We start from the raw sequence: 57671 nt of genomic DNA on the forward strand, positions 1-57671 counted from the left end.
AGCCGCAGTGAGACTGGATGCTTCATAATGGTAACCCTTCAGATTCTGGAAGTGTCCAGGATCTGGGGTTCAGTGCACCTTGGCATACCTTTTGGGCGGTCTGCGCCGCCGCGCAGTAAGCGGAGCGCATGCAGTTGAATTTGAATTTGAATTTGAATTTAAAAGTTTGCTGTTAGATTTTCAAATCTAAACCCGACTGTGCCTCTTTGAGCGGTCTGCGCCGCCGCGCAGTAAGCGAAGCGCATGCAGTTGAACTTGAACTTGAACTTGAACTTGAACTTGAACTTAAAAAAATTTGAAATTAAAAAGATAAACTCGTTATTTCCCAATTTCCCGCAACCTTGATTAGTATCAAATTCCCTAAATCCCTTTTAAAGTAAGATCTCCCCGCCCGAAACCGGACTGAAATCCGAATAAAACAGACCTTTTTGACCATTTATAAAGCAGTCGTTTAAAGGAAGCAGCATTTTTAATTCAATTATTCACTTTGTCAGAATATTGGTTTATGCTCAGCTGAACCGTTTCAGTTATCGTTATTCCAGCGAATGTCGCTAAAACCCCGCTAACGTGTAAGGTTTAAAGTTGGGTATTGCATTCCGAAATGCAATAAAGAGGCTGTGATGAGGATTCACCGCAAAGGCGCACTGCATTACTATAGGGTTACCGCAATTGGGTAACAACCGTGTAACAGGGAGAAGTATGCCAATACGTATCGCAATTAATGGCTTTGGTCGCATCGGCCGTAGCGTATTGCGCGCTTTATACGAATCTGGCCGCCGGGCAGAAATCAGCGTCGTGGCAATCAACGAGCTTGCGAGTCCCGAAGGGATGGCGCACCTGCTGAAATATGACTCCAGCCACGGCCGCTTTGCCTGGGACGTGCGTCAGGAAGGCGACGTGCTCTCCGTTGGCGATGATACCATCCGCTTGCTCCATCAACCCGATGCCAGCCTTTTACCCTGGGGCGAATTAAGCATCGACGTGGTTCTCGACTGTACCGGCGTGTTCGGCAGTCGCGAAGATGGAGAAGCCCAGCTCGCCGCCGGCGCGAAGAAAATCCTCTTTGCGCACCCGGGCGGGAACGATCTGGATGCCACTGTCGTCTACGGCGTGAATCATCACCTCCTGGAACGCCAGCACCGCATCGTCTCCAACGCTTCCTGTACCACCAATTGCATTATTCCGATTATTAAACTGCTGGACGACGAGTTCGACATCGAATTCGGCACCGTCACCACCATCCATTCCGCGATGCACGACCAGCCGGTAATCGATGCTTATCACTCCGATTTGCGTCGAACCCGCGCGGCCAGCCAGTCAATTATTCCCGTAGATACCAAGCTCTCGGCCGGTATTACCCGCATTATGCCCAAGTTCTGCGACCGCTTCGAAGCTATCTCGGTGCGCGTGCCAACCATCAACGTGACCGCCATTGACCTCAGCGTTTTTGTTTCCAAAAAGGTTGATGTAGAGCATGTTAACCAGCTGTTGCAAAAGGCATCGAACGGGGCATTTCGTGGTATTGTTGACTATACCGAACTACCATTAGTTTCTACTGATTTTAACCACGACCCGCACAGCGCCATCGTCGATGGCACGCAGACGCGGGTTAGCGGTCAGCGCCTGATCAAAACTCTGGTCTGGTGCGACAACGAATGGGGCTTCGCGAACAGAATGCTCGACACGACTCTGGCGATGTCCGAAAGCGGTTTCTAGAAAGGTCACGCGGCTTTGGCCGTTGCGCCCTCAAGCAACTTTAAAGAGAATCAACGAGAGGATTCACCATGTCTGTAATTAAGATGAGCGATCTGGATTTAGCAGGTAAACGTGTATTGATCCGCGCGGATCTGAACGTACCGGTTAAAGACGGGAAAGTGACGTCTGATGCACGTATCCGTGCCTCTTTGCCAACCATCGAAACCGCCCTGAAGCAGGGTGCGCGCGTGATGGTGACCTCACATCTGGGTCGTCCAACCGAAGGCGAGTACAACGAAGAGTTTTCTCTGCTGCCTGTGGTTAACTACCTGAAAGACAAGCTCGGTTCTAAAGTGCGTCTGGCGAAAGATTATCTGGACGGCGTTGATATTGCTGAGGGCGAGTTGGTTGTTCTGGAAAACGTTCGCTTTAACAAAGGCGAAAAGAAAGACGACGAAACCCTGTCTAAAAAATATGCAGCACTTTGTGACGTTTATGTCATGGATGCTTTCGGTACTGCACACCGTGCGCAGGCTTCAACGCACGGCGTAGGCAAATTTGCCCCTATCGCCTGTGCCGGTCCGCTGCTGTCGGCCGAGCTCGAAGCACTGGGCAAAGCGCTGGGTAATCCGGCACGTCCGATGGTTGCTATCGTGGGCGGTTCTAAAGTTTCAAGCAAACTGACCGTGCTCGACGCGCTGTCTAAAATTGCCGATCAGCTGATTGTGGGCGGCGGTATCGCTAACACCTTCGTCGCGGCGCAGGGTCACAACGTGGGCAAATCACTGTATGAAGCAGACTTGGTAGACACCGCCAAAAAACTGCTCGAAACCTGTGATATTCCAGTGCCTACCGATGTTCGCGTGGCTACCGAATTCTCCGAAACGGCAACGGCCACGGTGAAATCGACCAGCGATATCAAAGACGAAGAGCAAATTCTGGATATGGGCGACGTGTCTGCACAGCGTCTGGCCGAGATCCTGAAAAACGCCAAAACCATTCTGTGGAATGGCCCGGTTGGCGTGTTCGAGTTCCCTAACTTCCGTAAAGGAACCGAAATTGTGGCGCATGCCATTGCCGATAGCGATGCATTCTCTATCGCGGGCGGCGGCGACACTCTGGCAGCCATCGACTTGTTCGGTATTGCCGACAAAATTTCCTACATCTCCACCGGTGGCGGCGCATTCCTCGAGTTCGTTGAAGGGAAAGAGCTGCCAGCCGTTGCGATGCTGGAAGCGCGTGCTAAAAAGTAATAATCCAGGGCAGATGAGATATCGTCTGCCCACGCTCTATTTTTTTAAATCCGATTCAATCCATCTACGACCGACGAAACAGGACAACGTAATATGTCTAAAATTTTTGATTTCGTAAAACCTGGTGTGATCACTGGTGATGACGTTCAGAAAGTCTTCGCTATCGCCAAAGAGAACGCGTTTGCTCTTCCTGCTGTTAACTGCGTGGGCACTGATTCAATCAATGCCGCGCTGGAAGCCGCTGCGAAAGTAAAAGGCCCAATCATCATTCAGTTCTCCAACGGTGGCGCTGGCTTTATCGCCGGTAAAGGTTTAAAAACTGACGTTCCACAGGGCGGCGCTATTCTGGGCGCAATCTCTGGCGCACAGCACGTTCACCTGTTGGCTGAACACTACGGCGTGCCGGTTATTCTGCATACCGACCACTGCGCGAAGAAACTGCTGCCATGGATCGACGGTCTGTTGGACGCGGGTGAAAAACACTTTGCACAAACCGGTAAACCACTGTTCTCTTCTCACATGATTGACCTGTCTGAAGAGCCACTGGAAGAAAACATCGAGATTTGCAGCAAGTATCTGGCGCGTATGGCCAAGATCGACATGACGCTGGAAATCGAGCTGGGTTGCACCGGCGGTGAAGAAGATGGCGTTGATAACAGCCACATGGACGCTTCTGCGCTTTACACTCAGCCAGAAGACGTTGATTACGCTTATGAAAAACTGAGCGCTATCAGCCCACGCTTCACTATCGCTGCTTCCTTCGGTAACGTTCACGGCGTGTACAAGCCAGGCAACGTGAAACTGACCCCAACTATCCTGCGTGATTCTCAAGATTACGTCAGCAAGAAACACAACCTGCCGCACAACTCCCTGGACTTCGTATTCCACGGTGGTTCAGGTTCTTCTGCTGCCGAAATCAAAGAGTCCATCAGCTACGGTGTTATCAAAATGAACATCGATACTGATACTCAGTGGGCTAACTGGGACGGTATTCTTCAGTTCTACAAAAAGAACGAAGCGTATCTGCAGGCGCAGCTGGGTAACCCGGAAGGCGCAGACAAGCCGAACAAGAAATTCTACGATCCACGTGTTTGGCTGCGTTCTGCACAGTCATCCATGGTGACGCGTCTGGAACAGGCGTTCCAGGAACTGAACGACGTTGATCGTCTGTAATCACTCTGTCTGCGAAAGCAGTCGGCGTTGAGAAATGAAAGAGGGGCCTTGATGGCCCCTTTTTATTGGCAAATTTTAGCTAATCGTAATCGATAAGCGCCGATTCACTTAACGCCAGCCTGCCACCACTTTCTGATACTCGCCCGTTGCGCGCGCCAGATGCAGCCACTGGTCAACATACAGTTTCCAGGTGATATCATCGGTCGGCAGCATGTAAGCCTTTTCGCCGTACTGCATGGGTTTTTCAGGATTTACCGCGCAAAGCGAAGGATGCGATTTCTTCTGATACAGCGCTTCCGAGGCATCGGTAATCATCACGTCCGCCTTTTTATCGGCGAGCTGTTGGAAAATACCGGCATTATCGTGTGACAAAATCAGACTGCTTTCAGGCAGATAGGCGTGAACAAACGCTTCGTTAGTGCCGCCGATGGGCTCGATAACGCGCACTGACGATTGATTGATTTGCTCAATCGTTTGATATTTTTTCACGTCATCGCAGCGCACAAACGGGATCTTCCCGTCGACGTCCAGACTTTCGGCGAAATAGACCTGCTGCTGACGAGGCAAGGTGACGGACACGCCGCCCATCGCAATATCACATTTTCCGGCGACCAGATCCGGCGTCAGCGTTTTCCAGGTCGATTTCACCAGATTAAGCTTAACGTCCAGGCTTTTCGCCAGCGATTCGGCCATTGAAATATCGATGCCTTCATAGCTGCCATCGGGCTTCTGAAAGGTGTAAGGCTTATAATCGCCGGTGGTGCAGACATTCAGCGTGCCTTGCTTAACGACGCCTTGTAAATGAGACTCGGCGCTAGCGCTTCCTGCGGCAAGCAGTAAAACCAAAGGTAATATTTTTTTCATTTTAGCTCTGTTTTATAGGTGGAGAGGTTAGGCAATCTTACCCGTTAGCGCGATATTTTTCTTCTTCCTGAATTGATAGCCCACGGCAAGCATCAGCAGCCAAACGGGAATCAACCACACTGAAATCTGCATGCCCGGCGTCATAAACATAATCACTAAAATGGCGGCCAAAAAAGCCAGACAGAGATAGTTAGTAAACGGATAAGCAAGGCTTGGGAAACGGGTTTTCTGATTAACCGTGTGCAGAGCGCGACGGAATTTCAGGTGCGTAATACTGATCATCGCCCAGTTGATCACCAGAGCCGACACCACCAATGACATCAGCAGTTCAAACGCCTTGCCCGGCATTAAATAGTTGAGCAGCACGCACAGCGCCGTGATCAACGCCGAGACGCTCAGCGCATTAAACGGAATGCCACGACGATTCACTTTCATCAACGCTTTCGGCGCGTGACCCTGCTTTGCCAAACCAAATAGCATGCGGCTGTTGCTGAAAACGCAGCTGTTGTAGACCGACAGCGCGGCCGAAAGCACCACGGCATTGAGCAAGGTGGCGACCAAATTACTGTTAAGTGCATGGAAAATAAGTACAAACGGACTGCCGCCTTCGACCACTTTTTGCCACGGATACAGCGACAACAGCACCGCCAGCGCGCCTACGTAGAACAGCAAAATACGATAAATCACCTGATTAGTGGCTTTCGGAATGCTCTTTTCTGGATTGTCGGCTTCGGCGGCGGTAATACCGATAAGTTCAAGGCCGCCAAACGAGAACATGATCACCGCCATCGCCATGACTAATCCTTTCACGCCATTCGGAAAGAAGCCGCCGTTCTGCCACAGGTTGGCTACGCTGGCTTCCGGACCACCTTTGCCACTGGCAAGTAGCCACGCGCCGAAAGCAATCATGCCCACAATGGCGGCCACTTTAATGATTGAGAACCAGAATTCGACCTCGCCGTAAATCTTCACGCTGGACATATTAATCAGGTTAATGGCGACGAAAAACACGGCGGCAGAAACCCAGGTTGGAATTTCGGGCCACCAATATTGCACATAAATGCCGACGGCGGTCAGTTCCGCCATGCTGACTAACACGTACAGCACCCAATAGTTCCAGCCTGAGGTAAAACCGGCAAAACTGCCCCAATATTTATTGGCAAAATGGCTGAAGGAGCCTGCAACCGGTTCGTGAACCACCATTTCACCCAGCTGTCGCATGATGAAAAAGGCGATGATGCCCGCGACCGCGTAACCTAGCAGCACGGACGGGCCGGCCATTTTGATGGTTTGCGCGATGCCAAGAAACAGGCCCGTGCCGATAGCGCCACCGAGCGCAATCAGCTGAATGTGACGGTTTTTTAACCCTCTTTTTAGCTGACCTTCTGCGTGTTGTGCGTCCATTAATTTTCCCCAAAGAGTGAAACTGTTTTCTACTGCTGAATTAGCAATTCTCGGGCCATTAAATAGCTGTAAAGAAAGGTTTTTAAGTCAACTATTTGATAATTAACAGTAAATATATTTATCGATAATGCGTGAAATACGCACCTCGGCTAACGGACTTACCAATTCTGTGCTTAAAAAAGGGTTATTGTGCGCGAAGTGAGCAGTTAATGACGCGTAAACGACTGATGCTGACCCAAATTGGTGCAAGGTGAGGGTTGAAGCTCTACGGGTTGCTCGACCAGCCAAGAAATCTGTTATTATCAGCCCTTGCTTTCCCTCTACCGATTCAGGATACCGCCGTTGAATAAGCCAAAATCCGTAACGCTCGATGATGTTGCTCGCCACGCTGGTGTCTCTTATCAGACGGTGTCGCGCGTGCTGAATCAGGCCGCGCAGGTTGCTGAAAAAACGCGGGAAAGGGTAGAGGCCGCCATGCGCGAGCTGAACTATGTGCCGAATCGCATGGCGCAGCAGCTGGCCGGAAAACGCAGTTTTACGCTGGGCTTGGCGAGTACCAATCTGGCCCTCAACGCTCCGTCGCAGGGCGCTTCGGCCATTAAAAGTCGCGCCAGCCAACTTGGCTATCACGTGGTGATTTCAATGGTCGAGGATTTGCAGTTGCAATCCTGTCGCGCGGCGGTTAACGAACTGATTGCCCAGCGCGTCGACGGCATTTTGATCAACGTGCCTTTGGATACGGGAAACGCGCACGAAGTAAAACAGTGCTGCGGGAATTTGCCGGTGCTGTTTTTAGACGTCGATCCGCAGGCTAATCTGTTCAGCATTTTGTTTGATCCTCTTGAGGGCGCAAGACAGGGTCTGGAACATTTGCTCGATTTGGGGCATCGCGACATCGCCTTGCTAACCGGTCCGCTGGAGTCGGTTTCGGCGCGTTTGCGTTACGAAGGCTGGCTCGGCGGCCTGTCTGAAAATCAGCTCGACCCTTTTACCGTGCTGCACGGCGACTGGAGTTCCGCCTCGGGTTATCAGTTGGCGCTTGAGTTATTGAACCAACCGCAGCGACCGACGGCGATACTGGTCGCCAACGATCAGATGGCGCTCGGCGTCCTGCGCGCCGCGCATCAGAGTGGTGTCAACGTGCCGCAGCAGCTGTCAGTGGTAGGTTATGACGACACGGAAGATAGCGCCTATTTTCAGCCGCCGCTGACCACCATTGCGCAGGATTTTCGCCTGAGCGGGCGCGAAAGCGTGAACCGGATGGTGCAAGCATTGCAACATCCCCAACAAACCCACGCCGAATCACTTTTACTGCACACCACGCTAAAGCTGCGTCAAACCACCGCCGCACCTAACGCGCTGGCGGATTCTGCGCTCACGCTCGCCGATCAGCTCAAAGTTATCGCGCGCAAACTTGAACAGCTTTAAGCCTTTGCGTGCGTTTCTGCCCTTGAATTTGTGATCCCCGTCGCCTTCTGAAAGCTGCTTTCTTTACTTAACCTCCCTTAAGCCCCATTTTTAAAATATTAATGTGAGCGCATAACATTTTACGGGGAAAGTTTATGAAAGCTGTTTACGACAAGGCGAACAGTTCGCTGAAAAGCGTGCTGGCGCGACGCGATTGGGAGAATCCAGTCTGCACACAGGTCAATCGCCTGCCTGCGCATCCTCCTTTTCAAAGCTGGCGTAACGTCGAGCAAGCTAAAGAAGATCAGCCTTCGGCGAGCTTGAAAAGCCTTAACGGCCAGTGGAAATTTAGCTATTTTTCCCGTCCTGAAGCCGTGCCTGCCGAATGGCTTGAGGCCGATCTCTCTTCTGCCGATGACATCACTGTGCCTTCAAACTGGCAGATGGCAGGCTACGACGCGCCGATTTATACCAACGTACAGTATCCAATCCCCGTCATGCCGCCTTTCGTACCTGAAGAAAACCCAACGGGATGTTACTCGCTCACATTCGATGTTAATCAAGATTTACTGGATAACGGCCAGACGCGGATCGTGTTTGACGGCGTAAATTCGGCTTTCTATTTATGGTGCAACGGCCGCTGGGTCGGCTATTCACAGGATAGCCGCCTGCCTGCCGAATTCGATCTGGGCGATTATTTGCAATCCGGCAGCAATCGGCTGGCGGTGATGGTGCTGCGCTGGAGCGACGGCAGCTACTTGGAAGATCAGGACATGTGGCGCATGAGCGGAATCTTCCGTGATGTCAGCCTGCTGCACAAACCTGAAATACAGCTTGCCGACGTACAGCTGCGAACACATCTGCACGCCAACTTCACCTTGGGCGAGCTTGAAGCCAACATTGCTGTACGCGCGCCTGCAGATTCGCTGGCGGCGTTAAAAGTTCAGGTTCAGCTATGGCAGGGCGACAGCAAAGTTGCCGAAGCTATTCAATCGGTTGGCAGCGACATTATCGACGAACGCGGCGCTTATGCAGAGAAAGTCACGCTGCGCCTGCCGCTGGCAAAACCGCTACTGTGGAGCGCCGAACAGCCGCACCTTTATCGCGCGGTCATTGCGCTGCTGGATGAAAATGAAAACCTGCTCGAGGCCGAAGCATTTGACGTCGGTTTCCGTCAGGTTGAAATCAGTCAGGGACTGTTAAAACTGAACGGCCAACCGCTGTTGATTCGCGGCACTAATCGTCACGAGCATCATCCCGAGAAAGGGCAGGCGATCGACGAAGCGACCATGCTGCAAGATATCTTGTTGATGAAGCAGCATAATTTCAACGCGGTGCGCTGCTCGCATTATCCGAATCATCCGCTGTGGTACAAGCTCTGTGACCGCTACGGGCTCTATGTGGTTGATGAGGCGAACATTGAAACTCACGGCATGCAGCCGATGAATCGCCTGTCGGACGATCCACAGTGGTTCAACGCCTTTAGCGAGCGCGTAACCCGCATGGTTCAGCGCGATCGCAATCATCCGTGCATCATCATCTGGTCGCTGGGCAACGAATCCGGACACGGCTCGAGCCACGACGCGCTGTACAGCTGGATAAAATCTACCGATCCGACGCGTCCGGTGCAGTACGAAGGCGGCGGGGCCAACTCTGCGGCAACCGATATTATTTGCCCGATGTATGCGCGTGTCGATCAGGACCAGCCTTTCCCGGCGGTACCAAAATGGTCGATTAAAAAATGGATCGGCATGCCGGATGAAACGCGTCCGCTGATCCTTTGCGAATACGCCCACGCGATGGGCAACAGCCTCGGCGGATTCGACAAATATTGGCAGGCATTCCGCGACTATCCGCGTTTGCAGGGCGGATTCATCTGGGATTGGGTCGACCAAAGCCTGACCCGCACCACCGATGACGGCGTGAGCTATTCAGCCTACGGCGGCGATTTTGGCGATAAGCCCAACGACCGCCAATTCTGCATGAATGGCTTGGTATATCAGGATCGCACGCCACATCCGGCCCTGTTTGAAGCGCAGCGCGCGCAGCAGTTCTTCCACTTTACGCTGGTCAGCCAGCAGCCGCTGGTGGTTGAGGTTCACAGCGATTACCTGTTCCGCCACACCGACAACGAGGTGCTGAATTGGCGCATCGAGCTTGACGGTCTGGCCATTTATCAGGGCGAAATTACGCTGGATATCGCGCCGAAAGGCAGTCAGCGCATCACGCTAGGCGACTATCCGGCGATTAGCGCACCCGGCGACGTGTGGCTAAATCTTGACGTGACTCAGCCCGAAAAAACGCCGTGGTCCGCAGCTGGGCACCGCACCGCGTGGCAGCAATGGCCGTTGCCGCGTGCCTTATCATTGCCAGCTGAATCAGCGAGTTATCAAAGCACCGCTGCCATGCAGCAGACACGTGACGGATCGGTTGAAGTCACGGCGGGCGATCAGCGCTGGTTGTTCAATCGCCACACCGGTCTGCTCGAGCAGTGGTGGCAAAACGATGAACCGCAGCTGCTTTCGCCGCTAAACGATCAGTTCGTTCGTGCGCCTTTGGACAATGATATCGGCGTCAGCGAAGCGACGCGTATCGACCCGAATGCGTGGGTAGAACGCTGGAAAACGGCCGGCATGTATGAACTCGACACCCAACTGTTGAGTTTCGAGACTCATCAGCAGGCTGACGCGATTGTCGTCAACACGGCTCACGCCTATCTTTCTAAACATTCCTCGCAGAGCGCGGCGCTGATCAGCCGTAAAAGTTATCGCATTAGCCCGCAGGGTGAATTGCAGATTGACGTGCAGGTTCAGGTTGCGGGCGATTTGCCTTCTCCGGCGCGTATCGGGCTGACCTGCTGCCTGCGTCAGGTGGCCGAATCGGCGACGTGGCTGGGCTTGGGGCCGCACGAGAACTATCCCGATCGTCAACTTGCCGCGCAGTTCTCGCGTTGGGATCTGCCGCTCGAACAGCTTTATACGCCTTACGTCTTCCCGTCGGAAAACGGTTCGCGCGGCGGCACGCGTGAACTCGGCTATGGCGATTGGCAATGGCAGGGCGATTTCGCCTTTGGCCTGAGCCGATACAGCCTGCGTCAACTCATGGACACCAGTCATCGCCACCTTCTTAAAGAGGAAGAGGGCACGTGGCTCAACCTCGATGCCTTCCGCATGGGCATCGGCGGTGATGATTCCTGGAGTCCGAGCGTTAGCCCGGAATTTTTACTGACCGCCCATGAATACCGCTATTCACTGAGCTGGTCGCGTCAGTCCGCTACGCTTAACAAGTCGGCGTAAAAGAGAGATACGCTGCCGTACATGAGGTGCGGCAGCCGTTGAGGCTGAGGATTTGCAGATGAATTATATAAAAAATACTAATTTCTGGACGTTTGGGCTGTTCTTCTTTTTCTACTTTTTCATCATGGGTGCCTACTTTCCCTTTTTCCCGATCTGGTTGCACGACATCAACCACATAAACCAGAGCGATACCGGGATCATCTTTGCCTGTATCTCTTTCTTCTCGCTGGTATTTCAGCCCGTATTTGGGCTGCTTTCAGACAAGCTCGGCCTGAAAAAACATCTTTTGTGGATTATCACGGGCATGCTGGTGCTGTTCGCGCCGTTCTTTATTTACGTGTTCGGCCCGCTGCTGCAAACCAATATTCTGCTTGGCTCGATTGTTGGCGGTATTTATCTCGGCTTCATCTATAACGGAGGCGCGCCTTCAATTGAGGCCTATATCGAGAAGGTAAGCCGTCGCAGCAACTTTGAATTTGGTCGTGCGCGAATGTTCGGCTGCGTCGGGTGGGCGATTTGCGCCTCGGTCGTTGGCATCATGTTTACCATTAATAATCAGTTTGTGTTTTGGTTAGGCTCAGGCTGTGCCGTCATTCTGGCGATTCTGCTGCTGATTGCCAAACCGGCGGTCGGCTCCAGCGCGCGAGTTGCCAATGAACTGGGGGCTAATTCCAAACCTTTCAGCCTGCGTCTCGCGGCGGAACTGCTGAAAGACAAAAAACTGTGGTATCTCGGACTCTATGTAGTGGGCGTTTCCTGCACCTATGAAGTTTTCGACCAGCAGTTTGCCAACTTCTTTACCTCGTTTTTCAGCAGCCCAAGTGAAGGAACGAGAGTTTTCGGCTACATCACCACGTTAGGCGAACTACTTAATGCGTTGATTATGTTCTTTGCTCCCGCCATCGTTAACCGGATTGGGGGCAAAAATGCGCTGCTGCTGGCCGGTGCCATTATGTCGATTCGCATTATCGGCTCCTCGTTCGCCAGTACGCCGGTTGAAGTGGTGCTATTGAAAACGCTGCATATGTTTGAAATTCCTTTCCTGATTGTTGGCTGTTTCAAATACATTACCTCCGTGTTTGAAGTACGCTTCTCGGCCACCATTTATCTGGTCTGTTTCTGCTTCTTCAAACAGGTAGCGATGATGTTTATGTCAGTGTTTGCCGGTGACATGTACGGCAAAGTCGGTTTCCACGGCACCTATTTGATCCTCGGACTTATCGCGCTGGCCTTTACCTTGCTGTCTGTTTTTACTCTCTCTGGAAGAGGTCCGCTACAGGCATTTAAAACGCCTTCTGCAATCGTCGATAAGCCTCTCAACAATGTCTGAAAAGCGTGCAACACGACCGGCTAAGTTGGCAGTTAAGGGAAATCTTGGTTACCCTTATGGGCTTGGGCATCATTCTTTGTGCGTTTTTGCACGAATGTCTGGTTTTATTATTGCTTGCTAGGGTGTGTTGAATGGAAGATTTAAACGTGGTGAATGGCCTGGAAAGTGCCGGAACGTGGTTAGCCAGAAATCAGGCATTACTGATTCATTATGCGGTCAATGTCGTGGCCGCCATTTTTATCCTGATCGTCGGTTTGATGGTCGCAAAAGCGGTCTCTAAAGGCGTAAGCCGTGTGATGCACCTGCGTGGCATCGACCTGACCGTCTCTGACTTCCTGTCGGCGCTGGTGCGTTACGCCATTATCGCCTTCACGCTGATTGCCGTGCTGGGCCGTATCGGCGTGCAGACGACCTCGGTAATCGCCGTTATCGGTGCCGCCGGTTTGGCCGTAGGTTTAGCCTTGCAGGGTTCGCTGTCGAACTTCGCGGCGGGCGTGCTGCTGGTTATTTTCCGTCCGTTCCGCGCGGGTGAGTATGTTGATTTGGGCGGTGTAGCCGGTACGGTAACTCACGTGCAAATCTTCTCTACTACGCTGCTAACGCCTGATAACAAAGTCATTGTTGTGCCAAACGGTAAGATTATTGCCGGCAACATTACCAATAATTCACGCGAACCGACCAGCCGTACCGACCTCATCATCAGCGTTTCCTATGATGCCGAAATTGCCAAGGTGAAGCAGGTATTAGGTGATCTCGCCAATGCCGATGAGCGCATTCTCAAAGATAAAGGTGTAGTTGTCCGCATGAACGAAATGGGTGCCTCGACGCTGGATTTCGTGGTGCGTTACTGGACCACCAACGGCGACTCGCAGAACGTAAAATGGGACCTGCTGGAGCAGTTTAAAGAAGCGCTGGATGCCAACGGTATCGGCATTCCTTATCCGCAGATGGACGTGCATTTGTTCCGTAGCGCCGAAGCCAAAGAAGCCGATGCCAAAGAAGCAGAAGCCAAAAATGCAGAAGCTAAAGTTGCTTTGACCAAAGCAGACTAACTTTTGGTAAGTTCATAAATTCTGATAAGTTCGAAAAAACGCCCTGATTTCAGGGCGTTTTACTTTCTACTATTTTTTAGCTCATACTTTATAAGTGATAAGCCGACCAGTCCTTGTACTGTCTTCAAATAGATTCAACGTTTCTTTTTAAGATAGTCAGTTTTTCGATTTTTTTAACCGCTACAAAGTCTTTGCCTACGCCTCTCATAATGTTGCCATACAGTTGGTATTCGCCTGCTGCTATCCTCGCCGTATCGAAGGTGAATTCTGGCGTCGTGCTGACATATTGAACTAATGAGTGATTCGCATCTTTAGCGTAAATCTCCCAAATATATTTCACATTACCTGTGATATTACTTTTGAGTGAAACATTGAGCGGCTTACCCTGCGTAATGACTCGGCTGCCCTCGATATTTGCCGTTGCCGCAGCAAAAATCATTTTTACCTGGCTAGAAGACGTTTTACCTTCTTTATTGGTGACGGAAAGTTTAAAAATAGCTTCATTTTGTTGAGAGACACTTGGCGGGTTAATTCCCTTTTTTACTTGAGCAAAAACCGTTTTTCCGTTCATCGATTTTCCGGTTTTTATTGGACCTTCGCCACCGGATGCCAGTTCCATTGGAACAGTACTGTGAAGCACTTCCCAATGATAAGAAACAGCATTCTTGCTCAGGCTGCCATCAAGAAGATTCTTGTTACCCGGCCAACCGTTTATCTTAAGTTTAGTTTGGTCCTTACCCGCATCGGCAATAGGCAACGCGTTAGCCTCTTTTGCAGCTATTTCAGCTGAATATGTTGGCAAGGCAGTATTGTTATGGGTGGCCAAAGCATTTGCACCGTAAAATGCAGAACAGGTTGTGATGGCAATAACTGAAAGCTTAACGAGTTTTTTCATATTCTTTTTTATTATCTCTTTAATATCCTAAAAATAAATAATGCCGCTGAGCAGCCTATTTGTTATGCGTAGCTTTATCTCGTCAGCTATTTTTTAGACCGCCAAGTTTTACTCGCTGAGGTTATTAAAGGCTTGTGAAGTGGATTATCAAAACATCTTTCAATTAAAAAACTTTTTATGATTAAAGTTAAAAATATGTTTTTAGTATTTATTTTTAATTCTTTATCAGTAAGCATAAATTTTTAAAAACGGTTTTATTTAAATTAAGTCGGTTTTTTTATCAAGAAAAAAGCCTCGTCTTCATTAGTTAGGCTAATGCTCAATAAGTAATATCAATTTCCTCTAATGATTACCTTGCCTTACACTTCGGCTCATTATCTCTAGTGACCCATGTTTTAAGGAAGGATCATGTTTTCTATTTTCTTGCAGGGAATGATGCTGAGTGCCGCGATGATTTTGCCTATCGGGCCGCAGAATGCCTTTGTGATGAATCAGGGCATCCGCCGCCAGTATCATTTAATGATTGCCGCGCTGTGCGCTTTTAGTGATATCGCACTGATCTGCGCCGGAATATTTGGCGGCAGCGCGCTGCTCGACAGTTATCCGACGCTGCTATTTATCGTTAGCTGGGGTGGCGTCGCCTTCCTGCTGTGGTTTGGTTGGGGCGCGTTTCGCACCGCGCTGGCGGCCAATCCACAGTTATCCGAAGCAAAGGTTATGGTGCAGAGTCGCTGGCGAATTGTAGGCAGCATGATGGCCGTGACCTGGCTCAATCCGCACGTTTATCTCGACACTTTTGTCGTGCTTGGCAGTCTGGGCGGACGCCTCGCCAGCGATGAACGCTCGTGGTTCGCACTCGGCGCGGTCGTCTCTTCAACGCTTTGGTTTTTTGGGCTGGCGATTTTGGCGGCGTTACTTTCACCGTGGTTAAACAAAGGCAAAACACAGCGCGCGATTAACCTGGTGGTTGGCATTGTGATGTGGGGAATCGCGCTGCAACTTGCGCTGCAAAACCTGAATTTGTGAGGTGTTTCCAAGAATTTGCTTACGTTTTGTCACTAATCTTATTTCGTTGGCAATTGACTATGCTAGGGTGTTAGCTCACCAGATGACTGAGGGAAACACTGTGAAATTGAAAGCATTGGCTATGGCCGCCATGTTGGGATTAGGGACATTACCTGCTGCGCTTCAGGCTGCCGAAGTGCCAGCGGGTCCGCATGTGGTAACGTCAGGTACAGCTAGCGTCGATGCCGTTCCAGACATCGCCACGCTCGCCATTGAAGTCAATGTTTCCGCGAAGGACGCGGCGTCTGCCAAAAAGCAGGCTGACCAGCGCGTCGCCGAATATTTTGCGTTTTTACAAAAGAATAATATCGACAAGAAAGACATCAACGCCGCCAATCTGCGCACCCAGCCGGAATATGATTATCTGAAAGATGGCAGCAGCGTGCTGAAAGGCTATCGCGCGGTACGACAGGTGCAGGTAACGCTTCGCCAGCTTGATAAACTCAACGAGCTGCTCGACGGCGCATTAAAATCAGGTCTGAACGAAATCCGTGCTGTCGAACTGGGCGTTGCCAACCCAGATACCTATCGCGATCAGGCTCGTCAAAAGGCCATTGATAACGCGACCCAGCAGGCAAAAGCGCTGGCAGAAGGCTTCCACAGCCAGCTCGGACAGGTTTACAGCATCCGCTACCACGTCGCCAACTATCAGCCGATGCCGGTTGCCAGAATGTATAAAACCGCCGACGCCGCGGGCCAAAGTGACGCCGCGCAAACCTACGAGCAGCAAAGCATTCACTTCGACGATCAGGTCGACGTAATCTTTGAACTCAAAAACGGCGACGCGCCTAAATAAAGCAAATACTTATCCAGCATCACCAAAGCAAAACTCTATAGATTTCGAGCTACAGGTAGGCGGCAAGTGAGTGGATCTTGGGAGCTTAGCTAACTAAGTGACCGAGATCCACGAAAGCAGCCAACACCCCTGTAGTTTGAAAGATGAAGAGTTTTAGTCTTGGCGCAGGACTTGGTGCCCATGGGAAAGAAGCGCGTCTGTGACCTTGCGCATCATGCGGCTCTCTGGCGCAAAACGGTGCCAGTACAGCATCCTGCGTTGCAACAGGCCCGGCGTTAAGTCGATCAGCTCGCCGCTTTCCAACTCTTTTTCGATCTGCAAATGCGGGATCATACAGCAGGTAGTGCCTTGACGCGCCAGCTGCACGAAGGCTTCCGAGGAGTTAACGATGTGGCAAGGTACGCTGCCCGGCGACAAATCGAAATACTGCTGCAAGAAGGCCTGATGCATGTCGTCGAGATGGTCGAAGGCGACGGCGGGCGCTTTTAGCAGCGCCGAGCGGGTGACGCCATTCGGGAAATAACGTTCGGCGAAACCTTTCGAGGCGACAAACAGGTAATCTAGTGCGCCCAGTTGATCGACCAGACAGCTCGGCAGCGGCTGCGGCTGAATACTCACCGCACCGACGACTTCGCCACGACGCAGACGTTCTTGCGTACGCGTTTCATCTTCTACCTGCAAATTCAGGCGGATAGGCGAATCGACCAGCACGGATTTCAGCGCGGGTAACAGCCAGGTTGCCAGACTGTCGGCGTTTACCGCCAGCGACAGCAGAAGAGGCGTGTCATTGCTATCATTAATATTGTCGCTTCCCAGCCACTCTTCTTCGAGCAGCTCTACCTGATGCAGCAACGCCAGCAGTTTTTGACCCTGTTCGGTTGGCCGTGGCGGAACGGTCCGCACCAGCAGCGGCTGGCCGAATAAATTTTCCAACTGTTTAATACGTTGCGAAACGGCGGATTGGGTAATGCACAGCTTTTGGGCCGCGCGTTCAAAACCGCGTTCACGGATCACAGCGTCCAGCGCTTGCAGCGTTCTATAGTCTGGGCGTTTCATCGAAAATCTATTCCTTGGCTCGTTCGGGATTCACACATATTCAGACACTATGCCACAGTTCCGCGAAATTTGTGGCGCACAAAATCTTCTGTTTATCGGCTACGGCTCCGCTCGCGTCTTGCTTTATACTAGTCAGAACTTGATGACTCCTTTCTATATCCACCGAGCTATATTCAAAGAGCTATCTTACAAGAGAAAATATTATGACTCAGGATGAACTAAAAAAAGCGGTAGGCTGGGCAGCGCTGGACTACGTTACGCCGGGCACCATCGTTGGCGTCGGCACGGGCAGCACGGCCGCGCATTTTATTGATGCATTAGCCTCGATAAAACATCAGATTGAAGGCGCGGTTTCCAGCTCGGACGCCTCTACCGCCAAGCTGAAGAGTTACGGCATTCACGTTTTTGACAGCAACGAAGTCGACGAGCTGGATATTTACGTCGATGGCGCAGACGAAATTAACGGTCACATGCAGATGATCAAAGGTGGCGGCGCAGCGCTTACCCGCGAAAAAATCATCGCCGCGATTTCACGCAAGTTTATCTGCATCGTCGACGCCACCAAACAGGTCGACGTGCTGGGTAAATTTCCGCTGCCGGTGGAAGTGATCCCGATGGCGCGCTCCTACGTGGCGCGTGAGCTGGTCAAATTAGGCGGCCTGCCCGAGTATCGTCAAAACGTGGTGACTGACAACGGCAACGTGATCCTCGACGTGCATAATCTTGAAATCCTCGACGCCATCGCGCTCGAAAATAAAATCAACAGTATTGCCGGCGTGGTCACCGTGGGCCTGTTTGCCAATCGCGGCGCTGATATCGCGCTTGTCGGCACCTCGGAAGGCGTAAAAGTGGTCAAGCCGTAGCAAAACGGACATGAATTAACGCGTCGACGATAAGCTCACGATCTATTTCACTCCCTGGTCATAATTTGATGTTATGAAGATGATAATTTTCAGCCTGAATCATCTTTTCTTCAAAGCGGCGAATTTGGTGACTTATGTCACACAATGACGCCGTTTTAATGTTTACCTCCATATTATTCTGCATTGTAAGCGTTACGTGCTGAAAATCAGGGGCGCGATCAGGGCTTGTGCTATCGGGTAGGCAATCGTTTGTATTGCCCGACGCTAAAATTTTGTTATGTTGACTGTGAACTGCTTCAAGCAGTGACTTCTGAAGTCTGCATTCAGCATGAATAACTTTCGGTATGCGTTACTGCCGGTATGAATAAATAGTAGGGTCGGGAAATGGCAAAAGTATCACTCGGAAAAGACAAAATTAAGTTTCTGCTGGTGGAAGGTGTCCATCAAAGCGCGATCGACACGCTTCACGCCGCGGGTTATACCAATATTGAGTTTCATAAAGGGGCGCTGGATAGCGAAGCGCTGAAAGAGTCCATCCGTGATGCCCATTTCGTCGGAATTCGATCCCGTACCCAACTGACTGAAGAGATCTTTGCCGCCGCCGAAAAACTGGTTGCCGTCGGTTGTTTCTGTATCGGTACCAATCAGGTGAACCTGAACTCCGCCACCAAGCGCGGTATTCCGGTATTTAACGCGCCGTTCTCCAACACCCGTTCTGTTGCTGAAATGGTGCTGGGCGAAATGCTGCTGATGATGCGCGGCATTCCGGCGGCCAACGCCAAGGCGCACCGCGGTATCTGGAACAAGCTGGCGGTGGGTTCGTATGAAGCCCGTGGCAAGCGTTTGGGTATCGTCGGCTATGGCCACATCGGTACGCAGCTGGGCATTCTGGCCGAAGGTCTGGGCATGAAGGTTTACTTCTACGACATCGAAAGCAAGCTGCCTCTGGGCAACGCGCAGCAGATTGCCAGCCTGAACGAACTGCTGAATACCAGCGACGTGATCACCATGCACGTGCCGGAAACTGCCAACACCAAAGATATGATTGGTGCCGAGCAGCTGGCGCAGATGAAACCAGGCTCGCTGCTCATCAACGCCTCACGCGGCACGGTTATCGACATTCCAGCCCTGTGCGACGCGCTGCGCAACAAGCACTTGTCCGGTGCGGCTATCGACGTATTCCCTGAAGAGCCAGCGACCAACAGTGACCCGTTCACCTCGCCGCTGTGCGAATTCGACAACGTGATCCTGACGCCACACATCGGCGGTTCGACCATGGAAGCGCAGGAAGGCATCGGCTTTGAAGTGGCCGGTAAATTGGCGAAGTACTCAGACAACGGTTCTACTTTGTCTGCGGTCAACTTCCCGGAAGCGTCGCTGCCAATGCACAGCGACAAAGCCAGCCGTCTGCTGCACATCCACGAAAACCGTCCGGGCGTGCTGACCAGCATCAACCAGATCTTCGCCGAGCAGGGCATCAACATTGCCGCGCAGTATCTGCAAACCAGCCCTGAAGTCGGTTACGTGGTTATCGACGTTGAAGCCGATATCGAAACCGTAGACACCGCGCTCCAGCTGATGAAGGCTATCCCGGGCACTATCCGTGCGCGTCTGCTGTACTAATCCTTAGCAATCTTCTTTTGCAGGATCAAAAAAGGGCATCGAAAGATGCCCTTTTTACGTTTTTAACTACAAAATCAGTTGTCCCAGCTCCAGCTTTTGCTCGGCGTTAAAATCTCGGGCAGCGGAATATCCCACTCTTCGACCGGCAAGGCTTCTACCCACTGACAATCGTGCGCAATACCTATTGGATACGGGCCGTGCTCGCGCCAATGTGCCAGCGTGCGGTCATAGAATCCGCCGCCCATTCCCAGTCTTTGCCCCTGCGAATCGAACGCCACCAGCGGCGTAAACATAATATCTAGCTGTTCAAGCGGCAGCATTTCACTCTGCATCTCATCTTGCGCCTCATTTTGCGAGAGGGCTGGCTCAAGAATATTCAGACGATTCCGCACTAATTTGGTCTCTGGCTGATAGCGAACAAACAGCAAATGGCCGGGATTGGTTGGATGCAAAACGGGAAGGTAGAGTTTTTTGCCCTCTTGCCACAGTCGGTCGATAAGCGGCGCGGTATCAAGTTCACCATCAAAAGAGAGAAAAATAGAGAGTGTTTCAGCCTGCTGAACGCGAGGATGAAGTGCAATGCGCTGCGCGGCTTGAAGAGCAAAAACGTGCTGTTGCTGCTGGGTAAGCTGTTTTCGGCGCTGACGTACTTCGGTACGCAAGGCTTGTCTAAGCAGCGCATGTTGACCGGTAAAGGACTGTGCTGAAGAGGACATAGCGAAAACCAGAGAAGATAAAGCGGGAGATAAAAGGGGAATCTCCGAGATGCCGCCGCAGGCTGTAACCCTTGAACCCATGGTTCAAGGTGAACGTTCAGTCACAATCTTTAGGCTTCTCGGCGGACCGAGCATGCGCACCGATTGCGGATCATCACATTCTGTTGGTACTAATTATCGGCTCAGGGGACGGGCCCGCTGGCAAACATCTCAGAGAAATTTTGTGTTCTTACTGTGAAGCTACTATCTCATATAACGAGATAAAATTCAATAGCTTGACTTATTCGAAAGGCGCCCCTTCACGTTCTGTGATGCGTCCTTGTTCGAGCAAAGCCTGCTCGATGGTTTGTTGCAACATCCGAATACGCTGTTCCATATTGGAGGCATAATCGCGAGTTTTCAAGCGTTCTTGAGCAAGTTCGTGACACACGTTCAATGCCGCGATAAATACTAGTTGCTCTGTATTTGTGACTCTAGTGCGAACTTTAAGATCTTGCAACCGCTGATTGAGATCCTCGGCAGCCATGTTCAACGCTTCTTGTTGTTCTGGCGGACAATTTACTCTTAATGAGCGACCAAAAATTTGTATATCTACCGGTTGTGCAGACATGCCACCTTCCTGCCATATTATTCGCCGACCCTCGATTGCAACACTGCGACGAGACGCAGGACATCGAAAGCGGGCGCAACTATATATACCTCAACCCAGATTTGCAACGTCGTTAATCATGCCGCATAGCTAGCGAATCTGGTACTGAGACTTGCCTTGGTGGTAGCATAACACGAACTTAACCAGCCAACGATGGCGAATGCGCATGTCTATTGAGAATACCTACCCAAACTATGATTCGCTGAATCAGAACCTTAAACAGCAGTCAGTGGCGTTAACCGCGGCTGAAATGCACGGCCTTATCAGTGGCTTACTGTGTGGCGGCAACCGCGACGGTAGCTGGATTACGCAGGTCCATGACCTGACCAACGAAGGCATGGCCTTTGGTCACCCGTTGGCGGAAGTGCTTCAACAACTCCGAAAAGTCACCGCCGACACGCTGGAAGATGACAGTTTCGAATTCAAAATGCTGATGCCAAGCGATGATACCAGCGTGTTTGAGCGCGCCGATGCGCTGGCAGGCTGGGTCAATCACTTCCTGTTGGGGCTGGGCATGATGCAGCCAAAACTGGCAAAAGTGAAAGGCGAAGTGGGCGAAGCCATCGACGACCTGCGCAGCATCGGGCAGTTGGGCTACGAAGATGACGAAGACCAGGAAGTGCTGGCCCAGTCACTGGAAGAGGTGGTCGAATACGTTCGCGTGGCGGCTATCCTGTGCTTCGGCGAATTCAGCCGTAGTCACCCAACGGCGCCCGAAAATCACCGCACCTTGCACTAAGCTTGAGTTTCAGCAGTCAAAAGTTTCAGCAGTCGAAAAAACTTTTAGGCGAAAACCTTAGCCGCAAATAACAACGAAAAGCCCGATAAACGTGGATAACAGCCAATTTCAGGAGCAGGTGATGACAACAGTGACCCTTCCTCATCAGGAGTTTCAGGCGCGTCGTCAGGCGCTTATCGCCAAAATGGCACCCGGAAGTGCGGCCATTATTTTTGCTGCACCCGAGGCGACCCGCAACGCTGACAGCGAATATCCGTATCGCCAAAGCAGCGATTTTTGGTATCTGACCGGTTTTAACGAACCTGAAGCCGCGCTGGTGCTGGTGAAAAGCGACGACAATCATAATCACAGCGTGCTGTTTAACCGCGTGCGTGATTTGACCGCCGAGATTTGGTTTGGCCGTCGTGTTGGTCAAGATGCCGCGCCTGCGCGTCTTGGCGTCGATCGGGCATTACCTTTTGACGATATCAACGAGCAGCTGCACCTGCTGCTGAATGGGCTGGACGTGGTTTATCACGCGCAGGGCTATTATGACTACGCCGATGAGATAGTTAATCGGGCGATGGAAAAACTGCGCCACGGTTTTCGCCAGAATCTTTCGGCGCCTGCCACCATGATCGACTGGCGGCCGTGGGTGCATGAAATGCGCCTGATTAAGTCGCCGAATGAAATCGCCGTGATGCGCCGAGCCGGCCAGATTACGGCTAAAGGACACACTCGCGCGATGCAGGCCTGTCGCGCAGGGATGTTCGAATATCATCTGGAGGGCGAAATTCATTACGAATTTAGCCGTCACGGTTCGCGCACGCCGTCTTACAACACCATCGTCGGCAGCGGCGAGAACGCCTGTATTCTGCACTACACCGAGAACGAATCGGAGCTGCGCAACGGCGATTTAGTGCTGATTGACGCGGGGTGCGAATATCAGAGCTATGCCGGTGATATCACCCGCACTTTCCCGGTGAGTGGCAAATTTTCGCCCGCCCAGCGCGAGATTTACGACATCGTGCTGGCCTCCGAATACAAGGCGCTGGAGATTTTAGGCCCGGGCCGCAGCATTCAGGAAGCGACCGAAGCCGCTATCCGCGTGATGGTTGAAGGTTTGGTTAAAATTGGCGTGATGAAAGGTGAAGTCGACGAGCTGATCGCCGCGCAGGCCCATCGCCAGTTCTTTATGCACGGCCTGTCACACTGGCTCGGGCTGGACGTGCATGACGTCGGCAATTACGGCACCGCCGATCGTAGCCGCACGCTCGAACCCGGCATGGTGCTGACCGTCGAACCCGGCCTGTATATCGCGCCCGACGCCGATGTCCCGGAAGCCTATCGCGGCATTGGCATTCGAATTGAAGACAATATTGTCATCACCAAAACCGGGATTGAAATTTTGACCGGCGACGTGGTGAAAGAGGCCGACGATATTGAAGCACTGATGGCGGCGGCAAGATAATCTCATGAGCATGATTATTGTGGGCGGCGGAATGGCCGGTGCAACTTTGGCGCTGGCGGTCTCTTCGCTAACGAAAGGCGCGTTGCCGATTCATTTAATCGAGGCAACCTCCCCGAAAGATTTTACTCATCCGGGCTTTGACGCGCGGGCCATCGCGCTCGCGCAGGGCACCTGTCAGCAGCTGGCGGGTATCGGCGTTTGGTCTGCGCTGTCGAGCTGCGCCACGCCGATCGGCGACATTCATGTCAGCGATCGCGGCCACGCCGGTTTTGTGAATTTGAATGCCGAGCACTACGGCGTTGAAGCCTTAGGACAGGTCGTTGAGCTTCACGACGCCGGAAAACGGCTGTTTACAATGCTGACTCACGCGCCGGGCGTGCATCTGCACTGTCCTGCGCGCGTGGTAGACGTTAAGCGCGACATTAACAGCGCCAGCGTAACGCTCGATAACGGCGAAACCTTGCAGGCCGATTTGCTGGTCGCCGCCGACGGTTCAAACTCGAGGCTGGCGCAGGCCTGCGGCATTCGCTGGCAGCGCGCAAGCTACAATCAGGTCGGCATTATCGCCAATATCACCACGGCGCTGCCGCACAAAGGCCGCGCGTTCGAGCGCTTTACCGAGCACGGTCCTCTGGCGCTGCTGCCGATGTCAAAAGGCCGCAGCTCGCTGGTTTGGTGCCATCCGATTGAAAAACAGCAGGAAATTAATAGCTGGAGTGACGAACGTTTTCTCGACGAGCTGCAACAGGCCTTTGGCTGGCGGCTCGGAAAAATGCAGCAAACCGGCGCGCGCCAAAGTTATCCCTTACACTTATTAACGGCTAGCGGCCATATCAGCCATCGTCTCGCGCTGGTGGGCAACGCGGCGCAAACGCTGCATCCGATCGCCGGTCAGGGCTTTAATCTCGGCCTGCGCGACGTGATGACCTTAAGCGAAACCCTTGCCGAGGCGTGGCGACAGCAGCAGGATATCGGCAGTTATCAAGTGTTGAGCCGTTATCAGCAGCGCCGCCAGCCCGATCAGCGCGCCACCGTCAATATCACCGACGGACTCGTGCGACTGTTTGCCAATCGCTATACGCCGTTGGTGACCGGGCGCAATCTCGGACTGATGGCGATGGAGCGAATCCCGCCTCTGCGCGACGCTTTTACCCGCCGCACGCTGGGCTGGACAGAACGCTGAAGGCGCTTCGACAGGTCCAGCTCGACCGCAGAAAATGACAGGAATGAAATAAATTATGCAATCTTTTGATGTGGTTATCGCCGGTGGCGGCATGACAGGACTGGCGTTGGCCTGTAGCCTTCACGGCAGCGGCCTGCGTATTGCGGTACTCGAAACCCAACAGCCCGATGACGCGCCTTTACCTGAAATTCCGGGCGTTCGCGTTTCGGCCATCAACGCCGCCAGCGAGCGTTTGCTGCAACATGTGGGAGCCTGGGACAAGATTATTGCCCAGCGCGCCAACCCGTATCAGGGCATGGAAGTGTGGGATCGCGACAGCTTTGGCAAAATTGCCTTTCGCAGCGACGACTACGGATTCAGCCATCTCGGGCACATTATCGAAAATCAGGTGATTCATCAGGCTCTCTGGCAGCGCGCCGAGCAGCTGAATGACATCGAGATTTTTGCTCCCGCACAGCTGAAAAACGTGGCGTGGGGCGAAAACGAAGCCTTTATCAATCTTGAAGATGGCCGCATGCTCACCGCGCGGCTGGTAGTCGGGGCCGACGGCGCGCATTCGTGGCTGCGCCAGCACGCGGATATCCCGCTGACCTTCTGGGATTATCGCCATCATGCACTGGTTGCGACAATTCGCACCGACGAGCCGCACCAATCTGTGGCACGACAGGTATTCCACGGCGAAGGCATTCTCGCGTTCCTGCCGCTGAGCGATGCGAATCTCTCTTCTATTGTCTGGTCCGTGTCGCCCGAGGAAGCCGAGCGCCTTTCTGCGCTGTCCGATGCCGAATTCAATAAAATTCTGTCGAGCACTTTTGACCTGCGTTTAGGCGTGTGTGAAGTGGTTAGCGAGCGCCAAACCTTCCCGCTGACCGGCCGTTATGCGCGCAGTTTTGCTGCCCAACGTCTGGCACTGATTGGCGACGCGGCGCACACCGTTCATCCGCTCGCAGGGCAGGGCGTCAACCTTGGCTTTATGGATGTTGCTGAATTAGCTTCTGAAATCAAACGCCTGCAACGCGAAGGTAAAGATTTTGGCCAGCACATGTATCTGCGTCGTTTTGAACGTAAACGTAAACACAGCGCGGCGGTGATGCTGGCGGGAATGCAAGGTTTCCGCGAACTGTTTGCCGGCAATAATCCGGCCAAAAAATTGCTGCGCGACATTGGGTTAACGCTGGCCGATTCCCTGCCCGGCGTGAAGCCGCAGCTGCTGCGTCAGGCAATGGGGCTGAACGATTTACCCGAGTGGTTACAAACCAAAGAGCTTCAGCTGAAATAATCTAATTTCATGCCATAAATTCCATTACTTTTTCTAATCCCAAGCCGGATTTCGTAAACCGCAAATGGTGCGAAATTCGGCCCTCGCGTTATATAACATCGATTCCTTTGCCATTTATTTATACATTTTGCGCGATAAACCCCATTTTTCCAGCTAAAAATTCTGCATCATGCTGCGCGACAATTGCTGACGTTCTGTAGGCGACACCTATTTTAACTTATGGTTAGCAGGGTCATTCGGTGGTAACGTTCAGGAAAAGGTATCGTTTGCGTCGGCACAGTTCTTGCACAGATCTCGTACCGGTTTTGACCCATTAACGATTAAAAGATGTTCACCCTGCGCGTCAACGGGGCCGTCGTTTTGTCAGCTATTTTTAGGGTCAACACTGGGCACACCGCTTTGAAAAAGAATGAGGAATAAGATGACACAGCAGACTCGGTTATATGATCAGCACGTCGCGTGTGGCGCACGGATGGTCGATTTTCACGGCTGGATGATGCCGCTGCATTACGGCTCCCAGCTGGATGAGCACCATATCGTTCGCAACGACGCGGGCATGTTTGACGTCTCCCATATGACCATCGTCGATTTGCACGGCGCGCGTACCCGTGAATTCCTGCGTTATCTGCTGGCCAACGACGTTGCCAAGCTGACTCAGCCGGGCAAGGCGCTGTACACCGGCATGTTAAATGCTTCAGGTGGTGTGATCGATGACCTGATCGTCTACTTCTTTACCGAAGATTTCTTCCGTCTGGTGGTTAACTCCGCCACCCGTGAAAAAGATCTGGCTTGGATAACCGAGCACGCCAAGCCGTTTTCCGTCGAGCTGACCGTGCGTGACGATCTCGCGCTGATCGCCGTTCAAGGGCCTCAGGCCAAAGAGCGCGCGCAGACGCTGTTCACCGACGAGCAAAAACAGGCCGTCGAGGGCATGAAACCTTTCTTTGGCGTAGAGTCGGGTTCGCTGTTTATCGCGACCACGGGTTACACCGGCGAAGCGGGCTACGAGATAGCGCTGCCGCAGGAAGAAGCCGCCGAGTTCTGGCAAAAATTGCTGGCGGCGGGTGTAAAACCAGCCGGTCTGGGCGCGCGCGATACGCTGCGTCTGGAAGCGGGCATGAACCTGTATGGTCAGGAGATGGACGAGGGCGTTTCCCCTTTGGCCGCCAATATGGGCTGGACCATCGCCTGGCTGCCGGAAGATCGCGACTTCATCGGCCGCGATGCCTTGGAAAGAGAGCGTGAAACCGGCACCGAGCAGTTGGTTGGGTTAATCATGACCGAAAAAGGCGTGTTACGTAACGAGCTGCCGGTACGATTCACCGACGCCGCCGGAAACGTGCAGGAAGGCGCGATCACCAGCGGATCCTTCTCGCCGACTTTAGGCTACAGCATTGCGCTGGCTCGTGTGCCGGAAGGCATTGGCGAGCAGGCGATTGTACAAATCCGCAACCGTGAAATGCCGGTTCGCGTGACCAAACCCGGCTTCGTGCGTAACGGAAAAAGCCTGGTTTAAGCCGTAATTTTGAATTGAATATAATTTTAAAAACTATTTCGGAGATCTATTTATGAGCCTTGTCCCAGCAGATTTGAAATACGCCTCTTCCCACGAGTGGGTCCGTTCAGAAGGCAACGGCCTGTACAGCGTCGGCATTACCGAACACGCGCAATCACTGTTAGGCGACATGGTTTTCGTCGACCTGCCAGAAGCGGGTCGCACCGTTGATGCCGGTGAAGACTGCGCCGTAGCCGAATCCGTGAAGGCAGCGTCCGATATTTACGCGCCAATCAGCGGCGAAATCGTCGCGGTAAACAGCGAGCTGGAATCTTCTCCAGAGCTGGTTAACGAAGATCCGTACGGCGAAGGTTTCCTGTTCCAGATCAAGGCGTCCGACGAATCTGAGCTCGATAAGCTTTTAGACTCTACGGCCTACGCCGCCACTTTCGAAGAGTAATGACTCGTCGTTCTTGAGCCTGCAACTGTTGGCTACGTTTGCGCGCCCCGGTTACTTACTTGTGTAAGCTCCCGGGGAGTTGCTCTCTTGCCGCCCAGTTGCAGACCCCAATACGTAGAGTAAAGATTTTGATGCAGATTTTGATTCACAAGATTAAGTGAGTTCTCGATACCTCAATGCCAGATTTAGGAATGCGTAGCACATGACTCAGACTCTTAGCCAACTTGAACACAGCGAAGCTTTTATTGGTCGCCATATCGGTCCTTCATCGACTCAACAGCAGCAGATGCTGGACGCCGTGGGCGCGACCTCGCTGGACGCCCTGATCCAGCAGATTGTGCCGGCAGATATCCAGTTGCCGAGCCCGCCTGCGGTCGGCGACGCGGTGACCGAGCATCAGGCGCTGGCGGAGCTGAAGGCCATTGCCAGCCAGAACCAGTGCTACAAATCCTACATCGGCATGGGTTACAGCGCCGTGCTGACGCCGCCGGTTATCCTGCGCAACATGCTCGAAAATCCGGGCTGGTACACCGCGTATACGCCGTATCAGCCAGAAGTGTCGCAGGGTCGCCTTGAAGCGTTGCTTAACTTCCAGACGCTGACGCTTGACCTGACCGGTCTGGATTTAGCGTCGGCTTCCTTGCTAGACGAAGCGACCGCCGCCGCCGAAGCGATGGCCCTTGCCAAACGTGCCAGCAAGCTGAAAGATGCCAATCGCTTCTTCGTGGCTGACGACGTGCATCCGCAAACGTTAGATGTAGTGCGTACGCGTGCAGAAACGTTTGGCTTCGATATTATCATCGATAAAGCTGAAAAAGTGCTGGAACTTGACGGCATCTTTGGCGTTCTGGTGCAGCAGGTTGGCACCACCGGCGAGATCCACGATTACAGCGCGCTGTTCGGCGAATTGAAATCACGCAAAATCATTACCAGCGTTGCGGCCGACATTATGGCGCTGGTATTACTGAGCGCACCGGGCAAGCAGGGCGCCGACGTGGTCTTCGGTTCCGCGCAGCGTTTTGGCGTGCCGATGGGTTACGGCGGTCCACACGCGGCCTTCTTCGCCTGTCGCGACGAGTTCAAACGCTCGATGCCGGGCCGTATTATTGGCGTTTCCCGCGATGCCGCCGGTAACACCGCGCTGCGCATGGCGATGCAGACCCGCGAGCAGCATATTCGCCGCGAGAAAGCCAACTCCAACATTTGTACCTCTCAGGTGCTGCTGGCTAACATCGCCAGCCTGTACGCCGTGTTCCACGGACCTGAAGGCCTGAAACGTATTGCCAATCGCATTCACCGCCTGACCGATATTCTGGCCGCTGGCCTGAAGCAGGGCGGCCTGACTTTGCGCCATGAAAGCTGGTTCGATACCCTGACCGTAAACGTGCAAGACAAGGCGGCGGTACTTGATCGCGCCTTGAGCTTTGGCCTGAATTTCCGTACCGATATTCACAACGCGGTCGGAATTACGCTGGATGAAGCCACCTCGCGCGAAGACGTGCAGACGCTGTTCGCCGTACTGTTAGGCGACGATCATGGCTTGGATATCAACGCGTTGGACAACGCGGTCAGCACCGACAGCAACGCTATTCCGGCTGCGGTACTGCGTCAGGATCCGATCCTGACTCACCCAGTATTCAACAAGTATCACAGCGAAACCGAGATGATGCGTTACATGCACCGTCTCGAGAAAAAGGATCTGGCGCTGAATCAGGCGATGATCCCGCTGGGTTCCTGCACCATGAAGCTGAACGCGGCCGCAGAAATGATCCCGATCACCTGGCCTGAATTTGCCTCGCTGCACCCGTTCTGCCCAATCGATCAGGCAAGCGGTTATCAGCAGATGATTGGTCAGCTGTCGCAGTGGCTGGTGCAATTAACCGGCTATGACGCCGTGTGCATGCAGCCAAACTCTGGCGCGCAGGGCGAATACGCGGGCCTGCTGGCGATTCGCCATTATCACGAAAGCCGCAACGAAGGCAGCCGTCATATTTGCCTGATCCCAAGCTCCGCGCACGGCACCAACCCGGCTTCTGCCCAGATGGCGAGCATGACGGTCGTGGTTGTCGCCTGTGACAAGCAGGGCAATATCGACCTCAGCGACCTGCGTGAAAAAGCGGCGCAGGCCGGCGACGCGCTCTCGTGCATCATGGTGACCTACCCGTCGACCCACGGCGTGTATGAAGAGACTATTCGCGAAGTCTGCCAGATTGTTCACCAGTACGGCGGTCAGGTTTATCTTGATGGCGCGAACATGAACGCACAGGTTGGCATCACCACACCGGGTTACATCGGCGCAGACGTTTCGCACCTTAACCTGCATAAAACCTTCTGCATTCCGCACGGCGGCGGCGGTCCGGGCATGGGTCCAATCGGCGTGAAAGCGCATTTGGCCCCGTTCGTTCCGGGTCACAGCGTGGTGCAAATCGACGGTGTGCTGACGCAAAACGGCGCGGTCTCGGCAGCACCGTTTGGTAGCGCCTCTATTCTGCCAATCAGCTGGATGTACATCCGCATGATGGGCGCGGAAGGCCTGAAGCAGGCGAGTCAGGTGGCGATTCTTAATGCCAACTACATCGCTACGCGTCTGAAAGATGCCTATCCTGTGCTTTACACCGGACTTGACGGTCGCGTGGCGCACGAATGTATTCTGGATATTCGTCCGTTGAAAGAGAGCACCGGCATCAGCGAAATGGACATTGCCAAGCGCCTGATTGACTACGGATTCCACGCGCCGACTATGTCGTTCCCGGTGGCGGGCACGCTGATGGTTGAGCCAACCGAATCTGAAAGCAAGGTCGAGATCGACCGCTTTGTGGATGCTTTGCTGGCGATTCGCGCTGAAATCGACAACGTAGCGCAGGGCAAATGGACGCTGCAAGATAACCCGCTGGTTAACGCGCCGCACACTCAGGCTGAACTGGTCAGCGAATGGGATCACGCCTACAGCCGCGAGCTGGCGGTCTTCCCGGCGGGTAGTGATGACAAATATTGGCCGACCGTGAAGCGTCTTGATGACGTCTACGGCGACCGTAATCTGTTCTGCTCCTGTGTGCCGATCAGCGATTACGAATAATTTTCTGGCCGCTTTGGCGTGCGATTTTCGCGTGCACTGTTGGCGTGCAATAAGAAATAAGTCGTAAAAAAGTCATCAATAAAAAAGCCCTGGCATCGTTGTCAGGGCTTTACTTTTTATATGTTAAAATTTTTATCGATTAAACTTTCTATCGATTTAACTTTATAACTTTAAATCTTTTATCACTTAAAAAAGAAGCGCTTTAAAAATGGCGTTAAAGCTGGATTTTTACCTGCACGCCCGCTACCCAGGCATCGGAAATTTGCTTGTTGGTAAACGCGCCCGGCTCTTTGATGTACTGCACGCTCGGACGCACCGATAGCCACGGCGTAGCCTGTAAACTGTAGGTAAGCTCGACCAGCTGCTCTGAGCGATCAAGGCCGGCAACCGTATTGGCTCCCATGTAATCACCCGCTGCCCGCAAGCTGTCGATATCATTGTTACGGCTATTACGATTGTAAACCGCCTTGCCGTAGCCAATGGAAATAGCGTCTTTCGGACGTGATTCAAACGGCGCGGTCAGCACCAAGCCTGCGGAATACCAGTGACGGAAAGTGGCCGTTGCTTTATCCGCGGTGGTCCATTCGCCAAACAGGTGAAGGAACTGCGCCTTGTTGGTCGACGATTTCCAGATAGTCTGATCGCCTAAAATGTACCCGCCGCTTCGTCCGGAAGAGAGGCTGTCGCTGTCATCGATACGTGCCACTTTTGACGTGTCGTGGTAGTAACCGAATTTATACTGGCCCGGCAGCTCGCCTTTATAGCTATAAATCGCTTCGACAGGAATGATAGCGCCGGTAGTGCCGTGGACAAACGGATTAAATGCCTTGGACGGCGCGCTGCTGGTGCGCGGATTAACATCGAAAACGGCGGTTTGAATCGCCCAGCTGTCACTGAGCTGATATTTAATTTCGCCGCCAAGATGCGCCGAAGGATAGTTGCCCCAGCCGCTGCCACCCGACATGGTCAGCGGGTGCGCGCAGAACGCGGCGTTCATAAAGGTGGTCAGCAGCGACATGCCGCCGAAATCGTTGCCCATCGCCATTAGGCCAACTTTATAGGTCAATTTCGGCGTGGCAAGCCAGTTGGCGTAGCTGAATTCGGAAAGACGAGTGTAATAACCGCCCGCCACTTCCTGCACCGGCAGGCGATTGCCGACCAAATCGGCGGAGGTGCTGCGTCCGCGTCGGTCATTGATTAATAGCTGCACCGTACCGGCGTGGTCGGTATCAAACATCTTGTCTAAATCAAACGTTGCGCCGACTTTAACCTGCTGCGCATAGCGGGTGCCGTAGCTTTCTCCGCCGCTAATCACGCCAGCGGTTTCCGATACATATTCGCCGGTCAGGTTGACGCCATCATCTTTAAGTTGGGTACGTGAACCGCCCCAATCGCCTGTTAACGTATCTTGATGCCAAAAATCAACGGCTTGCGCCTGAGCAAAGCTTCCCGCTGACCAGAGCAGAATCCCTGCGGCCAGAGGAGAAAGAGTCAAAAATCTTGTGTTCATTGAGTATAAAGCCTGAGATGCAGAAGGAAATCCGGCGCATTATACATTGAACCAAATGATTCGAAATAACCTCACTTACAAAATAGCAACTTTTGCTCATCTTCTATAACTTTTTAACTCAAATTATTTCAAACGTACCTGTTTTAGTGTTTTATAGAGCTGGATTTTATCCGCCTCAGCCAGATTTTTTTGCTGAAGAACAGTAATAAACGCGGCCTGATTGTCGGGTGAAATTTTACCATTGGCTTTTAATTCAACCGCTAAGCGTTGAAGAATACGAGTCGATAAACCGGCGATGTCCGTGCGGATTGATTCCAGCGGGCGCGGCTTCCAGTCTGTTTCAGGCGTAGCAAGCCAGTCTGCGCGATAGCGGTATTGAATCGCCTTGGCCGCGCTCATCTGCGCCACGATAAACGGTTTTACTGACTCGGAATCTAGCCCCAAATTTGCGGCCACTTTTTGAGTGTTTTGCAAAACCTTGGCTTCTTGCGCGATGACTTCGACAGGCTGATGCGCTTCTGCTTTCGCGCTGGCCACGTCTTTCATATAAGAGAGCCGTTCATTGATAAGCCCCGCCAAATCGCCATTTTCCGAAGCCTGCGCGGGCAGAACGAAAGTACTTGCCATCACGATGGCAAACATCAGGCCACCCAGCAGTTTTTTGACTGACGGAAATGAAGAGGTAAAAGGAGGAGTAGCTAACAGCCTTGCGAGTGATTTCATCGTTTTAATTCCCTTAAATACGGTTATCTTGGGTAAGGAAAATGGGTAAGGCGAATGAAGCATCATACGCAATCAGTGAGCGCGGGGCAGCAGAAAACCCGCCGTTTCTATACTAAAACGATCACGTTAACATGAGGTTTAAGATGAACAGTAAAGTCGCATTAGTGACAGGCGGCAGTCGCGGAATTGGTCGTGCAACGGCCCTGCTTCTGGCGGATCAGGGATATCAGGTTGCTGTGAATTACGTCAATAATACGCGGGCAGCGCAGCAGGTTGTTGATGAAATAAAGGCAAAAGGCGGCGAGGCGCTGGCGATTCAGGCCGACATTGGCGACGAAGCTCAGGTGGTGGCGATGTTTAAAATAATCGCTGACCAAATGGGGCCGATAGACGCGCTGGTCAACAACGCCGGCATTCTGTTTCAGCAGTCGACGATAGAAAATATTAGCGCCGAACGTATTAATCGCGTGTTGAATACCAATGTGACCGGCTATTTTCTTTGCTGTCGCGAGGCGGTAAAGGTGATGTCCAAAAAGCACGGCGGGCAGGGCGGCGCCATCGTCAACGTCTCGTCGGCCGCTTCTCGATTGGGTGCGCCAAATGAATATATTGATTACGCGGCGTCAAAGGGCGCGGTCGATTCCTTGACCACCGGGCTTTCGCTTGAAGTTGCCGGATATGGAATTCGTGTCAACGCGGTAAGACCCGGACTCATTTATACCGAAATGCACGCCAGCGGCGGGGAAGCCGGACGGGTCGATAGAGTCGGCGCAAGTTTGCCGATGCAGCGCGGCGGCCAGCCCGAAGAGGTCGCGCAGGCCATTGTCTGGCTGCTTTCCGACGCGGCCTCGTTCGTAACGGGCAGTTTTATCGATCTGGCGGGCGGCAAATAATCTATTTTTTACCTTTCAGCGCCTTTTGTTTTCGCAACAGCGCCTGCTAGCCTCGTAGCAGCGCGTTGCGGAACGATAAAATATGAATTTCGGCGGCCTCGGCGGCGGCTTTAGCATCTTGCACCGCCAGCGCATTGATAATAGCGCGATGCTCTTCAATGACTTCCTGCATGTGGCCTTCTTTTGACAGCGAGCTGGCCCAAAAACGCTGCGCCTGCGCGTGCAGCACAGAAAGAATATCCATCAGCATCTTGTTACCGGCAACCTGTGCCAAACGCTGATGGAACTGATTATCCAGCAGCATCATCTGGTTGCGATCGCGCAGTTCGCTGGCGAGTGCAATCTGCCGATTAATCGCCTCAAGCTCGTCGATATCCTGCGGCGAGACGCGCGGGCTGGCTAATTTCATGCACAACACTTCATTTGCCAACCTGACTTCAATCAGCTCCAGCGCGTCGTCAATCGACAGCGGCGAGACCATCACGCCTTTGCGCGGAATAATCTGCAACAACCCTTCATTCGATAGACGATGGATCGCCTGATTAATCGGCGTGCGGCCCATCGACAGATCATTCATCACCTGAGCGGTATTTAAATAGTCACCGGGCTTATAGCTCAGGGTCACCAGCGCCTGCTTGAAACGGCGATAGGCCTGCTCGTTTAACGACAAACCAGATTCATCGCTTACCGGTCGTTGCTGACTTTCTGCGTCCACAGATCTCACGTCCTGCTCCTGCCGAATTAATTTTTAGACATTCTACACAAAAACATGGCACGGAAATCGCTTATTTAATGAATAAAGTTATAGTGAAATTTCACTGTGTTTTTAAAACAGATTAAATAAACGAGGATTTACCCTGATGAAACTGACCTTTTCTCTCCCGACAATTTCGACGGTAAACCCAGGCGCAGCAACGCTTGAGGCCGATATAAACCGTTTAGTGATTGCTGGATGGGCAGGCCGCGACCCTGACGCCATCATGCACCATATCAGTGAACTCGAAGCTATCGGCGTGCCCCGCCCGAGTGCAGTGCCGCTTTTTTATCGCGTTGCCGCCAACCAGCTGACACAAAATAAATCGGTTGAAGTGATCGGCAGCGCCAGTTCCGGTGAGGCAGAAGTTTTTATTTTCACCCATCAGGGCGAAATTTTTGTATCGCTGGCTTCTGATCATACCGACCGCGAGTTGGAGTCTCACAGCGTCGCACTTTCCAAGCAGCTCTGCGTTAAGCCTGTTGCCACTACGGCGTGGCGGATGAGCGAAGTCGCAGAGCATTGGGACCAGCTGATTCTGCGCGCGTGGATAAAAGAGGACGGCGAATACCGCCTCTATCAGGAAGGCCCGCTGTCCAGCCTGCGCAAACCCGACGACCTGCTGAGCCGTTATCTCAATGAAGGCGAAATCCCGGCCGATGGCTTGGGCATGACCTGCGGCACCGTCGCGGCAATAGGTGGCATCCGTCCTGCAACGGAATTTCGTATGGAGCTGGTGGACGACATTTTAGGTCGCAGCATCAGCCACACCTACATCAGCCTTGAACTGCCTGTCGTGGCCTGATTTTTGCCCGACGCTGACCACGAATTTGGCCGCTTATTCACCAGGCTGATCATCTACAAAGCCGCTTCTCTATAAGGAATGCGAAAATGAGTTCTCGAATTTTTCCAAGCTTGCAGCAGGCGATTGAACAATTGGCGCTCGGCACCGTAACGGCGATCCAATTGACGGAAGAGGTGCTGGCAAATATTCAGGCCACCGACGGCGAAGGCGCGCTGGCTTTTACGCAGGTTTATGCCAAGTGGGCGCGCGAGCAGGCCGCTGCCTCAACCCAACGCCGCACGGCGGGTGAGGAATTATCGCCGCTCGATGGCGTACCTGTTTCCGTTAAAGACCTGTTCGACGTGCAGGGCGAAGCGACTACCGGCGGCTCGCGCGTGCTGGCCGATGCGCCTGCCGCAGGAACACATTCTGAGGTGGTAAACCGCCTGCTTGAAGCTGGCGCAATCATTGTTGGCAAAACCAATATGACCGAATTCGCTTACTCCGGACTGGGCATCAACCCGCATTACGGCACACCGGCGAATCCGTGGGATCGCGCGTCACGCCGGATTCCGGGCGGCTCCTCTTCAGGCGCGGCGGTCTCTGTCAGCGATGATATGTCGCTTGGCGCAGTCGGCAGTGATACCGGCGGCTCCGTGCGTATTCCGGCCGCATTTTGTGGTTTGACCGGCTTCAAGCCGACAGCTCGTCGTATTTCCATGGCGGGCGTGCTGCCACTTTCCGCCTCGCTAGACTCCATCGGCACTATCGCGCGTGACGTGGCAAGCTGCGTCGCGCTCGATGGCGCAATCGCTGACGCACCGCTGTCATTGACGATAAAAAATCTTGCCGACGCCCACTTCGCGGTTCCTCAAACCGTGGTGCTTGACGGGCTGGACGCCGAGGTCAGCGCGGCCTTTGCACAGGCTATCGCCACGCTGAAAGAGGGCGGCGCACAAATCACCGAGATCCCGCTCGAAGAGTTGGCCGAACTTGCCAGCATCAATGCCACCGGAGGTTTTACTGCCTTAGAAGCATGGGCCTGGCACAAATCATTAATCGCCGAGCGCGGCGAAGGTTATGACCCGCGCGTCGTTTCGCGCATTCGTCGCGGCGAACCTTTGGGCGAAAGCGATCGTCAACAGTTGGTAAGCCAGCGTGCCGACTGGCAGCAACGCGTGAGCAGCAAAATCCAGCAATACGACGCCCTGCTGATGCCAACGGTGCCGTTTATCGCACCAACTATTGCCGAGCTCGAAGCCGATGAAGATCTTTATTTCCGCGTTAACGGCGCGGCGCTGCGAAATCCTTCGGTGATCAACTTCCTCGACGGCTGTGCGGTCTCGCTGCCTTGTCAGGCCGAAGGTCAGGCACCCGTTGGGCTAATGGTTGCAGCTCTGCCGATGCAAGACGAAACGATGATGAGCTGGGCGCTGGAAATCGAGCGCGGCTTAAATGCCAAATCACAATAATTTAAAAAACCAGCCTGAATAGGGCATGACCCCTTAACAACACCACGACCTGCTTGTCGTCAATAATGTCGTTAACTAAGTCGTTAACTAACTCGTTAACTAACTCGTTAACTATGTCGTCAAACAGGTCGTCAATCACTCTGGATAAAGACAGGACCGACAATGAACTCTTCAAATCAAGGCATGCTTTTTGTCGCTACAGACGTCGCCGCTCAGGATGAAGCGGATTTCAATCAATGGTACGACCGTGAACACGTCGAAGAACGCGTACGTATCGAGGGATTCCTTTCCGGCACGCGTTATCAGGCATTGCAGGGCGGTCGAAAATATCTCGGCCTCTACAAAACCGAATCTTTGGAGAGCTTCACCTCTGCGGCCTATCACGCGGCATTCACTCGTCAGACTGAATGGTCGGTCGCTAATCTACAAAAAATGATCGCGCCGATGCGCCGCGTTTGCGCCATTAGCGCGGTGGTTGGAATGGGTACCGGCAGTCATCTTGCCATTATTACTTTGCCTGCGGGTATGCAGGAAAACGCGATCAGCGAGTTGGGCGAAACGCTGTTTGCCCACAGCGGCTTCATTCGCTCAAGCCTGCTAACGCCAGACGCCGCGCTCAGCACGCCGTTGCCGAAAGAGTCGACCGAAAATCGCCAATTACTTCCTATGTTGCTTCTCGAAAGCAGCAGTGTTGAAGCTTCACAGCGTTTGGCGGCCCACGCCTGTCATGCCCTCGATTGTTCATCAGCTGACGTACTGCATTACGGTCTTGGCTGGCAACTTACTGCACAGGAGCTGAAATCATGAGTCATTCCTCTACGGGTTCACAAGCTCTTGATCCACAAGCTCTTGATTCACACGTTGTGCCTAAGAGCAAAGTAACTGACGCCGAGCCTACGCCTCCTAAAACCGGACGCCTCGCCGCAGCCAGTTCAATCGGTACGGCGCTCGAGTGGTACGACTTTACCGTTTACAACATCATGGCGGCGTTGATTTTTAACCACGTGTTTTTCCCGTCATTTGACCCGCTGGTCGGCACGATTCTGGCTTTCTCCACCTACGCGGTTGGCTATGTTTCGAGGCCGATCGGCGGCATGGTGTTTGGTCATCTCGGCGACGTGCTGGGTCGTAAATTTGTGCTGGTTACCACGCTGGTTATCATGGGCGTCACCACCGCGCTGATGGGCCTGCTGCCGGGTTACGCCAGTTGGGGCATTTGGAGCCCGCTGCTGCTGGTCAGCCTGCGCTTTATTCAGGGCATCGCGCTTGGCGGCGAATGGGCCGGAGCCGTGCTGCTTTCAATGGAACATGGCAAACCCGAGCAGCGCGGTCGCAACGCCTCGTTCGCACAGGTCGGTCCTTCTTGCGGCACCCTGATCGGAACCGGCTTGATTACACTGGTCACCGTTTTCCTTTCTGCTGAAGATTTCCAGCTGTGGGGCTGGCGTATTCCGTTCTTGCTGAGTCTGGTTCTGGTCGCTTTCGGCCTGTGGTTGCGTCGTGGCGTTGGCGAGACGCCTGCCTTCCTTAAACTCGAGCAAACGAAAAACACCACCCATACCCCAATCAAAGAGGTGTTTACTCAGCATTTGCGTCCGTTGCTGGTGGCCGGTGGCGCACGAATTGGCTCCGATGTGCTTTATGCGCTGGTGGTCGTTTTCACACTGACCTACGTGACGACCGTGCTGCATCTGCCGCGTCCGTTGGCACTGACCGCAACGATGCTCGGCGCGTTGGGTAATGCGATTACGGTTCCCATGTTTGGCGCGCTGTCTGACAAATGGGGCCGCCGTCCGGTCTATATTATGGGCGCCGCGCTCGCTATCGTCTGGTCATTTGTATTCTTTATGTTGCTCGACAGTGCGCATCCGGTGCTTATTTGCCTCGCCGTCATCGGGGGGTTACAGGTTCACGCGATGATGTATGGACCTCAGGCTGCATTTGTCACCGAGCAGTTCCCGACTCGCGTACGTTATGCCGGTTCTTCGCTGGCTTATACGCTTTCAGGGATTGTCGGCGGTGGTTTTGCACCATTAATTATCACCACACTGTTTAAAGAATACAGCAGCACCCTTGCCGTCTCGGCCTATGTCACCGTAGCGCTACTTCTTACGCTACTGGCGGTATTTGCTGCTAAAGAAACGGCGAAAAAACCGTTGTAATAGAGTAATAGTTATTCCGGTTAATGTTCTTATAAAGGCGACCTAATGGGTCGCTTTTATTTTTATCTAAAAGGTTAATGTTGTTTTAATTTTATTTTCATTTTTCAAAATAATAGCCTTTAGCGTTACTGATTTTATTTACAAGATCAATTTAGCTTTTTAAAAGTTGATTATGGGCTAAGCACAACATCAGAGGGATTCTTACTTTGCCTTAGCAGTTCAGTTCTATAGACATCTAAGACGGGTATATCCCCATTGACCGTATTAAATAATGTTTTTATTGTGGCATCTATTAAAACACCTCTTTTCTCTTTATTTAATGTCAATGAGTAAATGCCGCTAGCCAATATGATAGTGATTATCGTGGCCAATATTCCTCTCAATCCTTCACCCACGAAGGTACAGGCCTTAGTCCAATGACTTCGCTCAGCTTTAGCAAGTTGCAACGTTCGTTCAATGAAATCTGTTCTGGCTTCTGACTTGATTTCATCTTCAACGTCTTCAAATAACTGTGTGCATATTTGTTTAGCACGAAGGAAAAGCCCTGCCTGAATACCGGGAGTATCGGCGACGGCATCATGAAGTTGTTGAAGCCTTTCTTCAATCAATGCAGGGCTTACGAAATCATCTACAAGTGAGGTTGCCACTAAATGTTTATCAGCTTTGTATATGGCATACGCAAGAAGCTGCTGGTAATTGTTTACATCCGACACAATTTCTGTAAATACATACTTTTTAGTTGGTTGTGGCATCTTCCCTCCTTATTTTATTTAAATGCTACTGGTTTGAGTGATCTTTATTAACAACCATATTAATGGGCAAAAAACGATATGTTTCTTTAGCTTGTTTTCATGATCCTCAGCTTTAATAAATTAAGCAGCCAACTTTTAAGTTTACTCTTACTGTCAATTGAATAAGTGAAAGATGTAAGTTTCTCGAGTTGTTCAAGATTTAAATTATGCGTACTCGAAACCAGCTTTCTTGAGGCAACTTTCTTAACTGCTCTTTCTGCTATTCTTGCGCAATATTCTTCATGACGCATTTCACGATGATTTTTATATTTCATAGGTCCTCCATAAGGTGGAGAAACATTACCACAGAGAAACTTTCACTGGTTATAAAAACAGCTATTACCAAAGGAAATGAGCGTTTTATGGTTTTTTGAGATTCGACTCTGTCATTTTACCGCTGATTTTAGATATTTCATTACCCGCTCCCCCTCATCCCATGACCGAATCCGGTCAATGCCACACAAGCGGTCATCAACGGTCAGTCATGGCGTTGAGGATTTGTGACCGTTTGCTGCAAAGCCGATGACCGTTTGCAAGATTAAAAGCGATTTAATGCTGGTGATGCCGCATATCACGATTATTTCATTTCACCTTTTCTCATTTTTTTTTGACAACTATCACATGGCGAGCGCGGCGAAAAGACTGCGTGGTCGGCTTTGAGGCAACGCGCATTCATTCATCAAGCGCTTGCGTATCTTATTCAATATCAGGAAGGGGACAAAAATGCTGCCTGTCGAACGTCATCGTTTCATTACCGAAGTCCTTAGCCAGCGCGGTCGTGTGCTGGTGCAAGAAGTGGCCACCATGTGCCAGATATCGATGGAAACCGCACGCCGCGACTTGGCGCTGCTGGAAAAACGCGGCGTGTTGCAACGCAGCCACGGCGGCGCGGTGTTTGTGAGCGAGCAAGAAAGCGAAAAGCTTTATGTGCCGTCGCAAATCGAACAGGGGGAATCTTTTCGTGACCGCAGCAATCAGTCACCGGATCAGAAAACCCGCATTGCCAAACGGGCGCTGGCGTTTATCAATCCGGGCGATTGCCTGCTGCTCGACAGCAGTTCAACCAGCTGGTTTTTGGCTCGCCAACTGCCGGACATTCAACTGGTGGTGTTGACCAATTCGCTGCACATCATCCAGACGCTGGCGGCCAAGGCCAACGTCAAGACGATTGGTCTCGGCGGCGAATACTCGGCGAAATATGAAGATTTCATCGGCGTGCTGGCAGAGAAGATTTTGAAAGAGTTCGTGATCAACAAGCTGTTTTTTTCCTGTCACGGCATCAGCCATGAAGGCGGGATCCGCGAAAGTAACGAGCATCACGCGCGGCTTAAACAGCAAATGTTGCTGTCGTCGGAACACAAGATTTTGCTCGCCGACTCCAGCAAGTTTGGCCGTCGTTCCTTTGCTCGCATCTGTCATTACCGCGAGATAGACACGCTGATTACCGATTCGCTGGACGATGAAGAATTTAGACAGGAGTTGGCGTGGAGTAACGTCAACGTGATTGAGGTTGCGCCGACGAAAACCAAATTCAGTAAATAACATAAATCAAATCAATAGCATCCAGTAAATAGCCGTAAGAGGTTAGCGCCTCGAAAAAATTTTACCTCTAAGTCACAACAACAATAACAGCCGCGGCGAGTCACTGACTGCGGCCAAAAACTGACACCTTGTGGAGTGAAAAATATGAAGAAAACTGTTCTGGCCTGTCTGTTTGCCGCCGCGGCCTTATCGCTCTCGGCGCATGCCGCCGACAAAATTCGGATGGGCGTGGTCGTTAAGGTCGGGGGCAACCCGTGGTTTAACGCGATGGAAGTCGGTATCAAACAGGAAGCGGCCAAAGAGGGCATTGATGCCTGGCAGGTTGGGCCGACGGGCGCAGATCCGGCGTTGCAGGTTCGTGCAATTGAAGACCTGATTGCCCAGAAGGTCGACATCATCGGCGTGGTGCCAAATGACGCCAAAGTGTTGGAGCCGGTGCTTAAACGGGCACACGAGGCGGGCATCAAGATTATTACCCACGAATCGCCGGACCAGAAATACGCCGACTGGGATTTCGAGATGGTCGACGCAGAGCAGCACGGCATTAACCACATGATTGCGCTGGCAAAATGTATGAAAGAAACCGGTAATTACGCGGTTTATGTTGGCAGCCTAACCGTGCCGGTACATAAAAGATGGGCCGACGCCGCCGTTAAATACCAGCAGGAACACTATCCGAATATGCATCAGGTGGGCGACCGTTTTGGCGTGGCCGAATCGCTGGATGACACTATTCGTACCACCAACGATCTGATGTCCAAATATCCCGATCTGAAAGGTATTTTGGCGATCGGTTCGCAAGGGCCTATCGGCGCAGGTCGTGCGGTTCTGAATCGCGGCAAAACCGATGATATCTGCGTTTACGGGCCGTTTAGTCCGGGTCAGGGCGCGTCTCTGGTAAGAAGCGGCGCGATCGATGGCGGCTTTATCTGGAATCCAATGGTCGCCGGTGAGCTGTTCGTTCGTATCGCAGGAATGATCGAGAAAGGGCAGAAGATTACCGACGGAATGGACATCGAAGGCATGGGCAAAGTGAAAGTCGATGAAACGACGCACACCATTGTCGGCAACCGTACCGAAAGTCTCGACAAAGAAAACCTGCCGAAACTGGTCAAAATGGGGCTGTAATTATGGCGATCTCCGAGATTATCCAGCATGACACCACCGACGCAGAAAATGTGCGTCCGTTAATCGACGTCAAAGATCTTTCCGTGACTTTCGGCGGTCAGCGCGCACTGAACAATATTTCACTGCGGCTGATGCCGGGTGAGGTTCACTGTCTTGCAGGCACTAACGGTTGCGGCAAAAGTACGCTGATCAAGGTGATCTCGGGGGTTTACCAGCCGGACAGCGGCTGCCGGATTACGCTTGGCGATCAGACGTTTAGTAAATTGTCGCCGGATCAGGCGCGCAGCTTTGGGATTCAGGTGATCTATCAGGATCTGTCACTGTTTCCCAATCTGACCGTGGCCGAAAATATCGCTTTTGAACATAATCTGCACGGCCTGCTGGGCTGGTATCGCCCGGGCCGTTTACGTCAGACCGCGCAACGCATTCTCGACGAACTGAATTTTTCGCTGGATCTCGACAGCAAAGTTGCCGCGCTGCCTATCGCGCAGCGTCAGCAGGTGGCTATTTGCCGCGCGCTGGTCGCCGACGCTCGTTTAGTCATTATGGACGAGCCGACCGCCTCGTTAACCCGCACCGAAGTTAATCAACTGCTGCGCACCGTGCACTATTTAAAAGAAAAGGGCATCAGCGTGGTGTTCGTCAGCCATCGTCTGGATGAGGTGCTGGAAATTTCCGACAGCGTGACGGTGATTCGCGACGGCCAGAAAGTCGGCACGTTTCCCGCTGCCGAAGTTAGCAGCGAACGACTGACCGAGCTGATGACGGGCCTGAAACTCAACTACGCGTTGAAAGCGGCCAACCAGCACGACGAGCGAATTATGCTCGAACTCGACAATCTGACCCGCGCCGATCAATACCACAATGTGAATCTCAAACTCTATCAGGGTGAAGTGTTGGGACTTTGCGGTCTGCTTGGTTCGGGCCGCACGGAGCTGGCGCTGAGCCTGTTTGGCATGACGCGTCCGGACAGCGGCAAAATGTATCTCGACAGTAAGCCGGTGCGTTTTCGCGGTCATGAAGATGCGATCAAATCGGGTATCGGTTACGTCTCCGAAGACCGGCTGACGCTGGGGCTGGTGCAGCAGCAATCCGTGGGCGACAACACGGTGCTGGCGATTATGGATCAGCTGCGCAGCCGTTTTCATCTGATCGACGAGTACCGCAAAAACAAGATTGTTTATCAGTGGATCGAAAAACTCGGCGTCAAGGTGGCGGATCCGGATCAGGCGATTTCGACGCTTTCCGGCGGCAATCAGCAAAAAATCGTGCTGGCTAAATGGGTGCTGACCCAGCCGAAGATCCTGATCCTTGATTCGCCCACCGTTGGCGTGGATGTGGGCGCGAAAGCCAGCATCTATCAGCTTATCCACCAGCTAGCGGCGGAAGGTATCTCTATCTTGCTGATTTCAGACGAAGTTCCGGAAGTCTATTTCAACTGCGATCGCGTGTTGCACTTCAGCGAAGGCACCGTGCTCGGCGAATATTTCCCACGGGCGATAACCCAGCAACAGCTGGCGGAGGCGGTCAATGCTTAATCTCAACCGACTAAAACCTGCCAGTAACGAAGGCTATCTGGCCTGGGTACTGGTGGCGCTAATCGTCATTTTCTCCTTGCTCAGCAATCAGTTTTTGACCCTGCGCAACCTGCTGGATCTCAGCGAAAGCTACGCCGTAAGCGGCATCTTCGCCCTCGGCCTGTTCGTGGTGCTGGTGACCGGCGGCATTGATATCTCCTTCGCCGCCGTCGCGTCGGTGGTGCAATACATCATTGCCACGCTGGCTATCAGTTACGGCATGACGAATCCGGTGGGCAGCATCGTGCTGGCTATCGCCATCGGCACTACGCTCGGCATGATCAACGCCGTGCTGATCTACTGCCTGCGCATTGTGTCGATCATTGTGACCATCAGTATGCAGTCTCTGTTGTTCGGCATGTTGATGTGGCTGACCAAGGGCACCAGCCTGTATGACCTGCCGGAATGGCTGATTACTCCCTTGAAAATCCTGCCTTTTAGCCTCGGAACCGATCACTATCAAATCGGTTTGCCGCTGGTGGTGATGCTGGTGGTAGCGGGAATTACCTGGATTCTACTTAACAAAACGCACCTCGGACGCCAGCTGTTTGCGGTCGGGGGCGATCAGGAGTCGGCGCGTCGTATCGGCATTCGCGTAGGTTTGCTGCACCTGTTTGCCTACGGCTATCTCGGCGCGATGGCGGCAATTGGCGGGTTGGTTCAGGTTTATCGCGTCGGCGAAGTGGTGCCTAACGCGCTGGTTGGCGGTGAGCTCGACGTGCTGGCGGCGGCGGTGCTAGGCGGCGCTTCTCTTAACGGCGGCAAAGGTAGCGTAGTGGGCACGCTGATGGGCGTATTCCTGATCGGCATCCTTAAAAACGGCCTGAACCTGATTGGCGTCTCCAACTACTTCATGAACGTGGTGATCGGCTGCGTCATTGTGGTGGCCATCACCGTAACACACTACAAAAAACGCAAAGAAACCGACGTCGGCTTTGCCTGACTCCCAAAGACCAAATTACGAGGAGTACAGCCATGTTTGCAAAATCCAAGAGCCTGCCCATGAAACAGAAAACCGATAACAAGCTGCCGTCACTGACGCGTTTCAAAATGCATCCGACTAATCTGGGGCTTTCGCTGCTGCTGATTCTGGTGATTATCGGCTTCAGTATCGCCATGCCGGGCCGCTTTTTTAGTGATGCGACTTTTATGAGCGTCGCGTTCCAGCTGCCTGAGTTGGGCCTGCTGACGCTGGCGATGTTTATTCCCATCCTCAGCGGCGGCCTGAACCTGTGCATTATCGCCACTGCCAATCTGACCAGCCTGCTGATGGCGTGGGTTTTTATGACCTATCTGCCCGCCGATGCGAGCATGACGATGCAGGCCGTGTGGCTGACGATTGCGCTGGTCGGCGCGATGGTTCTGGCGCTGGTCATCGGCGTATTGACCGGCGCGCTGGTGGCCTACATTGGTGCGCACCCGATTCTGGTGACACTCGCCACTATGACGATGGTCAACGGCATTGGTATTTATCTCTCACGCGGCGCGGCACTCAGCGGGATGCCTGACATCGTGCGATTTATCGGTGCCGAAACCGTGTGGGGCATTCCGGTGCCGCTCATTGTCTTCCTGGCAACCGCGGTGATTATTTCAGTATTTCTCGAGCGCACCCGCCTCGGCAAATACATCTATATGAGCGGCAGCAACATTAATGCCACCCACTTTAGCGGCGTCAACACTCACCGCGTGCTGATCGCGATTTACGTGCTCTCGAGCATGCTGTGCGTGATTGCCGGCCTGATCATGATGGCGCGTTTTAACTCGGCGCGCATGGGCTACGGCGATTCGTATCTGTTGCTCACCGTGCTGGCAATTATTCTCGGCGGCACCGATCCGTTTGGCGGCTTCGGCAAGGTCAGCGGCGTGGTGCTGTCATTAATCGTGCTGCAAGTCATCGCGACCGGTTTGAATCTGCTTAACGTCAGCCCGCACTTTAGCCTGGCGATGTGGGGCGCGGTGCTGATTGTCGTGCTGGCGGTGAAATTCTTCCGCACCCGCTATCTCCAGCGTCGAGCCAGCCGCCGCAGTGCCGCCAAGGCGCGCGCCTCATTACTTTGAATCCGAATTTATCTCACTTTCACTTGAACATTGGCCTCTGGGGCCTTTAGGAAAACGCCATGGAATACAAAATTTCGCCTTCATTAATGTGCATGAGCCTGTTTGATATCAAAGAACAACTGGCGGTGCTCAATCGCCGCGCTGACATGCTGCACATCGATATCATGGATGGGCACTATGTAAAAAATATTACCCTTTCGCCGTTTTTTATCGAGCAGATCCGTCCTCACACCCAGCTGGTGCTCGACGTACATATGATGGTGGAAAATCCAACCGATTTCATCGAGGCAATTGCGAAGGCTGGCGCCGACTTTATCTGTCCGCATGCCGAGACGATCAATCGCGACGCCTTTCGGGTGATCAACCTGATCCGATCCTTTGGCAAGAAAGTGGGCGTGGTGCTGAATCCGGCAACGCCCGTTGAATTCATTCAGCACTATATTCACCTGCTGGATAAAATCACCATTATGACGGTCGATCCGGGCTATGCAGGACAGCCGTTTATTCCTGAAATGCTCAATAAAGTCAGCCAATTGCGTGACCTTAAGCAGCAGCATGGCTACAAATATCTGATTGAAATCGACGGATCCTGCAACGAGCGCACCTATCAGGATCTGATGGGCGCGGGCGCTGAAGTGTTAATTGTGGGCACCTCCGGCCTGTTTAATCTGGATAAAGATCTGGATAAGGCCTGGGACAAAATGCTCGATCAAATGCGTTTGGCACGTCAGGCAGCCTAAGGGCAGGAGAGCCGTATGCACTGTTTTCTCGGCGTAGATATTGGCGGCACCAACACCCGTTTAATGTTGATGGACAGCAATCAGCAGTTTTATGGATATCAAAAAGTGCCCACGCAGTCGTGGGCAACGTCAGGCGACCCGCTGAGTGGTTTGCAGCAGCTGATTGAGCGCTATCTCGATAAGGCCGGCGTGAGGCAACAGGTCGTCAGAGTGATGCTTGGTTTACCCGGTATTCTCTCGCGTGACCGCCAGACCGTGCTGTCGCTGCCTTTTATTTCCGCGCTGGATAACAGGCCGGTGGCGCAGCTGCTTTCGCAAAGTCTGGGCCTGAAAGTGGTGATGGATAAAGATGTTAACCACTTGATGTGGTGGGACTTAACCCGCCTTTCGCAACTTCCCGACGTGGCGGTGGGCGTCTATTTGGGGACGGGATTGGGCAACAGTTTGTGGCTTAATCAGGACTTTTACCACGGCGCACATGGCGCGGCGGGCGAGCTCGGGCATATTCCTCTGGCAGGTAATCTGGCGCTATGTCCGTGTGGCAAAGTCGGCTGCGTCGAGACGCTGACCTCCGGCAACTGGCTGGCGGGTTGGAAACGCCAGCATGCCGCCGATACGGCGTTTGAAAACTTATTCACCGATTACGGGCAGCATGCTGATTTGCTGGAGTTTGTTGACCGACTTGGGCGCACCATCGCCAGCGAAATGAACATTCTCGACCCTGAATATCTGATTTTGGGCGGCGGCGTGCTGTCGATGGCCGCTTTCCCGCTGGCGAGACTGGAACAGCAAATTCGTTTACACCTGCGTGGGCCGCAGCCTGCCGAAGGTTTGACTATTATTCAAAGCGGTGTAACGGATGAGACAGGTTGTCGTGGTGCCTGTCTGGCCGCCCAGCGCGATTATGATCGCTACGAACCCCCAAGTTCCGGCATGGAAATGCTGTTAAGGAGAAAGGCATGAAAAAGGGCAAGGTTTGCGTATTGGGGTCTTTCAATCTGGATATCGTCGCTGGAATGTCACGTTTTCCGCAGCCGGGCGAATCGCTGATTGCGCATAACAGCATGATGGGCGCGGGCGGCAAAGGCGCGAATCAGGCGGTGGCGGCGCTGCGGGCTGGCGCGCGGGTGCATTACATCGGCAAAGTCGGGCGAGATGATTTCGGCACTTTTGCCCGTCGTCATCTCGACAGCGCCGGATTCGATGCCGTCACGCTGTTTTCCACGGCCGAATTTCCTACGGGCAACGCTTTGATTTACGTGGCCGGAGTTGATGCCGAAAACATGATTGCCGTTGATCCGGGCGCGAACCTGACCTTTACGGCAGAAGAGATTGAGCAGTGTCGTCCGGCAATTGCCGCTGCCGATATTCTGCTGACGCAGCTCGAAAATAATCTTCCAGCGATTGAAAAGGTGATCGATATTGCCGAAGAGGCGGGCACCTTTATTATCCTCAATCCTGCGCCGTTCCAGCCGGTTTCCGATGCGCTGCTGGCTAAGGTCGATTTGCTAACGCCAAACGCTACCGAATGCACGCTGCTAACCGGTATTAAAGTTAATGATGTTGCATCGGCACAGCAGGCCGCCAAAATGCTGCATGACAAGGGCATTCAGGCGCTGATCATTACGCTGGGTACGCAGGGCGCGCTGCTGTCGGTGGCGGGGGAGATTCAGCTGATCGCCGCTTTCCCGGCGGTGCCAAAAGACACCACCGGCGCGGGCGATGCCTTTAATGGCGCGCTGGCGGCTCAACTCGCCAGTGGCAGCAGTTTACTTGACGCTGCCAATTTTGCCTCGGCCTATGCGTCGGTTTGCGTCGAACGAGCCGGAGCCGCGGCCTCAATGCCAACGTATGAAGAAGCCCTGCAGCGCCAATTGGCAGCGATTTAACGGACGTTTACTTCAACCAGCCCTGCTCGTGGGCGTGGTTGAGGTGAACAAGCAGATGCTCCCACAGCGCCGGATTCACTTCGCTGATAAAGGCGTTGCGCGACAGCACCTGCTCCAGACGGATATTATTTTCAACCCAGCTCTGACCTTGATTGCTAAGATTCATAACCACCGGCAGCGCACGGTCAATTAGCAGTGCAAAACGCGCTTCAGGCGTTTCACCGGCTTCGTATTCATTCCATAAATCCAGGAACTGCTGGTTCAGCGGCGCGGGCAGCATGCCAAACAAACGGTGCGCAGCCTCGACTTCTTTATCATGCACTGCTTCACGCGCCGCTAAATCGTACACCAGCACGTCACCGGCATCGATTTCGACGATGTCATGCAGCAACGCCATGCGAATGACTTTTTGGATATCGACGTTATCTCCGGCAAAAGGTGCCAGACTCATGGCCGCAACGGCAAAGTGCCAGCTGTGCTCCGCCGAGTTTTCCTGACGCTGCGTACCTAAAACCTTGGTACGGCGTTGCACGCTTTTCAATTTATCTATTTCCATCAGAAATTGAAAAACTTCGGTCATCGGGCCGAAATTAAGTGCTGGGGAGGCTACGGACATAATTACACCTTAGTCATTAGAGACGGCTATTGCTGAAAAATCCTTTGTCCCTGCATGTCGAATGCAGTCGAGTTAACACCATAAAACGAAACTTCAAAAAAATCATGCTTTAAGCCACTAAAACCGCTGGGCAACGCCACTAATATTTTCCGTGGCGGACACACATTGTAAAGAGGCTTTATCGTCGGTTACATCGCTTTATACATTATTTAAGCTTACACGTGTACACTGGAATCATTGTCAGCTACAGTGCTGATGCTATTAAATTGTCTGTTTTCTGGTCTCGAGGTTCTCAACGTATGGTTAAATTATCACCACGAGGATATCCGTGGGCGGAAGAAATCGCCAATAGCCTGAGTCATGGCGTTGGGGTAATTTTCGGTATTATCGGCTTAGTGCTTTTATTGGTGCAGGCGGTGGGAGCCAACGCCGATGTCACTGCAATCACGAGTTATAGTCTTTACGGCGGCAGCATGATTTTGCTGTTTTTAGCCTCAACGCTTTATCACGCCATTCCACACGAACGGGCTAAATACTGGCTTAAAAAGCTCGATCACTGTGCCATCTATTTACTGATTGCCGGAACCTATACGCCTTTCCTGCTGGTGGGCCTGGATTCGCCGCTGGCAAAAGGTTTGATGATAGTTATCTGGTCCATCGCAGCCTTTGGCGTGGTCTTTAAACTGATTTTTGCCCACCGGTTTGAAGTGCTCTCCCTTGTCATTTATCTGACGATGGGCTGGTTGTCGCTGATTGTGATTTATCAGCTGGCAATGAAGCTGTCGACAGGCGGCGTCGTGCTGCTGGCGGCGGGCGGTATTCTCTACACCGTGGGCGTTATCTTTTATGCGTCGAAGCGTATTCGTTTCGGCCACGCCATTTGGCACGGGTTTGTACTGGGCGGTTGCTTCTGCCACTTTCTGGCTATCTACTATTATGTCTAACGACTATGACGTGTAGTTTTACGTTTAATTGCGCAATTAACTGAAATGTTGTTAAAACCCCGGCCGGTCAATCCATGATTTGCCGGGGTTTTTTATTATGGCTTCATTATGGCTTCATGATCAGGTCAGGAAGTTTACTTCACTTCTTCGAGCGAGTAAGGCAGCGGCTGAATGCGCAATGAACTGGCAGACTCGTCGCGCACGCGAAGGTGGCTGTCGCTGTCTAAATCGTTATTCAGCACGGCCTGAACCCAAAGCGAGCCGTCATTTAATTGGCTTGCGGCCAGCACGGTACCCGTTCGACGCCAGTTTTCACCAAGCTGCAACTCAAGATCGTCACCGGCGGCCGGAACCTTGCTCGACTTGCCCGCCAGCCAGTAAAGTGCGCGCTTGTTGGCACCGCGATATTTGGCACGCGCTACCATCTCTTGACCGGCATAACAGCCCTTGGTGAAGCTAATGCCTTCCAGCGCCTGAATGTTGGTGGCCTGCGGGATAAACTGCACGCTATTAACGGTATCGATAATCGGAAAACCCGCTTCGATATCGAGCGCCAGCCACTGCTGGCTGTCATTAAGCTGTGCCTGTTCGCCGAGTTCCTGCGTCACCTGCTGGGCTTTCTCAGGGCTTGTGACGATCAAATAACGATCGGCAGGCAAGGCGAGGTAGAGCAGCGTCGTTTCATCTTCTTGCACCACCGGCGAAGCGGCATCGGGTAAGGTCGCAAAAATCCCTTTTAACGCGGCGCTAGCCTGGAAACCGGCCACGCCAAGCAGCACGACATCGTCGTCAGCGGTAAAGGTGATTTTCGAGAACACGGCATATTTTTTCATCTCGGTTAGCTGGTTCTCACGCACGTTACGGCGTTCGATAAACGCCATGCCGTCGCCGCGTTTGAACAACCGCATGTTGCTCCACATTTTGCCTTTGGCATCACAGTGGGCGCAAAGTACGTGGTTTTCCGGTGCCAGCTTCTCGACGTCGGTGGTCACCTGACCTTGCAGGTATTTAAGGGTATCGGCACCGGTCAGCGTAACCAGTGCCCAATCTTCCAGTGAAATAATGGTCAGCGGAAGATGCGATGAAGATGAAGGCTTTTGCGGAGGAAACGGGTACTTGTACGTCATAATGTGTCCTAATCCTGAGCTGCTGATGTAGGGAAGTATTACGGCATGGTAAAAGAGCTGGCCGGCTTTGAAAACACTTATTGGTGCTGTTTCCAAGACGTCTCGCATGGATAGCTTAGTCGTTACAGACCGTACTGGCACTTTTGCGGCACATTACCCAAAATTGATCATCTTGTGAGATTCGGGCATTGAATAGTTACGCGTGAAGAGTTTCGGCTGATAGAATCATCCCCGAAACATAAAAACGAATGCCTCTCTCTCTGTGAAACACGTTAAACGTCTGACTTACAAAGAGCCTGAAACTTTGGATGGTCTGGCAAACGAGCAACTATATGGATACCTGCACCATGGATATTAACAATAAATCTCGCATCCACTGGGCCTGCCGCCGCGGCATGAAAGAGCTGGATATGGCCATCATGCCCTTCTTCAATCATGAGTTCGACACGCTGAGTGATGAAGACAAACGCCAGTTTGCCCGCCTGCTTGAATGCGATGACCCTGATTTATTCAATTGGTTGATGAATTACGGCGAGCCAGCCGATCCCGAGTTAAAACGTATCGTTGACCTGATTCAAACGCGAAATAAAGCCCGTGGCCCTGTGGCACTGTGATTTACGGGTATCGTGGCGCAGCCAGCTCTTTTCACTGGCTGTACACGCTGCTCTTATCCTGCTGATTCTCTTGACACCGTGGCCGCCGGGTTACTGGATGGTGTGGCTTATCCTGATGGTATTAATGGTGTTTTTAGCTATTCGCAGCCAAAGGCGTATCAGCGCGCGTCATGGCGAAATCAGCCTGCTGGCACAGGACAAACTGCTGTGGCGCGGCCAGGAATGGATAATTCGTCAACCGGCGTGGATGATCGACAGCGGAATCTTGTTATCGCTAAGAAGGGAAAAACCGCGCGAAGGCTGGCGTCGGGCTTTTCGCAGCCGAAAGCAGAAGCTTTGGCTGGCCTCTGACAGCATGAGTCAGGAGGAGTGGCGTCATTTGCGGCAGGTGCTGCTCACCGGCAAACATGACGCCAGCTCGAAAACGCATCACCACCCCCTTTAATCAAGGTGATGGTTAATCAAGCTGATGGTTAATCAGGGTAGTGATTAACCATGGTAGTGAGCGTCGATAATAGGAGAGGGCGCGGCTTTAACGAATTGTTTATAACTGATTGATTATTGATAAACAGTTATCGGTTTTTGATAAACAGTTAAAGCAGGGCGTCCATTTCGAGCAGGATTTGGTCACACCACTGTTGCAGGCGATCGTCGCTCATTTCGAACTGGTTAACTTCGTCCAGCGCCAGCCCAACGAAATGTTTGCCGTCGGCGCTGAGAGGTTTCGGGCTGGTAAACTCGAAGCCTTCGATAGGCCAGAAACCAATAAACTGTACGCCCAGCGGCAGCAGTCGATCGTAAAGCATGCCAAGTGCGTCGAGGAACCACTCGCCGTAACCTAACTGGTCGCCCATACCGTACATGGCAACGATTTTTCCGCGCAGATTCAAGGTAGTAAGGCGATCCCAGACCGCTTCCCAATCCTCTTGAATTTCGCCGAAGTCCCACGTCGGGATGCCGAGAATAAGAATATCGTAATCTTCCATAGCGGAAGGATCGACATCTTTTAAATTGTGCAGATCCACCAAATCTTCACCCAGAATCTCGCGAATTTTTTCCGCGGCCATCTCGGTGTAACAGGTACTTGAACCGTAGAATAGACCAATCTTCATTCTTGCAATCATACTCGGTTAGTCAACGAATGCCGTTGAGTGTACCAGAATTGCGGCAAATTAAGGCATAATGTGCGGGTATTCACCGACCGTTAATTAAAGCCTGAACACAGGATAAAGGAGAGACCGTGCCTAACGCCGACGATGGCCAGATGCTGGTTGAACAGTTTCTCGACACGCTGTGGCTTGAAAGGAACCTCGCCGAAAATACGCTGGCTTCCTATCGTCTTGACCTGAAGTCTCTGCTGGCGTGGCTCGAGCATCATCAAACCGACCTGATTCGAGTGCAATCGCTTGATTTGCAATCCTTTCTGGCCGAGCGTGTCGAAGGCGGATATAAGGCGACCAGTTCGGCGCGCCTGCTGAGCGCCATGCGTCGCCTGTTCCAATATCTTAACCGCGAATCGCTACGCGATGATGACCCTACCGCGCTGCTTTCTTCACCGAAATTGCCGCAGCGTTTGCCTAAAGATTTAAGCGAGGCACAGGTCGATTCACTGCTAGCCGCACCTAGTATCGAAATTCCGCTTGAGCTGCGCGACAAGGCGATGCTTGAGCTGCTGTATGCCACGGGTCTGCGCGTGACCGAATTAGTCGGACTCACATTGAGTGATATTAGCCTGCGACAGGGCGTGGTGCGGGTGATTGGTAAAGGTGACAAAGAGCGACTGGTGCCGCTTGGCGAAGAGGCGGTGTACTGGATTGAATATTATCTCGAGCATGGCAGGCCGTGGCTGCTCGACGGGCTGTCGCTGGACATCGTGTTTCCGAGCAGTCGCCGTCAGCAAATGACTCGCCAGACCTTTTGGCATCGCATCAAATATTACGCCGTGCTGGCGGGCATTAACGCCGACAAACTTTCGCCGCACGTGTTGCGCCACGCATTTGCGACACATCTTTTGAACCACGGGGCCGACCTGCGTGTCGTACAGATGCTTCTCGGACACAGCGACCTCTCGACCACTCAAATTTATACTCATGTAGCGACGGAACGTTTAAAACAGCTGCATCAACAACATCATCCTCGTGCCTGATCCGAGGCTGAATACAGGACGTAACGATGAAAAAGACTCTATTGGCGCTGGCGATAACGTCAGCCGGACTGTTTAACGCCGCGCACGCCGACGATGCCGCGTTAAAGGCAACATTCAACAAGATTGGCCTTGAGAACCCTGAAGTTCAGGACTCACCCGTGAAAGGATTAAAGGCGGTGACGACGCCGCAGGGCGTGATTTATGTCAGCGAAGATGGCCGCTTCGTGCTGCAAGGGCCCCTTTATGATGTCAGCGGCGAGCGTCCGGTAAACCTTAGCAATCAGGCATTGATCACTAAACTCGATGCGCTGCAAAATGAGATGATCGTTTACAAGGCCGCGCATGAGAAAAAGGTGATTACCGTCTTTACCGACATCACCTGCGGCTATTGCCACAAGCTGCATGAGCAGATGAAAGGCTATAACGATCTCGGCATTACCGTGCGTTATCTCGCCTTCCCGCGCGAAGGATTAGGCTCGGCGACTGAAAAAAATATGCAGTCTATCTGGAATACCGGCGACCGTAAGAAAGCGTTTGATAATGCAATGCGTGGCGAAGATATTTCCCCAATTGCCAAAACTGCCGCCAGTAAAGTCGACATCTCTAAACATTTCGAGCTTGGTCAGCAGCTTGGCGTGACGGGCACTCCGGCTATCGTGCTTGAAGACGGCACGTTGATGCCGGGCTATCAGCCACCTGCCGCCATGGCGCAAATTCTCGGCATCAAGGCATAAGACTTCGCCCGTCGATCCGGTTAAAATCGGGTTAAAATAGTGCTGAACGTAAAACGTTAAAGACAGTTTCGGCCACAGTTTCAACAATAGTTTCAGCCACAGTTTTAACAATAGTTTCAACAACAGGCTATCGGCGTAAAAATCGATAGCCTTTCTTACTCTATAAAAGGTCGGCTTTAGTAAAGTCGGCTTAAAGAAAGGTTGGTTTTAGTGACAGTCAAGACCCAGCTTAAGCGCCGCGAAGTTAAAGAGGGCGCAGATCTTCCTGCCGACCTCGCCCCTTTGCTGCGTCGTCTATACGCCATGCGCGGCGTCAAACAGAGCCAGGAGCTTGAGCGTGGCGTAAAAGGTTTACTTGGTTATCAAGAGCTTGATGGCATCGATGCGGGCGTTGCGCTGCTGCAAAAAGCTTTGGCCGAACGTCTGCAAATCATGATTGTTGGCGATTTCGACGCCGACGGCGCAACCAGCACCGCGTTAAGCGTATTATCCCTGCGCAGCATGGGTTGTGACAGCGTTAAGTATCTGGTTCCAAACCGTTTTGAAGACGGCTACGGGCTGAGTCCTGAAGTGGTTGAGCAGGCGGCAGCGCGCGGTGCCCAGCTGATTCTGACCGTGGATAACGGCATTTCGTCACACGCGGGCGTCGAATTGGCGCATAAATTGGGCATTCAGGTACTTATTACCGATCACCATTTGCCGGGTGAAACGCTGCCCGACGCCGAAGCGATTATCAATCCAAATCTTCACGGCTGCGCGTTTCCCTCTAAATCGCTGGCGGGCGTGGGCGTAGCGTTTTATTTGATGCTGGCGCTGCGCAGCAAACTGCGCGAAAGCGGCTGGTTTGAACAGCATAATCTGCCCATGCCAAATCTGGCCGAATGGCTAGATCTCGTGGCGCTCGGCACGGTGGCCGACGTAGTGCCGCTCGACACCAACAATCGTATTCTGGTTTATCAGGGGCTTAACCGTATTCGCGCGGGTAAATGCCGTCCGGGCGTGCGTGCGCTGCTTGAAGTTGCCAGTCGCGACGCGCGTCAGTTAACGGCCAGTGACCTCGGTTTTGCGTTAGGTCCAAGGCTGAATGCGGCGGGGCGTCTTGATGATATGTCGATTGGCGTGGCGCTGCTGTTAAGTGAAGACATGGCGCAGGCCAGAGCGTTGGCCAGTGACCTCGATGCGCTGAATCTGACTCGCCGTGAAATCGAGCAGGGCATGCAAGTTGAAGCGCTGGCGCTGTGCCAAAAGCTTGAAACCAGCACTGAAGACCTGCCTTACGGCTTGGCGATGTTTCATCCGGAGTGGCATCAGGGCGTCGTCGGTATTCTGGCCTCGCGATTAAAAGAACGCTTTAATCGACCGGTTATCGCGTTTGCGCCTGCGGGCGAGGGCGTGCTTAAAGGCTCAGGCCGTTCTATCAGCGGCTTGCATATGCGCGACGCGTTAGAGCGAATCGACACCCTGAATCCAGGGCTGATGATGAAGTTTGGCGGGCACGCCATGGCCGCCGGGCTTTCGCTGGAAGAGAGCAAGTTTGACCAGTTCCGCGAATGCTTTGCCGAGCTGGTGGGCGAATGGCTGGATCCTTCCCATCTTGAAGGCATTGTCTGGTCTGACGGCGAACTGTCGGCCAATGAAATGTCGCTCGACACCGCCGAGCTGCTGCGTGACGGCGGGCCGTGGGGACAGGCGTTTCCCGAACCGGTTTTTGATGGCACCTTCAGAATCTTGCAGCAAAAACTGCTGAAAGAGCGGCATTTGAAATTGATGATTGAACCCGTTGGCGGAGGGCCGCTGCTCGACGGTATTGCGTTTAATATCGACCCTACGCTGTGGCCAGACACCAGCGTGCGCGAGGTGCAGTTAGCCTATAAGCTGGACATCAACGAATATCGCGGAAATCGCAACGTTCAGCTGATGATTCAGCATTTGTGGCCGCGTTAGTGACTAAATAAAAGGGTATTAGGCGAATAACCTCGTCAGAGGCTGGCTAAGGCTATAAAAGAGGCGCCATTTCCTTTAGAATATGCGGTTCGAATGGCGCTGTGCCAGAACCGACTCAACGTAAGACGCGAAAAAATCATGTTTGAAATTAATCCGGTAAAAAACCGTATTCAGGACCTGGCCGACCGAGCCGCGGTTCTTAGGGGGTATCTTTGACTACGATACCAAGAAAGAACGCCTAGAAGAAGTTAACGCCGAGCTGGAACAGCCGGACGTGTGGAACGAGCCAGAACGCGCGCAGGCGCTGGGTAAAGAGCGCTCCGCACTTGAAGCCATCGTCGACACTATCGACCAGCTATATCAGGGCCGTGAAGACGTTGCCGGCCTGCTTGAACTGGCGGTTGAAGCCGAAGATGAAGATACGTTCAACGAAGCAGTAGCCGAGCTCGACGTGCTGATGTCCAAACTTGACCAGCTCGAGTTCCGCCGCATGTTCTCTGGTGAATACGACAGCGCCGACTGCTACCTCGACATTCAGGCAGGCTCCGGCGGTACCGAAGCGCAAGACTGGGCCAGCATGCTGCTGCGTATGTTCCTGCGCTGGGCCGATGCTCGCGGTTTCAAAACTGAAATCATCGAAGAGTCAGATGGCGACGTGGCCGGCCTTAAATCCGCGACCGTGAAAATCATCGGTGACTACGCGT

52 protein-coding genes and 1 other RNA gene (1 of these 53 running past the window's edge) are annotated in these 57671 nt (G+C 52.7%); 38 read left to right on the forward strand and 15 right to left on the reverse strand.

Annotated features, from left to right (window positions below; all coding sequences use genetic code 11):
- The first annotated feature begins 699 nt into the window (after positions 1-699).
- The 3 genes from epd to fbaA all read left to right on the forward strand — a co-directional run bounded on the left by epd (position 700) and on the right by fbaA (position 4121).
- Positions 700-1716, forward strand: coding sequence for an erythrose-4-phosphate dehydrogenase (gene epd, locus SC206_RS11730; RefSeq protein ID WP_332737388.1), 1017 nt, complete (start codon positions 700-702; stop codon positions 1714-1716).
- A gap of 68 nt (positions 1717-1784) precedes the next feature.
- Positions 1785-2948, forward strand: coding sequence for a phosphoglycerate kinase (pgk, locus tag SC206_RS11735; protein WP_332737390.1), 1164 nt, complete (start codon positions 1785-1787; stop codon positions 2946-2948).
- Between the two features lie 93 nt (positions 2949-3041).
- Positions 3042-4121, forward strand: coding sequence for a class II fructose-bisphosphate aldolase (fbaA, locus tag SC206_RS11740; protein WP_332737392.1), 1080 nt, complete (start codon positions 3042-3044; stop codon positions 4119-4121).
- Positions 4122-4229: 108 nt separating this feature from the next.
- Here fbaA and SC206_RS11745 read toward each other — a convergent pair whose 3' ends face one another.
- Complete coding sequence (locus SC206_RS11745; protein WP_332737394.1) at positions 4230-4985, reverse strand: transporter substrate-binding domain-containing protein; 756 nt, start codon at positions 4983-4985, stop codon at positions 4230-4232.
- 27 nt (positions 4986-5012) lie between these two features.
- A complete protein-coding gene (locus SC206_RS11750; protein ID WP_332737396.1) occupies positions 5013-6389 on the reverse strand; it encodes an amino acid permease in 1377 nt (458 codons plus the stop codon).
- Positions 6390-6731: 342 nt separating this feature from the next.
- Here SC206_RS11750 and SC206_RS11755 point away from each other — a divergent pair, with 342 nt between their 5' ends.
- The 4 genes from SC206_RS11755 to mscS all read left to right on the forward strand — a co-directional run bounded on the left by SC206_RS11755 (position 6732) and on the right by mscS (position 13474).
- The gene (locus tag SC206_RS11755; RefSeq protein ID WP_332737398.1) at positions 6732-7817 is read left to right on the forward strand and encodes a LacI family DNA-binding transcriptional regulator; all 1086 of its coding nucleotides are present in this window, start codon (positions 6732-6734) and stop codon (positions 7815-7817) included.
- Positions 7818-7951: 134 nt separating this feature from the next.
- Positions 7952-11092 (forward strand): beta-galactosidase, encoded by a 3141-nt coding sequence (locus SC206_RS11760; protein ID WP_332737400.1) that lies wholly within the window; start codon positions 7952-7954, stop codon positions 11090-11092.
- 58 nt (positions 11093-11150) lie between these two features.
- A complete protein-coding gene (locus SC206_RS11765) occupies positions 11151-12422 on the forward strand; it encodes an MFS transporter (RefSeq protein ID WP_332737402.1) in 1272 nt (423 codons plus the stop codon).
- Positions 12423-12553: 131 nt separating this feature from the next.
- Positions 12554-13474: a small-conductance mechanosensitive channel MscS gene (gene mscS, locus SC206_RS11770; RefSeq protein ID WP_332737404.1), complete on the forward strand. Its 921-nt coding sequence runs from the start codon at positions 12554-12556 to the stop codon at positions 13472-13474.
- A 124-nt stretch (positions 13475-13598) separates the two neighbouring features.
- On the opposite strand, the gene SC206_RS11775 is transcribed toward mscS, so the two are convergent.
- Positions 13599-14369, reverse strand: coding sequence for a hypothetical protein (locus tag SC206_RS11775; protein WP_332737406.1), 771 nt, complete (start codon positions 14367-14369; stop codon positions 13599-13601).
- A gap of 408 nt (positions 14370-14777) precedes the next feature.
- Here SC206_RS11775 and argO point away from each other — a divergent pair, with 408 nt between their 5' ends.
- Positions 14778-15395: an arginine exporter ArgO gene (gene argO, locus SC206_RS11780; RefSeq protein ID WP_332737408.1), complete on the forward strand. Its 618-nt coding sequence runs from the start codon at positions 14778-14780 to the stop codon at positions 15393-15395.
- Positions 15396-15495: 100 nt separating this feature from the next.
- Entirely contained in the window at positions 15496-16230 is a 735-nt protein-coding gene (locus SC206_RS11785; protein WP_332737410.1) for an oxidative stress defense protein, read from the forward strand.
- A gap of 153 nt (positions 16231-16383) precedes the next feature.
- On the opposite strand, the gene SC206_RS11790 is transcribed toward SC206_RS11785, so the two are convergent.
- Entirely contained in the window at positions 16384-17286 is a 903-nt protein-coding gene (locus SC206_RS11790) for a LysR family transcriptional regulator ArgP (RefSeq protein ID WP_332737412.1), read from the reverse strand.
- 203 nt (positions 17287-17489) lie between these two features.
- Here SC206_RS11790 and rpiA point away from each other — a divergent pair, with 203 nt between their 5' ends.
- A complete protein-coding gene (rpiA, locus tag SC206_RS11795; protein WP_332737414.1) occupies positions 17490-18149 on the forward strand; it encodes a ribose-5-phosphate isomerase RpiA in 660 nt (219 codons plus the stop codon).
- 384 nt (positions 18150-18533) lie between these two features.
- Positions 18534-19772 carry a phosphoglycerate dehydrogenase gene (gene serA, locus SC206_RS11800; protein ID WP_332737417.1) on the forward strand — a complete coding sequence of 413 codons (1239 nt, stop codon included), beginning with the start codon at positions 18534-18536 and terminating at the stop codon, positions 19770-19772.
- A gap of 74 nt (positions 19773-19846) precedes the next feature.
- Here the strand turns inward: serA and SC206_RS11805 are convergent, their stop codons facing one another.
- The 3 genes from SC206_RS11805 to zapA all read right to left on the reverse strand — a co-directional run bounded on the left by SC206_RS11805 (position 19847) and on the right by zapA (position 21098).
- Positions 19847-20488 carry a 5-formyltetrahydrofolate cyclo-ligase gene (locus SC206_RS11805; protein ID WP_332737419.1) on the reverse strand — a complete coding sequence of 214 codons (642 nt, stop codon included), beginning with the start codon at positions 20486-20488 and terminating at the stop codon, positions 19847-19849.
- Between the two features lie 37 nt (positions 20489-20525).
- A non-coding RNA gene (gene ssrS / locus SC206_RS11810) (6S RNA) lies at positions 20526-20708 on the reverse strand.
- Positions 20709-20768: 60 nt separating this feature from the next.
- Positions 20769-21098, reverse strand: a complete 330-nt coding sequence (zapA, locus tag SC206_RS11815; protein WP_009637913.1) for a cell division protein ZapA — start codon at positions 21096-21098, stop codon at positions 20769-20771.
- Between the two features lie 205 nt (positions 21099-21303).
- On the opposite strand from zapA, the gene SC206_RS11820 reads away from it, so the two are divergent.
- The 7 genes from SC206_RS11820 (at position 21304) to gcvP (ending at position 30819) form a co-directional block, all read left to right on the forward strand.
- Entirely contained in the window at positions 21304-21876 is a 573-nt protein-coding gene (locus SC206_RS11820) for a YecA/YgfB family protein (protein WP_332737426.1), read from the forward strand.
- Positions 21877-21997: 121 nt separating this feature from the next.
- Positions 21998-23326 carry a Xaa-Pro aminopeptidase gene (pepP, locus tag SC206_RS11825; protein ID WP_332737428.1) on the forward strand — a complete coding sequence of 443 codons (1329 nt, stop codon included), beginning with the start codon at positions 21998-22000 and terminating at the stop codon, positions 23324-23326.
- Positions 23327-23330: 4 nt separating this feature from the next.
- Positions 23331-24509 carry a 2-octaprenyl-6-methoxyphenyl hydroxylase gene (ubiH, locus tag SC206_RS11830; RefSeq protein ID WP_332737430.1) on the forward strand — a complete coding sequence of 393 codons (1179 nt, stop codon included), beginning with the start codon at positions 23331-23333 and terminating at the stop codon, positions 24507-24509.
- A gap of 55 nt (positions 24510-24564) precedes the next feature.
- The gene (gene ubiI / locus SC206_RS11835) at positions 24565-25788 is read left to right on the forward strand and encodes an FAD-dependent 2-octaprenylphenol hydroxylase (RefSeq protein ID WP_332737431.1); all 1224 of its coding nucleotides are present in this window, start codon (positions 24565-24567) and stop codon (positions 25786-25788) included.
- 421 nt (positions 25789-26209) lie between these two features.
- Complete coding sequence (gcvT, locus tag SC206_RS11840; RefSeq protein ID WP_332737433.1) at positions 26210-27304, forward strand: glycine cleavage system aminomethyltransferase GcvT; 1095 nt, start codon at positions 26210-26212, stop codon at positions 27302-27304.
- Positions 27305-27356: 52 nt separating this feature from the next.
- Entirely contained in the window at positions 27357-27743 is a 387-nt protein-coding gene (gene gcvH, locus SC206_RS11845; protein WP_332737435.1) for a glycine cleavage system protein GcvH, read from the forward strand.
- A gap of 202 nt (positions 27744-27945) precedes the next feature.
- Complete coding sequence (gene gcvP, locus SC206_RS11850) at positions 27946-30819, forward strand: aminomethyl-transferring glycine dehydrogenase (protein WP_332737437.1); 2874 nt, start codon at positions 27946-27948, stop codon at positions 30817-30819.
- 214 nt (positions 30820-31033) lie between these two features.
- On the opposite strand, the gene SC206_RS11855 is transcribed toward gcvP, so the two are convergent.
- Both SC206_RS11855 and SC206_RS11860 read right to left on the reverse strand, forming a co-directional pair.
- Positions 31034-32329 (reverse strand): carbohydrate porin, encoded by a 1296-nt coding sequence (locus tag SC206_RS11855; RefSeq protein ID WP_332737439.1) that lies wholly within the window; start codon positions 32327-32329, stop codon positions 31034-31036.
- A gap of 123 nt (positions 32330-32452) precedes the next feature.
- A complete protein-coding gene (locus SC206_RS11860; protein ID WP_442976085.1) occupies positions 32453-32971 on the reverse strand; it encodes a chorismate mutase in 519 nt (172 codons plus the stop codon).
- Between the two features lie 224 nt (positions 32972-33195).
- On the opposite strand from SC206_RS11860, the gene SC206_RS11865 reads away from it, so the two are divergent.
- The gene (locus tag SC206_RS11865) at positions 33196-33945 is read left to right on the forward strand and encodes an SDR family oxidoreductase (protein WP_332737441.1); all 750 of its coding nucleotides are present in this window, start codon (positions 33196-33198) and stop codon (positions 33943-33945) included.
- A 46-nt stretch (positions 33946-33991) separates the two neighbouring features.
- Here the strand turns inward: SC206_RS11865 and SC206_RS11870 are convergent, their stop codons facing one another.
- Positions 33992-34669: a GntR family transcriptional regulator gene (locus SC206_RS11870; RefSeq protein WP_332737442.1), complete on the reverse strand. Its 678-nt coding sequence runs from the start codon at positions 34667-34669 to the stop codon at positions 33992-33994.
- Between the two features lie 136 nt (positions 34670-34805).
- Between SC206_RS11870 and SC206_RS11875 the strand changes: the two genes are divergently transcribed.
- From SC206_RS11875 to SC206_RS11890, 4 genes are all read left to right on the forward strand, one after another.
- On the forward strand, positions 34806-35504 hold the full coding sequence (locus tag SC206_RS11875) for a DUF2848 domain-containing protein (RefSeq protein ID WP_332737445.1): 699 nt from the start codon (positions 34806-34808) through the stop codon (positions 35502-35504).
- An 86-nt stretch (positions 35505-35590) separates the two neighbouring features.
- A complete protein-coding gene (locus SC206_RS11880) occupies positions 35591-36955 on the forward strand; it encodes an amidase (protein ID WP_332737447.1) in 1365 nt (454 codons plus the stop codon).
- A gap of 162 nt (positions 36956-37117) precedes the next feature.
- A complete protein-coding gene (locus SC206_RS11885; protein ID WP_332737449.1) occupies positions 37118-37762 on the forward strand; it encodes a hypothetical protein in 645 nt (214 codons plus the stop codon).
- Positions 37759-39117 (forward strand): MFS transporter, encoded by a 1359-nt coding sequence (locus SC206_RS11890; protein ID WP_332737451.1) that lies wholly within the window; start codon positions 37759-37761, stop codon positions 39115-39117. Before SC206_RS11885 ends, SC206_RS11890 begins: the two co-directional genes overlap by 4 nt.
- 170 nt (positions 39118-39287) lie before the next feature.
- On the opposite strand, the gene SC206_RS11895 is transcribed toward SC206_RS11890, so the two are convergent.
- Both SC206_RS11895 and SC206_RS11900 read right to left on the reverse strand, forming a co-directional pair.
- On the reverse strand, positions 39288-39869 hold the full coding sequence (locus SC206_RS11895; RefSeq protein WP_332737453.1) for a hypothetical protein: 582 nt from the start codon (positions 39867-39869) through the stop codon (positions 39288-39290).
- Positions 39870-39955: 86 nt separating this feature from the next.
- Complete coding sequence (locus SC206_RS11900; protein WP_332737455.1) at positions 39956-40183, reverse strand: hypothetical protein; 228 nt, start codon at positions 40181-40183, stop codon at positions 39956-39958.
- A gap of 448 nt (positions 40184-40631) precedes the next feature.
- On the opposite strand from SC206_RS11900, the gene SC206_RS11905 reads away from it, so the two are divergent.
- The 8 genes from SC206_RS11905 (at position 40632) to rbsK (ending at position 48842) form a co-directional block, all read left to right on the forward strand.
- On the forward strand, positions 40632-41450 hold the full coding sequence (locus tag SC206_RS11905) for a DeoR/GlpR family DNA-binding transcription regulator (RefSeq protein ID WP_332737457.1): 819 nt from the start codon (positions 40632-40634) through the stop codon (positions 41448-41450).
- Positions 41451-41594: 144 nt separating this feature from the next.
- Positions 41595-42578, forward strand: coding sequence for a substrate-binding domain-containing protein (locus SC206_RS11910; RefSeq protein ID WP_332737459.1), 984 nt, complete (start codon positions 41595-41597; stop codon positions 42576-42578).
- Positions 42579-42580: 2 nt separating this feature from the next.
- Positions 42581-44116 carry a sugar ABC transporter ATP-binding protein gene (locus tag SC206_RS11915; RefSeq protein WP_332737460.1) on the forward strand — a complete coding sequence of 512 codons (1536 nt, stop codon included), beginning with the start codon at positions 42581-42583 and terminating at the stop codon, positions 44114-44116.
- Positions 44109-45098 (forward strand): ABC transporter permease, encoded by a 990-nt coding sequence (locus SC206_RS11920; RefSeq protein ID WP_332737462.1) that lies wholly within the window; start codon positions 44109-44111, stop codon positions 45096-45098. The genes SC206_RS11915 and SC206_RS11920 overlap by 8 nt, the downstream gene beginning before the upstream one ends.
- A 32-nt stretch (positions 45099-45130) precedes the next feature.
- Positions 45131-46213, forward strand: coding sequence for an ABC transporter permease (locus SC206_RS11925; RefSeq protein ID WP_332737464.1), 1083 nt, complete (start codon positions 45131-45133; stop codon positions 46211-46213).
- A 59-nt stretch (positions 46214-46272) separates the two neighbouring features.
- On the forward strand, positions 46273-46953 hold the full coding sequence (gene alsE, locus SC206_RS11930; protein ID WP_332737466.1) for a D-allulose 6-phosphate 3-epimerase: 681 nt from the start codon (positions 46273-46275) through the stop codon (positions 46951-46953).
- 15 nt (positions 46954-46968) lie between these two features.
- Positions 46969-47916, forward strand: coding sequence for an allose kinase (alsK, locus tag SC206_RS11935; protein ID WP_332737468.1), 948 nt, complete (start codon positions 46969-46971; stop codon positions 47914-47916).
- Positions 47913-48842 (forward strand): ribokinase, encoded by a 930-nt coding sequence (gene rbsK, locus SC206_RS11940; RefSeq protein ID WP_332737470.1) that lies wholly within the window; start codon positions 47913-47915, stop codon positions 48840-48842. Before alsK ends, rbsK begins: the two co-directional genes overlap by 4 nt.
- A gap of 7 nt (positions 48843-48849) precedes the next feature.
- Here rbsK and SC206_RS11945 read toward each other — a convergent pair whose 3' ends face one another.
- The gene (locus SC206_RS11945) at positions 48850-49458 is read right to left on the reverse strand and encodes an HD domain-containing protein (protein WP_332737472.1); all 609 of its coding nucleotides are present in this window, start codon (positions 49456-49458) and stop codon (positions 48850-48852) included.
- Between the two features lie 299 nt (positions 49459-49757).
- Here SC206_RS11945 and trhA point away from each other — a divergent pair, with 299 nt between their 5' ends.
- Positions 49758-50402, forward strand: coding sequence for a PAQR family membrane homeostasis protein TrhA (gene trhA, locus SC206_RS11950; protein WP_332737474.1), 645 nt, complete (start codon positions 49758-49760; stop codon positions 50400-50402).
- A 134-nt stretch (positions 50403-50536) separates the two neighbouring features.
- Here trhA and ygfZ read toward each other — a convergent pair whose 3' ends face one another.
- On the reverse strand, positions 50537-51529 hold the full coding sequence (ygfZ, locus tag SC206_RS11955) for a tRNA-modifying protein YgfZ (RefSeq protein WP_332737476.1): 993 nt from the start codon (positions 51527-51529) through the stop codon (positions 50537-50539).
- Between the two features lie 347 nt (positions 51530-51876).
- Here ygfZ and sdhE point away from each other — a divergent pair, with 347 nt between their 5' ends.
- Together sdhE and SC206_RS11965 are read left to right on the forward strand one after the other, a co-directional pair.
- Positions 51877-52143, forward strand: a complete 267-nt coding sequence (sdhE, locus tag SC206_RS11960; protein WP_332737668.1) for an FAD assembly factor SdhE — start codon at positions 51877-51879, stop codon at positions 52141-52143.
- On the forward strand, positions 52124-52588 hold the full coding sequence (locus SC206_RS11965) for a protein YgfX (RefSeq protein WP_332737478.1): 465 nt from the start codon (positions 52124-52126) through the stop codon (positions 52586-52588). Before sdhE ends, SC206_RS11965 begins: the two co-directional genes overlap by 20 nt.
- A gap of 148 nt (positions 52589-52736) precedes the next feature.
- Here the strand turns inward: SC206_RS11965 and fldB are convergent, their stop codons facing one another.
- Positions 52737-53255, reverse strand: a complete 519-nt coding sequence (gene fldB / locus SC206_RS11970; protein WP_332737480.1) for a flavodoxin FldB — start codon at positions 53253-53255, stop codon at positions 52737-52739.
- 152 nt (positions 53256-53407) lie between these two features.
- Between fldB and xerD the strand changes: the two genes are divergently transcribed.
- The 4 genes from xerD to prfB form a co-directional block, all read left to right on the forward strand.
- Positions 53408-54289, forward strand: coding sequence for a site-specific tyrosine recombinase XerD (xerD, locus tag SC206_RS11975; protein ID WP_332737670.1), 882 nt, complete (start codon positions 53408-53410; stop codon positions 54287-54289).
- A 26-nt stretch (positions 54290-54315) separates the two neighbouring features.
- Complete coding sequence (gene dsbC, locus SC206_RS11980; protein ID WP_332737482.1) at positions 54316-55023, forward strand: bifunctional protein-disulfide isomerase/oxidoreductase DsbC; 708 nt, start codon at positions 54316-54318, stop codon at positions 55021-55023.
- Positions 55024-55233: 210 nt separating this feature from the next.
- Positions 55234-56967: a single-stranded-DNA-specific exonuclease RecJ gene (recJ, locus tag SC206_RS11985; RefSeq protein WP_332737484.1), complete on the forward strand. Its 1734-nt coding sequence runs from the start codon at positions 55234-55236 to the stop codon at positions 56965-56967.
- A gap of 138 nt (positions 56968-57105) precedes the next feature.
- A protein-coding gene (gene prfB, locus SC206_RS11990; RefSeq protein ID WP_332737486.1) for a peptide chain release factor 2 occupies positions 57106-57671 on the forward strand; the annotation gives its coding sequence in 2 pieces (ribosomal slippage) (positions 57106-57180 and positions 57182-57671; 1098 coding nt in all) (it continues 533 nt past the right edge of the window).

This window comes from Rouxiella sp. T17 (assembly GCF_036663475.1).
GTDB lineage: Bacteria > Pseudomonadota > Gammaproteobacteria > Enterobacterales > Enterobacteriaceae > Rouxiella.

Coding starts and splice junctions, on each gene's coding strand:
- mscS (WP_332737404.1), top strand. CDS start 12,554: ATGGAAGATTTAAACGTGGTGAATGGCCTGGAAAGTGCCGGAACGTGG.
- trhA (WP_332737474.1), top strand. CDS start 49,758: ATGGTTAAATTATCACCACGAGGATATCCGTGGGCGGAAGAAATCGCC.
- xerD (WP_332737670.1), top strand. CDS start 53,408: ATGCTGGTTGAACAGTTTCTCGACACGCTGTGGCTTGAAAGGAACCTC.
- SC206_RS11790 (WP_332737412.1), bottom strand. CDS start 17,286: ATGAAACGCCCAGACTATAGAACGCTGCAAGCGCTGGACGCTGTGATC.
- SC206_RS11880 (WP_332737447.1), top strand. CDS start 35,591: ATGAGTTCTCGAATTTTTCCAAGCTTGCAGCAGGCGATTGAACAATTG.
- SC206_RS11900 (WP_332737455.1), bottom strand. CDS start 40,183: ATGAAATATAAAAATCATCGTGAAATGCGTCATGAAGAATATTGCGCA.
- serA (WP_332737417.1), top strand. CDS start 18,534: ATGGCAAAAGTATCACTCGGAAAAGACAAAATTAAGTTTCTGCTGGTG.
- ubiH (WP_332737430.1), top strand. CDS start 23,331: ATGAGCATGATTATTGTGGGCGGCGGAATGGCCGGTGCAACTTTGGCG.
- pgk (WP_332737390.1), top strand. CDS start 1,785: ATGTCTGTAATTAAGATGAGCGATCTGGATTTAGCAGGTAAACGTGTA.
- SC206_RS11885 (WP_332737449.1), top strand. CDS start 37,118: ATGAACTCTTCAAATCAAGGCATGCTTTTTGTCGCTACAGACGTCGCC.
- epd (WP_332737388.1), top strand. CDS start 700: ATGCCAATACGTATCGCAATTAATGGCTTTGGTCGCATCGGCCGTAGC.
- fldB (WP_332737480.1), bottom strand. CDS start 53,255: ATGAAGATTGGTCTATTCTACGGTTCAAGTACCTGTTACACCGAGATG.
- gcvT (WP_332737433.1), top strand. CDS start 26,210: ATGACACAGCAGACTCGGTTATATGATCAGCACGTCGCGTGTGGCGCA.
- dsbC (WP_332737482.1), top strand. CDS start 54,316: ATGAAAAAGACTCTATTGGCGCTGGCGATAACGTCAGCCGGACTGTTT.
- SC206_RS11750 (WP_332737396.1), bottom strand. CDS start 6,389: ATGGACGCACAACACGCAGAAGGTCAGCTAAAAAGAGGGTTAAAAAAC.
- argO (WP_332737408.1), top strand. CDS start 14,778: ATGTTTTCTATTTTCTTGCAGGGAATGATGCTGAGTGCCGCGATGATT.
- SC206_RS11855 (WP_332737439.1), bottom strand. CDS start 32,329: ATGAACACAAGATTTTTGACTCTTTCTCCTCTGGCCGCAGGGATTCTG.
- gcvH (WP_332737435.1), top strand. CDS start 27,357: ATGAGCCTTGTCCCAGCAGATTTGAAATACGCCTCTTCCCACGAGTGG.
- ubiI (WP_332737431.1), top strand. CDS start 24,565: ATGCAATCTTTTGATGTGGTTATCGCCGGTGGCGGCATGACAGGACTG.
- rpiA (WP_332737414.1), top strand. CDS start 17,490: ATGACTCAGGATGAACTAAAAAAAGCGGTAGGCTGGGCAGCGCTGGAC.
- SC206_RS11805 (WP_332737419.1), bottom strand. CDS start 20,488: ATGTCCTCTTCAGCACAGTCCTTTACCGGTCAACATGCGCTGCTTAGA.
- SC206_RS11765 (WP_332737402.1), top strand. CDS start 11,151: ATGAATTATATAAAAAATACTAATTTCTGGACGTTTGGGCTGTTCTTC.
- alsE (WP_332737466.1), top strand. CDS start 46,273: ATGGAATACAAAATTTCGCCTTCATTAATGTGCATGAGCCTGTTTGAT.
- gcvP (WP_332737437.1), top strand. CDS start 27,946: ATGACTCAGACTCTTAGCCAACTTGAACACAGCGAAGCTTTTATTGGT.
- zapA (WP_009637913.1), bottom strand. CDS start 21,098: ATGTCTGCACAACCGGTAGATATACAAATTTTTGGTCGCTCATTAAGA.
- SC206_RS11915 (WP_332737460.1), top strand. CDS start 42,581: ATGGCGATCTCCGAGATTATCCAGCATGACACCACCGACGCAGAAAAT.
- pepP (WP_332737428.1), top strand. CDS start 21,998: ATGACAACAGTGACCCTTCCTCATCAGGAGTTTCAGGCGCGTCGTCAG.
- rbsK (WP_332737470.1), top strand. CDS start 47,913: ATGAAAAAGGGCAAGGTTTGCGTATTGGGGTCTTTCAATCTGGATATC.
- SC206_RS11860 (WP_442976085.1), bottom strand. CDS start 32,971: ATGTTTGCCATCGTGATGGCAAGTACTTTCGTTCTGCCCGCGCAGGCT.
- SC206_RS11925 (WP_332737464.1), top strand. CDS start 45,131: ATGTTTGCAAAATCCAAGAGCCTGCCCATGAAACAGAAAACCGATAAC.
- SC206_RS11905 (WP_332737457.1), top strand. CDS start 40,632: ATGCTGCCTGTCGAACGTCATCGTTTCATTACCGAAGTCCTTAGCCAG.
- ygfZ (WP_332737476.1), bottom strand. CDS start 51,529: ATGACGTACAAGTACCCGTTTCCTCCGCAAAAGCCTTCATCTTCATCG.
- SC206_RS11820 (WP_332737426.1), top strand. CDS start 21,304: ATGTCTATTGAGAATACCTACCCAAACTATGATTCGCTGAATCAGAAC.
- SC206_RS11920 (WP_332737462.1), top strand. CDS start 44,109: ATGCTTAATCTCAACCGACTAAAACCTGCCAGTAACGAAGGCTATCTG.
- SC206_RS11775 (WP_332737406.1), bottom strand. CDS start 14,369: ATGAAAAAACTCGTTAAGCTTTCAGTTATTGCCATCACAACCTGTTCT.
- SC206_RS11890 (WP_332737451.1), top strand. CDS start 37,759: ATGAGTCATTCCTCTACGGGTTCACAAGCTCTTGATCCACAAGCTCTT.
- SC206_RS11945 (WP_332737472.1), bottom strand. CDS start 49,458: ATGTCCGTAGCCTCCCCAGCACTTAATTTCGGCCCGATGACCGAAGTT.
- SC206_RS11895 (WP_332737453.1), bottom strand. CDS start 39,869: ATGCCACAACCAACTAAAAAGTATGTATTTACAGAAATTGTGTCGGAT.
- alsK (WP_332737468.1), top strand. CDS start 46,969: ATGCACTGTTTTCTCGGCGTAGATATTGGCGGCACCAACACCCGTTTA.
- SC206_RS11865 (WP_332737441.1), top strand. CDS start 33,196: ATGAACAGTAAAGTCGCATTAGTGACAGGCGGCAGTCGCGGAATTGGT.
- sdhE (WP_332737668.1), top strand. CDS start 51,877: ATGGATATTAACAATAAATCTCGCATCCACTGGGCCTGCCGCCGCGGC.
- fbaA (WP_332737392.1), top strand. CDS start 3,042: ATGTCTAAAATTTTTGATTTCGTAAAACCTGGTGTGATCACTGGTGAT.
- SC206_RS11745 (WP_332737394.1), bottom strand. CDS start 4,985: ATGAAAAAAATATTACCTTTGGTTTTACTGCTTGCCGCAGGAAGCGCT.
- SC206_RS11760 (WP_332737400.1), top strand. CDS start 7,952: ATGAAAGCTGTTTACGACAAGGCGAACAGTTCGCTGAAAAGCGTGCTG.
- SC206_RS11875 (WP_332737445.1), top strand. CDS start 34,806: ATGAAACTGACCTTTTCTCTCCCGACAATTTCGACGGTAAACCCAGGC.
- SC206_RS11910 (WP_332737459.1), top strand. CDS start 41,595: ATGAAGAAAACTGTTCTGGCCTGTCTGTTTGCCGCCGCGGCCTTATCG.